The organism is Arthrobacter cupressi, assembly GCF_900099975.1.
Taxonomy (GTDB): domain Bacteria; phylum Actinomycetota; class Actinomycetes; order Actinomycetales; family Micrococcaceae; genus Arthrobacter; species Arthrobacter cupressi.
Genome location: NZ_FNEI01000008.1, coordinates 110,100 through 166,098, shown reverse-complemented (window position 1 = coordinate 166,098; position 55,999 = coordinate 110,100). Strand labels below are relative to the sequence as shown.

Here is a 55,999-nt window from a genome sequence, read left to right as displayed (position 1 = left end):
GACAACCATTCGGCGCCGCTGCCTTGGCCGGCGATTTCACTCGCGGGTGTTGCGTTGGTTTCGACAAGCTCTGCGTCTGAGTGGCTCATGGTGCGCTCTCTTCTTCGTCGGGAACGACCTGCGTGCCGATGCCCGCGGTCGTGAAAGTTTCCAGCAGCATGGAGTGGGCCAGGCGGCCGTCCACGATGTGCGCGCGCTCCACGCCGTCGTCGATCGCCTTCAGGCAGGCCGCCATCTTCGGGATCATCCCGGATTCCAGGCCGGGCAGCATTTCCCGCAGTTCCGAGGCGGTCAGCGAGGAAATCAGCGAGGACTTGTCCGGCCAGTTCGCGTAGAGGCCTTCGACGTCGGTCAGGATCACCAGCTTGGAGGCGCCCAGCGCGGAGGCGACGGCGGCCGCGGCGGTGTCCGCGTTGACGTTCAGCACCTGCCCGGTGGTCTGCCAGCCGGAAGCTGTTCCGGCACCGGAAGAATTGTCGTCGTACGTGATCTCCGGGGCGACCGTGGAGATCACGGGGATGCGGCCGGCGTCGAGGATGTCCCTGATCCCGGTGGGATCGACACCCACTACTTCGCCCACCAGCCCGAGGTCCACTTCCTCGCCGTCCACCACGGTGCCGGTACGCACGGCGCGCAGCAGCCCGCCGTCCTCGCCGGACATGCCCACGGCGTAGGGTCCGTGCGAGTTGATCAGGCCCACCAGTTCGCGGCCCACCTGGCCGGTGAGGACCATGCGGACCACGTCCATGGCCTCGGGCGTGGTGACGCGCAGCCCGCCCTTGAACTCGGATTCGATGCCCAGCCGGCCCAGCATCGAGTTGATCTGCGGGCCGCCGCCGTGCACCACCACGGGGTGGATGCCCACGTGGTGGAGGAACACGATGTCCTCGGCGAAGGCGCGGCGCAGCTCCTCGTTGACCATGGCGTTACCGCCGTACTTGATGACCATGGAAGTGCCGGCAAAGCGCTGGATCCAGGGCAGAGCCTCGATCAGGGTCGCCGCCTTGTCCTGGGCAGCGGCCATGGAGGTGGTCTCGCGGGTGTGGGCGTTCACGGGTTCTCCTGCCTAGCTCGAGTAGGCGCTGTTCTCGTGCACATATTCGTGCGTGAGGTCATTGGTCCAAATGGTGGCTTCGGAATCGCCGGCCTGCAGGTCGATTTCCACGTGCACTTCGCGGGGCTCGAGGTCCACGAGGTTGCGGTCCTCGCCGATGCCGCCGTTGCGGCAGATCTGCACACCGTTGATGGCCACGTTCAGCTGGTCCGCTTCGAAGACGGCGTCCGTGGTGCCGACCGCGGAGAGCACGCGGCCCCAGTTGGGGTCCTTGCCGAAGATGGCGGTCTTGAAGAGGTTGGAGCGGGCCACGGCACGGCTGACAATTTCGGCATCCCGTTCGCTGGCGGCGTTGAAGGTGCGGATGGCGATGTCGTGGCTGGCGCCTTCGGCGTCGCCGATCAGCTTGCGCGCCAGTTCGGCGCTCACCTGGGTGAGTCCGGCCGCAAGCTGCTCGGCGGAGGGCACGGCATCGGAGGCACCGGAGGCAAGCAGGACCACGGTGTCGTTGGTGGACATGCAGCCGTCCGAGTCAGCCCGGTCGAAGGTGACACGCGTGGTGTCCCGCAGCACGACGTCGAGCAATTCCGCCGGGACCTGGGCATCGGTGGTGAGCACCACGAGCATGGTGGCCAGGCCCGGCGCAAGCATGCCGGCGCCCTTCGCGATGCCGCCGATGGTGAATTCCCGGCCTTCGGCGTCGGTGCCGGTGAAGACGGCTTCCTTGGCGACCGTGTCCGTAGTCATGATGGCGGTGGCGGCAGCGGATCCGCCGTCTTCGGACAGTTCAGCAGCGGCGGCTTCGACGCCGGGCAGGATCTTGTCCATGGGCAGCTGTTCGCCGATGAGGCCGGTGGAACAGACCACGACGTCGGAGGCGGAGATGCCCAGCAGTTCGGCGACCTTCTCGGCGGTGGCGTGGGTGTTTTGGAAGCCCTGCGGGCCGGTGCAGGCGTTGGCGCCGCCGGAATTGAGGACCACGGCGTCGACCCGGCCGTCCGAAACCACCTGGCGCGACCAGTGCACGGGCGCGGCGGCCACGCGGTTGGAGGTGAAGACGGCGGCGGCGGCCTTGAGCGGGCCGTCGTTGACCACGAGGGCGAGGTCCGGGTTGCCGGAGGCCTTGATGCCGGCCTTCACGCCGGCGGCGCGGAATCCCTGGGGGGCGGTGATCGTCACGGTGCGACTCCTTGCAGGTTCAGGCCGGCGCTTTCGTCCAGGCCGAGGGCGATGTTCATGGACTGCACGGCACCGCCGGCGGTTCCCTTGGTGAGGTTGTCGATGGCACAGGTAACGATCACACGGCCGGTGTGCGCGTCGAAGGCCAGCTGCATGACGGCATGGTTGGAGCCCTGCACCGACTTGGTGCTGGGCCACTGGCCTTCGGGCAGCAGGTGAACGAAGGGCTCGTCGTCATACGCTTCGGCCCAGGCCTGGCGGAGTTCCGCGGCGGTGATACCGGGCCTTGCCTTGGCGGTGGCGGTGGTGAGGATGCCCCGGCTCATCGGGGCGAGGGTGGGCGTGAAGGACACCGTAACCTGCTCCCCTGCCGCGTTGGACAGGCCCTGCTCGATTTCGGGGGTGTGGCGGTGCCCGCCGCCCACGCCGTAGGGGCTCATGGAACCCATCACTTCGGAGCCGATGAGGTTGACCTTGGCGGCCTTGCCGGCGCCCGAGGTACCGGAGGCGGAGACGATCACGACGTCGTCCGGCAGCAGGAGCTTGTTGGCGAAGCCGGGCGTGAGGGCCAGCAGGGACGAGGTCGGGTAGCAACCCGGAACGGCGATGCGCTTGGCGCCCTTGAGCTTCTCCCGCTGGCCGGGCAGTTCCGGGAGGCCGTAGGGCCAGGTGCCCGCGTGGGCCGAGCCGTAGAACTTTTCCCAGGCGGCGGGGTCCTCGAGGCGGTGGTCCGCTCCGGCGTCGATCACCACGGTGCCTTCGGGCAGCTGGGCCGCAATTTCCGCGGAGGCGCCGTGGGGCAGGGCCAGGAAGACGACGTCGTGGCCGGAGAGGTTCTCCACCGAGGTGTCTTCGAGAATCCGGCTCGCCAGGCCGTGGAGATGCGGCTGCAACTCCCCCAGCCTGGAACCGGCGTTGCTGTGCGCCGTGATGGCGCCGATGGTGACGTTGGGGTGGCCCGCCAGGATGCGCAGCACTTCCCCGCCGGCGTAACCGCTGGCCCCGGAAACGGCAACAGAAATAGTCATGGCAACACTGTAGCTATCCCAACCCCGGACAGCAAAACTATGCATAGTTGTCGATATTTATGCATGGCTGATTTCGCCCGGCCTCATCCTCTTCACATGGATGGCGCTTGCCCCCGGAGCGTATCCTGAGTGAAGGGTGATCCAGACCGTGCAGTCCGAACGTCGGATGCAGCGTTGCCCGTTAGCGATACGGGGCACAAGTACATATGTCACCCACATCCACCGCTGAGCGCCCGAAAACACGCGCCATCCAGCCCAACCCCCTGGTCCGGAGCTATTCCGAGCTTCTCAAGAGCGTCCGCGCCGCGGGCCTGCTGGAACGCCGCCGGGGTTTCTACATCTGGCTCTTCGCGGCCCTCATGACGCTGATGGCCGCAACCTGGCTGGGCTTCGCCCTGATCGGGGATTCCTGGTACCAACTGCTGATCGCGGCCGGAGTCGGCATCTTCTGCACCCAGCTGAGCTTCCTGGCGCACGAGGCCGGCCACAAGCAGATCTTCGCGTCCCGCCGGGCGAACGACTGGTCGGCCCGGCTCCTGGCCACCGGGATCGCAGGGATCAGCTACTCCTGGTGGGAACAGAAGCACGGCGCCCACCACAACCACCCCAACGTCATCTCCAAGGATCCGGACATCCGGAACAACGCGTTGGTGTTCTACCCGGAAGCTGCGTCCGCACGCACCGGGCGCTTCGCCTTCCTGACCCGCAAACAGGGCTGGTTCTTCTTCCCCTTGCTGGGCCTGCTGGGAATCAGCCTCCAGTTCGACTCGGTGCGCTTCGTCCTGGGCCGCGGCACAGTTCGCCACCGTTGGGTGGAAGCGCCCATCCTGCTGGTCCGTCTCCTCGCCCTTCCGGTGCTGGCCTTCACCTTCCTGCCCCTGGGCATGGCCTTCGCCTTCCTCGGGGTGCAAATCGTGGTGTACGGCTTCTACATGGGAGCCTCCTTCGCCCCGAACCACAAAGGCATGCCGGTGCTCCCCGCGGACAGCCGGGTGGACTTCCTGAGCAGGCAGGTCCTGACCTCACGGAACATCTCCGGCGGCCGGTTCATGGACTTCCTGCTGGGCGGGCTGAACCGCCAGGTGGAGCACCATCTCTTTCCGGACATGGCCCGCCCGCAGCTCCACCGGGCCACAGCGATCGTGCGCAGCTTCTGCGCCACCCACTCGATTCCCTACACCGAGACCACCCTCATGCAGTCCTATGGAATCGTGGTCCGCTACCTCAACGAAGTGGGCCTGTCTGCGGGCCGCGGATTCGACTGCCCGGTCGCCTCGGTGCACGGTCGCCGCTGAGCCGTCAGCAGCCGCGGCCGGCTCCGCCTGCGGCACGCCCTGCAGGCATGTTCCCAGCGTCCCTCCCTAGGATGGGTTGAGTGGACCGGGCGCGGAAAGACCTGCCCGGAGCAAAGGAGAGCCATGACGCACGCCATCATTGCCCGGCAACCCGGAGGACCCGAAGTACTCGAATACCGTGAGGCGGAAATGCCGGTCCCGGGGGCGGGACAGCTCCTGGTCAAGGTCGCCGCCACGGGCGTCAACTTCGTCGAGACCTACCAGCGCAGCGGCCTCTACAAGGTGGCGTTCCCCTTCGTGCCGGGCTCGGAATGCTCCGGAACCGTGGAGGCCGTGGGCGAGGGCGTCGAACTCTTCAGCGTCGGCGACCGGGTGGCCACGGCGGAAGGCGCCCGCAGCTACGCCGGGTACACCCTCGTCGAGGAGCACAAGGCACTGCCCGTTCCGGACGGCGTCGACGATTTCACCGCCGCCGCCCTCCCGCTGCAGGGCATGACCGCGCACTTCCTGATGAACTCCTCCTTCCGGGTGGAGCCCGGCCAGACAGTTCTCGCCCATGCCGGCGCGGGCGGTGTGGGCCTGCTCCTGACCCAACTGCTCAAGGCCCGCGGGGCGCGGGTCATCACCACGGTGTCCACCGACGAAAAGGAGGCGTTGTCCCGTGAGGCGGGCGCCGACGTCGTGCTCCGGTACGACGGGTTCGCGCAGAAGGTCCGCGAACTGACCGACGGCGAAGGCGTGCACGCGGTGTTCGACGGCGTCGGCAAGGACACCTTCGATGCCTCGTTGGAAAGCCTGCGAGTGCGCGGTTCGATGGTCCTGTACGGCGCCGCGTCCGGGCCGGTCCCGCCCGTCGACCCGATGCGGCTGCACGCGGGCGGCTCGCTGAGCCTCACCCGTCCCACCGTGGGCCACTTCCTGCAGAACGCACAGGAACGCCACTGGCGCTCGGCGGAAATCTTCGACGCCGCGGCCAGGGGCGCGCTCAAGGTGCGCATCGGCGCCCGCTACCCGCTGCCCGAAGCGGCACAGGCCCACCGCGACCTCGAAGGCCGCAGGACCACCGGCAAGGTCCTGCTGGTTCCCTAACAGCCTGTTTGGCTGGGTGACGACACGGTGACGCGGGGACGAAAAATGTCACCATTTGTTCATCTTCGTGGGTAAGGCTCCTGTAGTGACACAGGAGCAAGACACACGGGCCCCGACCCAGGGCCTTACCAGCGGCGCATACCTGCCGCAGTTTCCCGGCGCCGCCGCGGCTCCCCCGCAGCGCACGCTGGTGGACATCCTCGAAGACACCGCGCGGCGCTTCCCCGAGGCCTCGGCCCTGGACGACGGCAGCAAATCGTTGAGCTACGCCGAGCTCCTCAAAGCGGTCCGCGCCTTCGGGCGGACGCTGCACGGCCGGGGGCTCGGTGCCGGGGACAAGATCGGCGTCCGGATCCCCTCGGGCAGCAACGACCTCTATATAGCGATCCTCGGCATCCTGCTGGTGGGTGCCGCCTACGTCCCGGTGGACGCGGACGACCCCGAGGAACGGGCCCGCCTGGTCTTCGGGGAGGCCCGGGTGGCCGGCATGGTGACCGCGGGCCTCGCCGTGGATGTCACCGGCGACCGCCCGGCGCCCTTCCCGTCGCCGCGGAAACCTGGCCTGGACGACGACTCCTGGATCATCTTCACCTCCGGCTCCACCGGCACCCCCAAGGGCGTGGCCGTGCAGCACCGGTCCTCCGCGGCCTTCGTGGACGCCGAGGCGCGGCTCTTCCTGCAGGCGGAGCCGATCGGCCCCCAGGACCGGGTCCTCGCCGGCCTGTCCGTGGCCTTCGACGCCTCCTGCGAAGAAATGTGGCTGGCCTGGCGGCACGGCGCCTGCCTGGTCCCGGCGCCGCGCGCCCTGGTCCGCTCCGGTATGGACCTCGGCCCCTGGCTGATCAACCACGGCATCTCCGTGGTATCCACGGTGCCCACCCTGGCGGCGCTGTGGCCGGCGGAAGCCCTGGAAAACGTCCGGCTGCTGATCTTCGGCGGCGAAGCCTGCCCGCCGGAGCTCGCCGAACGGCTCGCCGTGGACGGCCGGGAGGTCTGGAACACCTACGGGCCCACCGAGGCCACGGTGGTTGCCTGCGCCGCTCCCCTTGGCGGACCCGGCCCCGTGCGGATCGGGCTGCCGCTGGACGGCTGGGACCTCGCCGTCGTCGATCCTGCCGGCGTTCCAGTGCCCGAAGGCGAAACCGGCGAACTGATCATCGGCGGCGTCGGGCTGGCCCGCTACCTGGACCCGGCCAAGGACGCCGAGAAATATGCGCCGATGCCTACCCTGGGCTGGGAGCGGGCCTACCGTTCCGGCGACCTGGTGCGCTACGAACGCGAAGGCCTCATTTTCCAGGGCCGCGCCGACGAACAGGTGAAACTGGGCGGCCGCAGGATCGAACTCGGCGAGGTGGACGCCGCCCTGCAGGCGCTGCCGGGCATCGCGGGGGCCGCCGCGGCGGTGCGCACGACGGCGGCCGGGAACCAGATCCTGGTAGGTTACCTTGCACCGGCGGAGGCCGTGAATCCGGACCTTGCCGAAGCCCGCAAGCTGCTGGCCGAAAGCCTTCCCGCCGCCCTCGTCCCGCTGCTGGCGGTGGTGGACTCGCTGCCCACGAAGACCAGCGGCAAGGTGGACCGCAACGCCCTCCCCTGGCCCCTGCCCGGCGCGTCGGCAGCGGCCGCGGACGTCCCGCCACTGGAACTCCCGGCCGATGCGGCGTGGATCGTGGAGCAGTGGGAATCTGTGCTCGGGACCCCGGTGACCTCCCTGGACGCCGACTTCTTCGCCTACGGCGGCGGTTCACTCGCCGCGGCGCAGCTGGTCTCCGCCCTGCGCGTCCGCTACCCAACCATCACGGTGGCCGAAATCTACGCGACGCCGCGCGTCGGGGCCCTGGTCGAGGCGGCCCGGCAGTCGCTGCCCGACGGCGGCACCGCGGTAGCCGCCGTCGAACGTCCCGTGCGTCCCACCGCCCTGAAGTCCCAGCTGTTCCAGACACTGATGGGGATCTTCCTGAACATCCTCACCGGCATGCGCTGGCTCACGTACCTAATGGCCGCCAACCGGCTGCTGGCAGACCTTGCCGGGTTCAGCGCGGCCCCGGTGGTGTCCTGGTGGTGGATCCTGGCCTCCTGGCTGGTGTTCGTCAGCCCCCTGGGGCGCATGGCGATCGCGGTCGCGGCGGCCCGGATCCTGCTGCGCGGCGTCCGGCCCGGAAGCTACCCGCGCGCCGGCAAGGTGCACCTGCGCCTGTGGCTGGCCGAGCAGGTCCAGGACCTGGCCGGCGCCATCAGCCTCGCCAGCGCTCCGTGGGTGCCCTACTACGCCCGGGCCCTTGGCGCGAAGATCGGCAACAACGTGCACCTGCACTCCCTGCCGCCGGTCACCGGCCTGCTGTCACTGGGCAGCGGCAGCAACATCGAGCCCGAGGTCGACCTGTCCGGCTGGTGGGTGGACGGCGACTCGGTGCACATCGGCGCGATCCACATCGGCGCCGGTGCCACGGTGGGCGCTCGCAGCACTCTCATGCCCGGCACCACCATCGGCGCCGGAGCCCGGGTGGAGGCAGGCTCCGCGGTGCTGGGCAAGGTCAAAGCCGGCCACCTGGTGGCCGGCTCGCCCGCCGAACGCCGGGGCAATGCGAAAGACGACTGGCCCGAGGCCCCGGCAACGTCCCGGGGCGTCCGGCGGCTCTGGTTCGCCGCATTCGCCGGAGCCTCCGCGCTGCTCGCTTTGATCCCCTACGCCTCGGCCTTCGCGGGCGGCCTTATGGTGCTGGCCTTCATCCGCGGAAAGTCGTCGCTGCAGGCGGCCCTGCCGGAACTCCTGCTCTCGGTGCCCCTCGCCGCCCTGGCCTGGTTCGTGTGCAACCTGCTCCTGGTCCTGGTGGTCACGCGGCTGCTTGGCCTGGGCCTGAAGGAGGGCTATTACCGGGTCCAAAGCCGCGCCGGCTGGCAGGTCTGGGCCACGGAACGGGTGCTGGACCTGGCCAGGGACCTGCTGTTCCCGATCTACGCCAGCCTCTTCACCCCCGTCTGGCTGCGCCTGCTCGGCGCCACGGTGGGCAGGAACGTGGAAGCCTCCACGGTGCTGCTCCTGCCGAAGATGACGACGATCGGCGACGGCGCATTCCTGGCCGACGACACCATGGTGGCCTCCTACGAACTGGGCGGGGGCTGGATCAAGATCGCCCCGGCCAAGATCGGCAAACGCTCCTTCCTCGGCAACTCCGGGATGACCGCCGCCGGCCGCAGCGTGCCCAAGAACTCCCTCGTGGCCGTCCTGTCCGCCACTCCGGCGAAGGCGAAGTCCGGCACCTCGTGGCTGGGCAGCCCGCCGGTCCGGCTCCGCCGTACGGTGGTCGACGCGGACAAGAGCCTCACCTTCAACCCTTCGGCCGCACTGAAGACCCGGCGCGGGCTGTGGGAACTCTGCCGCCTGGTGCCGGTCGTGCTCACGGCGGGCATCGCCGTCGGGATCATGCTGGTGCTCGACGGGATCGCCTCCAGCACGTCCTACTGGGTGGCCGCCCTCCTGGGCGGGGTCGTGATGCTGCTCGCGGGCGCCGTGGCCGCGCTCAGCTCGGTGGCCGCCAAGTGGCTGCTGGTGGGCAGGATCAGGGCCGGCGAGCATCCCCTGTGGAGTGCGTTCATCTGGCGCAACGAGGTGGTGGACACCTTCATCGAGATGGTCAGCGCCCCCTGGTTTGCCCGCGCCGCCGCCGGGACGCCCGCCCTGGTGTGGTGGCTGCGGGGGCTTGGCGCGAAGATCGGCCGCGGCACCTGGTGCGAGAGCTACTGGCTGCCTGAGGCCGATCTGGTGAGCCTTGGCAGGAGCGCCACTGTGAACCGGGGCTGCGTGGTGCAGACCCACCTGTTCCACGACCGGATCATGGCGATCGACACCGTGGTCCTGGGCGACGGCGCCACCATGGGCCCGCACGGGGTGATCCTTCCCCAGGCGAGCATCGGCAACGGCGGAACCGTGGGGCCGGCATCCCTGGTAATGCGCGGCGAGGCCGTACCGGCGGGGACGTACTGGATGGGCAACCCCGTCAGCCCGTGGGCGGGACCGTAAGAGTGCGCGCCGCGCGGCCGGTAGCGTAGCACCATGACCCGTAACGAGACATCGCCCGGCGCCACGGCCGACCGCTACACCCTGCGGCACGGAAGCCCGGCGTTCCGGGTAGAACGCTATGAGCTGGACCTGGACTACGCACTGGGCAGCAACCGGCTGAGCGGCCGGGCGGTGCTGCGCTGCGTTGCCCTGCAGGACATCCAGCAGATCATGCTGGACCTGGTAGGGCTCAAAACCGCCAAGGTGCTGGTGGACGGAAAGAAGCCACCAAAGTTCGGTGCCCGCGGAGAGCACCTGGCCATCACGGCCAAGGATCCGCTGAGGGCCGGGCAATCCTTCACCGTGGAGGTCCGCTACGAGGGAAATCCGCGGCCGCGGCGCGGGCTCTGGGGCGAGGTCGGTTGGGAAGAACTGGACGACGGCGTGCTGGTCGCCGGACAGCCGAACGGTGCCCCTTCCTGGTTCCCGTGCAACGACCACCCGCGCCATAAGTCCACCTACCTGATCAGCGTGACCACGGACGACAACTACCGGGCCATCTGCAACGGACGCCTCATCTCGCACAGCCGCAAGTCCAGCCGCGAAACCTGGGTGTACGAGCAGCTCGACCCGATGGCCACGTACCTGGCCACCGTCCAGATCGGCCGCTACGAACTGCTGCCGCTCGACGGGAGCCACAACGCGCACCACGCCGAGGCACCCTGGCCCGCCGCCATCCCGCAGTTCCTCGCGGCCACCGCGCCCATGGCGTCCGCTGCCCGGGAGGGACTGGCCCGGCAACGGGAGATGATGCGCACCTTCGTTGACTGCTTCGGCCCCTATCCGTTCGAGGAATACACGGCCGTGGTCACCGAGGACGCGCTTGAGATCCCGCTCGAGGCCCAGACGCTTTCGATCTTCGGCCGCAACCATCTGGGACAGGATTGGGAGTCGCAGCGGCTGATCGCCCATGAGCTGTCGCACCAGTGGTTCGGGAACTCCCTGACCGTGTCCAGCTGGCAGGACATCTGGCTGCACGAAGGCTTCGCCTGCTACGCGGAATGGATCTGGTCCGAGGAATCCCGGGTGATGCCCCTGGCCGGACGGGCGGCCGCGGCTTGGCGGAAGCTCAACAATGAGGCCCAGGACCTGCTGGTCGGCGACCCGGGACCCAGGCTCCTTTTCGACGACCGCGTCTACAAGCGCGGCGCCCTGGCACTGCATGCCGTGCGGACGGCCTGCGGCGACGAAGCATTCTTTGGCCTGCTCCGCCGGTGGACGGCGGACTTCAGGCACGGCTCGGTCTCCACCGCCGATTTCGTGGCCACCGCGGACAGCGTTGTGCCCGGCCTGGATTGCGCTGCCGTGCTGGAACCGTGGCTCTACCACAAGGCCCTGCCGCCGCTCCCTGAGGGCCGCTAGTAGAAGGCGACGGCGGCAACAAGGTTCGCGGGCACCGGCGCCGCAAGTTCCAGCCCGGGGTCCGTCCCGTCCAGCGCGAGATCCGCCACACCAGGCAGGTCCAGGGCATCCACGGTGGCCGGGTCCCGGCGCAGGCCTTCGCCGCTGCGTTTCAGCCAGGCTTCCTTCCGTGCCCAAAGCAGCGCCCGCCCGTGGCTCCGCTCCCCCGCCGGCAGTCCCTGCACCCAGCGCTGTTCCCTGGCACCCAGTGCCACCGCGTCGAAACCGTCCGCGCCGAAGCCCGCAACGGCGAGCCTGCCGCTGTCTTCCAGGTCAGTCCCAAGCGCCGTGCCGGCTTCCGGATGCGCGACGCCGGCCAGCAGCACCCGGCCCGCCGCCCGGGAGGCGCTGAGCAGCAGCGGCGCGGGGCCGCCGTCGAGCAGGTACGCGGGACGGCCGTGGCCGGCGTCCGGACCGCACTGCGGGCAGTCGTAGCGCGCCACCAGGCGGCCGGGATCGACTTCCAGCAGGCCGGCGGCGAACAGCAGCAGGGCCGCCCGTCCGGCGAGGAATTCCTGCCGGTCGCGCTCGTGCGCGAAGGCGGCGGCCCGGGCGCCGGCGGCGCCGCGGAGCACCGACGCCGTGACGGCAACAGGTGCCGTCACGGCGTCGAGCGTTTCCAGGCGCAGTGCCAGCCCGGCCATATCCGTCAGCGCTGCACGGCTCCGAAGCGTTCCGCGGCGACGGCGACGGCCGCCTCGCGGGCCTCCGATGCTTCGTCGGCGGTGAGGGTGCGGTCCGTTGCCCGGAAGCGCAGGCCGAAGGCGAGGGACTTCTTGCCGTCCTCGATGCCCTTGCCGACGTAGACGTCGAACAGCGCCACGTCCTCAAGCAACTCGCCGGCGCCTTCGCGGAGGGCCGCCAGCACGGCGTCGGCCGGCACGTCCTGCGGAACCACCAGTGCCACGTCCTGGGTGGCGACCGGGAAACCGGAGATGTGCTTGGCGACGATGACGTCCGCTGCGGCGTCGAAGATGGCATCCGCGTCCAGTTCCATGGCCACCGAACGGGCGGGCATGTCGTGCGCGGCCAGAAGCTTCGGGTGCAGCTCACCGGCGTAGCCCACCACCTCGCCCGAGCGCAGCGCCAGCTGGGCGGCGCGTCCCGGGTGGAATGCCTGGTGGCTTCCCTGGCTGACCACGAGCTCGACGCCAAGTACGTCGCCCACCAGGCGGGCGGCGTCGAGGGCGTCGGCCCAGTCCCACGGGCGCGGGGCGTGGCCGGCGGCAGCGGGCGAATCGTGGCCGCACATCAGGGCGGCGATGTGAAGGGGCTGGTCCGGGACGCCGTCGAATAGTCCGTCCAGGACCTCCGGGGCCGGCTTGGCGCCGAGTGGCGGAATGGACTCCGTGCCGAGCTTCCCGTCCGGCAGGAAGACCAGGCCCGCCTCGTACAGGGCGAGGTCGCGGAAGCCGCGGGACAGGTTGCGGCGGGCCGCCTCGATCAGTCCGGGCAGCACCGAGGTGCGCAGGTAGCCGTGCTCCTCGCTGATCGGGTTGGCCAGCTTGAGGGCTTCGCGGCCGGCACCTTCCTCGGCGACCCCGAAGGTGTCGTTGGCGGCCTTCGAGACGAACGGGTAGGACAGTACCTCGGTGAGTCCGGCGTCGGCCAGGGCCTGGACCACGCGGCGCTTCTGCTGCTGCGTGCGGGTCAGACCGCGGCCGGGAGGGGCTACCGGCAGGGTTGCCGGGATGTTCTCGTAACCCACCAGCCGGGCGATTTCCTCGGACAGGTCTTCCTTGGTCTCCAGATCCTGGCGCCAGCTCGGGGCCGTGACCCGGTACCCGTCCGCTGTCTTTTCGACAGCGGCCCCCAGGTCTTCGAGGCAGGTGGTGATCTGCTCTTCGCTGAAGTCGATGCCGATGCGTTCGGACGCGAAGGACGCGGGCAGTTCGATCGTGGCGGTTTCCGGTGCGGTCCCGACGTCGGTACCGGCCTCATCGGCGGTGCCGCCCGCCAGTTCCACCAGCAGGTCCACCACGCGCTGGGCGGCGACACCGGCGAGCTGCCAGTCGACGCCGCGTTCGAAGCGCTTGGACGCCTCGGACGGCAGCTTGTGGCGGCGGCGGGCGCGGGCAATCGACACCTCATCGAAGTGGGCGGCCTCGACCAGGATGTTGGTGGTGGAGTCGGACACTTCGGTGTTGGCCCCGCCCATGACGCCGGCGATGCCGATGGCTCCGGAATCGTCGGTGATCAGCAGGTCCTCGACGTCGAGTGCGCGTTCCTTGCCGTCCAGCGTGAGGATCTTCTCCCCCGCTGCGGCGCGCCGCACCACAATGTCCCCGGCGAGCTTGTCCAGGTCGTAGCAGTGGTTCGGCTGGCCGAGCTCCAGCATGACGTAGTTGGAGATGTCCACCGGCAAGGAGATGGAGCGGATCCCGGCCAGGCGCAGCCGCGAGACCATCCACGGCGGCGTGGGACGGGTGGCGTCCACGCCGCGCACGGTGCGGGCAACGAAGCGGTCGCAGCCGGGCTTGCCGTAGATGGGTGCGTCGTCGTTCAGCTTGACGCCGTAGCCGCCGGACAGGGCCGCCGGGGCGTTGACCTTCGACGCCGGATCGGTGAAGGCCGTCCCGGTGGCGTGGGCGTATTCGCGGGCCACGCCGCGGATGGAGAAGGCGTAGCCGCGGTCGGGCGTGACGTTGATTTCCGCTGCCTGGTCGTAGAGGCCGAGCAGTTCCATGGCGTCGGTCCCGATTTCGGGGTCGAGGCCGATCCGGGACAGCACCAGGATGCCGTCGTGGTCCTCGCCGATGCCGAGCTCGCGGACGGAGGCGATCATGCCGGCGGACAGGTGCCCGTAGGTCTTGCGGGCAGAGATGTGGAAGTCGCCGGGCAGCACGGCGCCGGGCAGGGTGACCACTACCTTGTCCCCTTCCACGAAGTTGTGGGCGCCGCAGACAATGCCCTGCACGCCGGACGGGTCGATGCCCTTGCCGGTGAGGATCTGCTCCTGCCCTTCAGGGACTACACGGACCTGGCACCAATTGATGGTCTTGCCGTTGGACTGCGGTTCCTTGACCAGGCTCAGCACCTGCCCGACGACGATCGGGCCCTGCAGGGTGTCCGTGGGGCGGTGGACGGCTTCTTCCTCAAAACCAACTTTGACGAGCTCGGCCATGACGTCTTCGGCCGTGGCTCCGGCCGGTACCTGCGCGAATTCACGCAGCCAGGAAAGGGGGATACGCACTGTTAGATCTCCATCCCGAAGTGCTCGCTGAAACGTACATCGCCTTCGATCATGTCGCGCATGTCGCTGACCTCATTGCGGAACATGAGGGTGCGCTCGATGCCCATGCCGAAGGCAAAACCTGAATACTCCTCCGGGTCGATGCCGGCGGCGCGGAGCACGTTCGGGTTTACCATGCCGCAGCCGCCCCATTCGATCCAGCGGGGGCCGCCCTTGGCGCCGGGGTGCCAGATGTCCAGTTCGGCGGACGGTTCGGTGAAGGGGAAGTAGTTCGGGCGCAGGCGGATGGAGGCTTCCTCGCCGAACATCTGGCGCGCGAAGTGTTCCAGCGTTCCGCGGAGATCGGCCATGCTGAGGTTCTTGTCGATGGCCAGGCCTTCGAACTGGTGGAACACCGGGGTGTGCGTGGCATCGAGTTCGTCGGTACGGAACACCTTGCCCGGGCACAGCACGTAGATGGGCACCTCGCGCTCCAGCATCGAGCGCACCTGCACCGGGGAGGTGTGCGTGCGCATGAGCAGATGGGCTTCGGGGGGTTCCACGAAGAAGGTGTCCTGCATTTCGCGCGCCGGGTGGTCCGGCTTGAAGTTCAGGGCGTCGAAGTTGAACCATTCCGACTCGACCTCGGGGCCCTCGGCGATCTCCCAGCCCATGCCTACGAAGATGTCCGCCACACGGTCCTGCAGCGTGGACAGCGGGTGCCGGGCACCGGCACGGCGGCGGCGCGGAGCTGCCGTGACATCCACCGTCTCTTCGATAAGGATGCGGGCGTCGTTTTCTGCTTCGAGCTCCGCGGTGCGGGCGGCGAGAGCCTGGTTGACGCGGCCGCGGGAGGCGCCCATTAGCTTGCCGGCGGCGGCCTTGTGTTCCTTGGCCAGCCCGCCGATTTCGCGGTTGGCCAGGCTCAGGGGCGACTTCTCCCCCGTGTGGGCCAGGCGGACGGCCTTGAGTTCTTCGAGCGAGGACGCGGCGGCAATGGCGGCGACGGCGGCCTCGACGGCGGCGGTGATGGCGGCCTCATCCAACGGGTTCGGGATGGCGGCGCCCGGCAAAGTGTCAGTCATCTACTGTTCTTAGCTACGAGTCGGAAGTGTCCTTCGCCGGCCAGCAGCACGGCAAAGACAAAGGGGCAACGCTCACCGGATCCTCCGGCGGGCATTACCCCCCAGTCTAGTTGAACGCCGCGGCCGGGATTTAACCCGTCCGCGATTCAGGCAGGTCCGTCCCGGCCGGGCTGCGCGGGCGGGGTGCCGGGCTGCGCCGGCGGGTGTCCCGGCACGGGCGGCGCGGCCCCGGGCGGAGGTCCAGCCGGGGGCGGGCCGGCCGGCGGCGGGCTTTGCGGTGGTGTGAACTGCGGCGGCGGCATGTACGACGGTGGCGGCATGTTCGACGGCGGTGCTGCCGCCGTCGGGCCCGGCACTGGCGCCCCGGGCACCGGTCCGCCGCCCGGTGCAGCCGGCGCCGGCCACCCGGCCGGTGCCGGCTGGGCCTTGCGGCGGGACAGCAGCACGAACAGCAGGATGAGGCCGGCGATCACCACCAGCAGGGCGATGCCGCCCCACAGAATCCATAGCGGGAACCCGGCTGAGCTTTCCGCTTTGACCCTGATCTGCTTGGCGTCCGTGGCCAGGAAGTCGATGGTGGCGGCATTGCCGTCGATCTTCGCGCCGTTGGCCTCCACGATCTTTCCAGGGAAGGTCACTTTCAGGACCGCTTCGTCGAAGATGGCCTTGGCGATCTGCGCGCCCTGCGGGTCGGTTGAATCGTTGGAAAGGTTCCCCATGGTCAGGACGTAGAAGTCGCCTTCCTTGACCAGGCTCAGCTTGTTGGCGGAGTCTTCTTCGGCCTCGGCGATCTTCGCGGGATCGATGTTGACGGCGCTGATCCGCTTCCCCTTGTAATCGGCGTCTTCAAACTCTTCGACCTTCGCCCCCTCGGGGATGGTCATGTCCGCCGAACCGTCGTTCGCCTTCATGAATTCGTCGAAGGACTTGCCCTTCAGGACGTCCTTCTGGAGCGCGTAGACCACCTCATAGTCGACGCTCTTCTCGCTGTGGACCTTGATGTCCATGTTGAGCTTGAAACAACCGGTCAGTGAAAAGAGCACGGCCACCAGAACAGCGGTGGCGGCGACGGCGCGTCCAGGCCGCATGATTCCCCCCGATCTAGTCCACCAAGGGTTCCTGGTGTTTGCAGGTTCAGAGTAGCTTTGCCCGGGGACGCGGCCAAGGGGGCGGGGCTAGCATGGCCGTATGACTCCCGGGCAGCGGCTCCGCAGGATCGCCAATACGCTGAACCTCTCCACTCCCCTGGGGCTCCTGCTCGCCAGGGCCGCGGGCGCCCGGTGCGGCACGGGCCCGCGCGGACTCACCATTGCGGCGGGATACCGCTGGCGCCTTCCGCATGCCGCGGCGTTCACAGTGGGGAACGTGGTGCTGTATCGGGCTGGACCCGCGAGCGCCGGACAGGATCCCGTCCTGCTGGGCCACGAGGAACGGCACAGCACGCAGTACGCCTGGTGCCTGGGCCTGCCGTTCATTGGCCTGTATTTCCTGTGCGCCGGATGGTCCGTGCTGCGCACAGGGAATCCCGGCACGGCCAACTTTTTCGAGCGCCAGGCGGGCCTTGCTGCGGGCGGTTACCCTGACAGGCAACGGAACGGGCACAGCACCCGGGCAAGCGATGCGAATCGAGGCAGGACATGACCCGCAGCATTACGGTCACGGGCGACGGCACCGCCGAGGCGGTGCCTGACATGCTCACCCTGACGCTCGCCGTCGAGGTGCGCCAGGACACCGCCGCGCGCGCTTACGACGACGCCGGCAATATCGCGCTCAATGTCACCGAGGCGCTGCGCCGGCAGGGCGTCGCGGAGGGCAACCTCCGTACGAGCGGGTTAAACCTGCGGCCCGACGTGGTCTGGGTGGAGAACCAGGGCCAGAAGGTGACCGGCTATGTGGCGTCGACGGACCTGGTAGCGCGGCTCGGTCCCCCGCGCCTTGCTCCGGCGGCGATTTCCGCTGCGGTCACGGCAGGCGGCAACAGCGTGCGGATCAACGGCATCGAACAGGGATTCAGCGACTCCTCCGCGGTGGCCGCTTCGGCCCAGGACGCCGCCTGGCACGACGCCGAGACCAAGGCACGGCGTTTCGCCGGGCTCGCGGCGTCACGGCTGGGCCAGGTGCTTTCGATCGAGCAGCGCCCGGACCATGGCGCTCCCGTTCCCGTCGCGCGCGACATGGCACGGACCTTCGCCACCGAAGGGGTGGCCATCGAACCGGGCACGGTCGCCGTGTCCTCGAGCATCGTGGTCACCTGGGAGCTGCTCCCGGAAGGCTAGCGGGCTAGAAGACGGCGCCCGCGGAGAACTTCAGGTCCTGCGCTGTTGCCAGCGCAGTCAGGACGACGACGGCGATCCCCTCACCCATGTCCTGCAGGGACATTCCGCCCGGGATGCCCTCCTGCGGCTCGCGCGGGACGTGGATGAAGCCGCCCCGCGTGCCGGGAGCTTCGGTGGCGAGGTGGTGCATGAGCGCATAGAAAACGTGGTTGCAGACGTACGTTCCGGCGGTCTGCGAGACCTCGGCCCGGAGGCCGGCGATCTGCAGGGCACGCAGCGCGGCTTTGACCGGAAGGGTGCTGAAGTACGCGGCAGGTCCTCCCGGAACCACTTCTTCATCCACGGGCCGCTTTCCGGCGTTGTCCGGGATGCGGGCGTCGTCGCAGTTGATGGCCACGCGTTCCAGGGAAAGCCTTTCGCGCCCGGAGGCCAGCCCGGCACAGATCACCAGGTCCGGCTGGAGGCGTGCGATCTGCTGCCGCAGTTCCTGCGCCGACTCCCCGAAGACGCACGGCAGTTCCACGGCTTCGACCTCCAGCCCTTCGGCGCGGAGGATGTCCCGGGCAACGCGCACGGCACCCCAGGACGGGTTGGCGGCATCGCCGTCGAAGGGCTCAAAGCCGCTCAGCAGGATCATGTGCCTAAGCGTATCCGTTGAGGAGTACAGGCCACAGGGTTCCTTGACTTAATTTCGAACATATATTCGAATGGAGCCATGAGATGGGACGCACAGGCACTTTCACCAACGGGTGAGCCGGAACTGGAGGAGTCCATCCAGGGAGACAGCAACGAAAACAGGGTTTCCAGGGCCGCCCCCGCTCCTGATGCCCTGCTTCCGTTGTCCCGGCTTGTGCGTTCCGTCTCGACTCCCGAATTCTCCGGAGTCACCTTCCATGAGGTCACGGCCAAATCAGTGCTCAACAAGGTGGCTGCCGGTTCCCGCATGCCCTTCGAATGGACCATCAACCCCTACAGGGGTTGCAGCCACGCATGCGTCTACTGCTTTGCCCGCAAGACCCACACCTACCTTGAGTTCGACGCCGGACGGGACTTCGATTCCCAGGTGGTCGTGAAGATCAACGCGGCGGAGGTCCTGCGCAAGGAACTGGCCAGGCCGTCCTGGGGCCGCCAGCAGGTGGCCCTTGGCACCAACACCGATCCCTACCAGCGCGCCGAGGGCCGCTACCAGCTCATGCCGGGAATCATCCGGGCGCTGGCGGACTCGGGCACGCCGTTGTCCATCCTCACCAAGGGAACCCTGCTGGCGCGGGACATCCCGCTCCTCAAGCACGCGGCAAGCCAGGTGCCCGTCGACCTCGGCATCTCCCTCGCTACGACCAACGAGGCCCTTGCCGCCGTCCTCGAACCCGGCACGCCGGCTCCCCGGGCGCGACTGAAACTGATCGCCCGCCTTCGCGAGGCCGGCCTGCCCTGCGGCGTCATGGCCATGCCGGTCCTGCCCTGGCTCACGGACAGCGACGATGCCCTCGACTCGCTCTTCGGCGCCTTGTCCGCCGCGGGCGCCAGCGGAGTCACCGCCGGGGCGCTCTACCTGAAACCGGGAACCCGGGAATGGTTCATGCAATGGCTCGCCGCAAACCATCCGGAACTGGTGGGGCGGTACCGCCGGCTCTATGCCCAGGGAGCGTACCCGCCGAAGGACTACCGGGAGTGGCTGGCCGGCCGTATCAGGTACTTCAAGGCCCGCCACGGCTTCACGGCGGGAAGCGGGTTCAGTCACCGCCATGCACGGAACCACAGCCCTGCCGCCGGGCAGCCACGGTCCGGGAGGCAGCCGCTCCCCGCGGAGCAGTCCACCCTGTTCTAGCTGTCGGTTCCGGCGACCTGGTCCGGCCCTGCGCCTCCCGGCCCTACTGTCCAGACGGTACCGCTCAGGCCCTACTGTCCAGGCCGTACTGTTCAGGCCGCATTGTTCAGGACCGGGCGGCCACCTGGTCCAGCAGGGCCTGCACAATCGGGAAGTCCGCCGGGATCCAAGGCAGGCCGAGGGTTTCTTCACCGTCCTCCAGGAGTACCCAGCGGAGTTCATCGTGGTCCTCAAGGGGGTGCGGCTCGCCGTCGAGCACTTCGGCGAACCAGACCCGCATGACGGCGCGCTCGTTCAACGGCCACCCGGCCTCCTGCGGGGCGGGGATCTCGGAACCGAGGCGGACGTCGACGCCGAGTTCTTCCCGGAGTTCCCGGTGCAGGGCGTCTTCGAAGGTTTCACCGTCTTCGACCTTCCCGCCCGGGAACTCCCACATTCCGGCGAACTTCGGAGGCGCGCTGCGACGTGCGACCAGGAGCCGGCGGGGGTTTTCGAGGGAGTCCACGACGGCGGCTCCGGAGACGCTGATGAGTGAAGTCACCGCTCCAGCGTAACTCCCGGCGGGAACAGACGCGGGGAGAGCGTGGTTGCAGAACACTAGACTTGAAAATCAGATTTATCCTCCGCGCGCGCCCGGGGCCTGCGCGGACTGTCCGGCACTACTGCCCAGAAAAAAGGACCATGACCCAAACCAAAGCGCCCGCCACCACTGCGAAGCGCGGCACCCGCCACCTTGCCCTGGCCATCTTTGCGCTCGCGATGGGCGGTTTCGCCATCGGCACCACCGAATTCGCCATGATGGGCCTGCTGAAGGAAATCGAGCATGGGCTGCGCGTCAGCACCCCGGAGGCCGGCAACCTGATCTCCTCATACGCCCTCGGCGTCGTGGTGGGCGCACCGGTGTTCGCAGCCCTGGGGGCCAGGCTTCCCCGCAAGAACCTTGCCCTGGGCCTGATGCTCTTCCTGACGCTGGCCAACCTGAGCTCGTTCATCGCCCCGGATTACGGCACCATGCTGCTGACCCGCTTCGCCTCCGGGCTGCCGCATGGCGCCTTCTTCGGCGTGGCCGCGGTGATCGCCGCAAGCCTGGTTGCCCCCACAAAGCGCGGATGGGCGATCTCGATGGTGATGGCGGGCCTGACCGTAGCCAACGTCATCGGCGTTCCGGCCGCCACCTGGCTGGGCCAGAACTTCGGCTGGCGCCTGCTCTTCGTGGTGGTGGGCGTCATCGGTGCGGTCAGCACGGCGCTGATCTGGAAATTCGTCCCCTTCGAAGCGGCCCATCCCGGCGCAAGCATCCGCCGCGAACTCGGCGCCCTCAAGCGAATCCAGGTCTGGCTGGCCCTGCTGATCGGAATCATCGGCTTTGGCGGCTTCTTTGCCACCTACACCTACATTGCGCACACCATGACCTTCGTTGCCGGGATGCCCGAGTCCATGGTTCCGCTCGTCGTGGCCCTCTACGGCCTGGGCATGGTGGCCGGCAACATCCTGGGCGGCCGCATCGCTGACAAATCCGTCATGGGCACGATCTACCGGGTCCTTCCGGCGATCGCGCTGGCCCTCGTGGTCTACGCAGTGGCCGCACACTGGGCCTGGTCCGCCCTGATCATGGTCTTCGTGGTCGGCGGGGTGGGTTCCTTGCTCGTTCCGGCGCTGCAGACCCGGCTGCTCGATGCCTCCCCCGACGCGCCGTCCCTGGCCTCCTCGCTGAACCATTCGGCGCTCAACGTCGCCAATGCCCTGGGGGCCTTCCTTGGCGGGGTGGTCATCGCCTGGGGCTGGGGCTATGTGGCCCCGGCACTGGTCGGTGCCGTACTCGCGGTCCTCGGGCTCGGTGTCGCCATCCTGAGCGGCCTGCTGGAACGCAGGAGGCCGCTGAACGCCTGAACCGCCACAGGGCGGCGGGCGATCGTCCGCGCAGACACAACGAAAACGCCGGCCGTGCACCATGCACAGCCGGCGTTTTCTGCTTGAGGCCGGGGTCGCTTCCGGCTCCAGCCGTCAGGTCCCGGGCGTCAGGCCTTGACGCGGACGATGTCCGGTTCGAGGTAGATGACCCGCGCGATCGGCACCGCCGCGCGGATCCTGGTCTCGGCGTCGTCGATTGCACGGGCGATTCCCTCGCCGGTGTCGGCAGCGCCAACGCTGATCTTCGCGGCCACGAGCAGTTCCTCGGGACCCAGGTGCATGGTCTTGAGATGGATGAGGACGGTGCCGTCCGATTCGATCGCGGAGGCGATGCGTGCGACGTCTTCCTTGGTGGCGGATTCGCCCAGCAGGAGGGACTTGGTTTCGACGGCCAGGACGACGGCGATAGCCACCAGCAGCAGGCCGATCATGCCGGTGCCGGCGGCGTCCCAGATGCCGTCTCCGGTCAGCAGCGTCAGGCCGACGCCGAAGAGCGCGAACACCAAGCCGAGAAGGGCGCCGAAGTCCTCCAGCAGGATGACCGGCAGTTCGGGCTGCTTGGCATTGCGGATGAAGTTCGTCCAGCTCTGCTTGCCGCGCACGTGGTTGGACTCGATGATCGCCGTGCGGAAGGAGAACGACTCGGCGACGATGGCGCCGATCAGGACCGCGAGCGGCACCCACCAGAAATCGCCTTCAATGGCGTGCGGGTGCTGGAACTTCTCCCAGGCCTCATAGAGTGCGAACAGGCCGCCGACGCTGAAGAGGACGATCGAGACGATGAAAGCGTAGATGTACCGCTCCCGGCCGTAGCCGAAGGGGTGCTCCGGGCTGGCGGCACGCTTCGCCCGCTTGCCGCCGACCAGCAGCAGGATCTGGTTTCCGGAGTCGGCCACGGAGTGGATCGCCTCGGCGAGCATGGACGATGACAGGGTCAGGACGAATGCGACGAACTTCAATAAGGCGATGGTCAGGTTGGCAGCCAGTGCCGCCACGATCGCCTTGGTACCGCCATTTGCAGCCACGAAAGCTTCTCCTCTTCACAGGATCCGGGGACTTGCGGGGAACAGTCGGGACCCGCGGCCCCCTTCCCTGCAAGCAATACCGTACCGGCAGGAGCGCCCCGCACGCACAATCGCGCACCCGGCCTGGCGCCTGCTTGGCGGCGGCAGGCTCAGTTTGCCTGCTGCGAGCGTGCGCTGGCGTAGAGGCACACGGTGGCCGCGGTGCCGAGGTTGAGGCTTTCCGCCGAGCCGTAGACGGGGACGGCCACGCGGTGCTCGGCCAGCGCGAGCTCGGCTTCGGAGAGACCCTGCGCTTCGTTGCCGAACAGCCAGGCGGTGGGATTTTCGAGGGCGTAATCGGACGCAACGTCCGCGGTGCCCAGCCGGCGGGCGGCGTTCTCATCCTGGAGTTTGTCCAGGTTCAGGGTGCCGTAACCGTCCGCGGCCAGCACGCCGATGCCGCGCGCCTTGCACGCAGCCACCAACTCGTCGACGTCCGCGCCAAGGACCACCGGGAGGTGGAACAGGGAGCCCGCGGTGGAGCGCACTGCCTTGGGGTTGTAGATGTCAACGCTCGACGCCGTCAGGACCACGGCGTCCGCGCCGGCGGCGTCGGCCGCGCGCAGCACAGTTCCGGCGTTCCCGGGGTCCCGCACCTGGCACATGACCGCCACAAGGCGCGGACCGGCGTCGAGCACCGACTCAAGGCTGACGTCCACAAAACTGCAGACCGCCAGGATCCCCTGGGGGTTGACGGTGTCGGCCATGGCGGCCAGGACCTCATCGGTGGCCAGGCGCAGGTTCACGCCCTGCGCCAGGTCGGCCAGTTCGGGCAGCCGGTCGAGGCAGGCCTCGCTTGCGTAGACCTCGTGGACGACGCCGGACTCACCCGCCAGGGTGCGTTCGCGGTGCAGCGCGAGGGCCTCGCGCACGGCCTGCGGCCCTTCGGCAAGGAACCGGCCGCGCTTTAAACGGGCCGGGCGCCCTGCAAGCTTTGCGACATCCCTGACCCGATCGGCTCGGGGGTTGGACATCGGAAAATCTTGCGGGCGCCCGGTTTCGTTCATATACAGAACTTTAGTGGCTGTTGCGACTAGTTCTTGATCTGCTGGCGGGCTTCGCCGCCGGCCGGCTCGAAGCCTGCAGCCTTTGCAGCCTCAACGGTGGAGAACCAGTATTCGGCAGCGGTGTTGTCGTACCAGGTCGAACCCGGAACGTGGTACTTCTTGGACTCGGCGTTGCCCTTGATGGCGTAGCCTTCCGGAGCGTCTTCGCCCTCAACGGCGGCAACGGCACCTTCGATGGCCGGCTTGGCAGCAGCCTTCGGAGCGGCGGCAGCCTTGGCAGCAGCCTTCGGGGCAGCCTCGGCCTTGGCGGCCGGAGCGGAGGTGTCGGCGGGCAGGGCAGCCTTGGCCACGTTCACCAGGGCGGTGAAGGCGTTGGCGTCGGACACGGCCAGCTCGGCCAGCATGCGGCGGTCAACCTCGACCTCAGCGGCCTTCAGGCCCTGGATGAGGCGGTTGTAGGTCAGGCCGTTGGCGCGGGATGCAGCGTTGATGCGCTGGATCCAGAGGCGACGGAAGTCACCCTTGCGCTTGCGGCGGTCGCCGTAGCTGTACACAAACGAGTGCAGCAGCTGTTCCTTGGCCTTGCGGTACAGGCGGGACCGCTGGCCGCGGTAGCCCTTTGCCCGTTCAAGGATGACCCGACGCTTCTTCTGGGCGTTTACCGCCCGCTTCACACGTGCCACGTGCGTACTCCTTCAGAATTCTTATCCCGTCGGCCGCCGTATTCCTGGCGGCCGGGGAAGGCTTTGGTGTAGTCAGTGCTACCGGGTGGCAGCAACCGGAAAACGTGGAACTTAGACGCCGAGCATCTTCTTGATGACCTTGGCATCGCCCTTGAAGACGATCTTGTCGCCGGCGAGGCGACGGGTCAGGATGGAGGACTTGTGCTCCAGGTAGTGGCGGCGGTTGGCCTGCTGACGCTTCAGCTTGCCGGTACCGGTCAGCTTGAAGCGCTTCTTGGCACCGCTGTGGGTCTTCATCTTCGGCATGGGAACCGATCTCCTTACGTGTCCGCAGACGGGTCTGCAGTTCTTTGGTGCAGCCGGCCCCGCGGGGCCGGTGCTGTTTGCTTGCCGGGCGGAAGCGTCGCTTCCGGCGGCGTGACTAGTTGGTCTTGCGCGCTGCCGGCTTGGCCGGCTTCGGTGCCGCCGGACGGGCGACGGGTTTCGGAGCCGCGGGCTTCGCCATCGGCTTCGGAACCGCTGCAGCTGCCGGCTTCGGCGCGGCAACCGGCTTCGGGGCTTCCTCTGCCTGCGCCGGCTCCTCAGCCTGCTTGGGGGCTTCCTCCACGGGCTGGGCTGCTTCCGCGGCGGCCGGAGCTTCCTCTGCGGGAACTTCCGCAACAGGAGCCTCGGCCACGGGAGCCTGCTCGACGGCGGTCTCCTCCACCGGGGCTTCGGTCGCCTGCTCCTCAGACTGGTTCAGGAGCCCTGCCGGAAGCAGGTCCCCGAGGGTCTGGGTCAGCGGAGCGTCGTTGCCCGAAGTGTCGATCCGTGCAGCAGCCTTGGCCTCGTTCTGGGCCTTGGCTTCGGCACGCTGTGCCGCGCGACGGGCTTCGGCCTTGGCCTCCGCCTTGTTCTTCAGCGGACCGATCACCATGACCATGTTGCGGCCGTCGATCCGGGGGCTGGATTCAACCACACCGACTTCGGCGACGTCTTCCGCGAAGCGCTGCAGCAGGCGGATGCCCATTTCGGGGCGCTGCTGCTCACGGCCGCGGAACTGGATCATGGCCTTCACCTTGTCACCGGCACCCAGGAAGCGAAGGGCGTGGCCGCGCTTCGTTTCGTAGTCGTGGGTGTCGATCTTCAGGCGGAAGCGGATTTCCTTCAGAACCGTGTTGGTCTGGTTCTTGCGGGCCTCACGGGCCTTGACGGCGGCTTCGTACTTGTACTTGCCGAAGTCCATCAGCTTGCACACCGGAGGCTTGGCCTGCGGTGCAACTTCAACGAGATCCAGATCAGATTCGGCAGCCAGGCGCAGGGCATCCTCGATACGGACAATTCCTACCTGTTCGCCGGCAGGGCCGACCAGCCGCACCTCGGGGACGCGGATACGCTCATTGATTCTTGGCTCGCTAATGTCAAAGCTCCTGTGGTTGTGGTGAATGGTCCACCGGCAAAAAGAGAAGGCCCCCAATTGCTGGTGCAATCGAAGGCCTCGAAAAGATCGGGTCCTGCCGGCACGGCAGGCGCGCATTGAACGGGAACAGTCCCGGACAATGTCCGACCAGGTACCCGGCAACTTAACATCCCGTACGGGAAACGGCTGACGCGGGTGGGAGAGAACTCCGCTTGCAAACTGAAAGTCAAGTCTACAGAAACAGCCCGCCAACTGCACATCGGATGGCAGGGCGGGGCTTCCACAGCAAAATGGCGACTCCCAGTCGGTCTGTGTCAAGCTTACCAGCATGAGCACTTCAGACAGCAATTCCCCCGACCGGACGGCCGAGGGCGACGACGCCGGCCTGGCGCAGCAAATCCGCGACATTTCGGAGGTGCCGGCCGTGGAGGTCATCACCACCGCATCGGTACACCTGATGAGCGCGGCAGCCGTCAAGGTGGGGCTGGCAGACGACCCCAACGCCGAGGACCTCAAGGACCTGGATGAAGCCCGCAAGCTCATCACCGCCCTTGCCGGCCTGGTGACGGCGGCGGCCCCGGAGATCGGCTCGCAGCATGCCGGACCCTTGCGCGACGGCCTGCGTTCCCTGCAGCTCGCGTTCCGTGAAGCATCGCTGATTCCGGACGAGCCCGGCAAGGGCCCCGGCGAAAAGTTCACCGGCCCGGTGAACTAAGCCCGAGCAAGCCAAGCACAACGACGACGGCGGCCGCCCCACCCGGGAACGGCCGCCGTCGTCGTCTCGTATTGAAAGCCGGCCGGCTTGCGGCTAACGGACCCGGACCGCCCGCCGGACCTTCATCAGCACCAGGCCGGCGAGGCAGAGCACGACGCCGGCGGCGCCCACGGCCACGAAGCCCGCCCATGAGCCGACGCCGTCGATGAAGACGCCGGCCACCGGTGCGCCGAGCGCGACCCCGGCGGTCAGGGCCGAGCCATACCAGCCCATCGCTTCACCCCGGCGCTCCTCCCCCACGAGGTCGGCGACCTTCTCCGAGGCCGCGGACAGCACCGGGGCGCACAGCAGGCCGGGCAGCACGGACAGGATGGCCAGGGTCCAGGTGTCCTGGGCCAGGCCCATCGGGATGGTCAGGGCGGCCATGCCGAGCAGGAGCAGCAGCGGCGAAACCGGGCGGTGCATTGCACCGTAGACCACGCCGCCCACCACGGAGGCCGCGCACCAGAAGAAGAAGACGATGCCGAGCTCTGTCTGGTGGCCGGAGCGCTCCAGGATGGCCACGATTCCCACGTCGGTGCCGCTGAGCACCATGCCTGCGCCGGCCGCGACGACGAATACCGACGCCACGGAAACCGTGAACCAGGCAAAGTTGCGCACGACGTGCCCGCGCAGCCCCGCGAGCCGTGACCCTGCCGGGGCCAGCTCGGAGGCCGCCTCCTGGACATGCGCCGCCGAGGCGACCATGGCGGCGCCGGCGGCGGCGAGATCGTCCGCTGCCCGGGCGGCACTTTCCTCCGCGGTGCAGGGGTCCTCGCTGCGGGTGGGCGGGTTGAACCAGATCAGGAAGACGCCGGCCACCGACACCGATGCGCCGACCGCCGTCAGGGCGGCGCCGGAGTAGCCGCTGGTCGCGGCGACCGCACCGACCGCCGGGCCGATCATGAAGACCAGTTCGGTGAAGATGGAATCGAGGGCGAAGGCCGAGCGCCGCTGTTCACCGTCGACCAGTACCCCAAGGGACTGCCGGATGACGCTGAAGATGGGGAGGCTGAACAGCCCGCCGACGAACACCAGGGGAAGGACCCACTGGTAGCTGACATGCGGCACGATTGCCCAAATGAGGGCCTCGGAGATCACCGACGGGATCAGCGCCTTGCGCAGGCCCGCCCGGTCCACGCGGCGGCCGCGCCAGGGCGCGCCGATCGCGATGCCGATGGTCATCAGCGCCGCGGCCGCGCCGGCCGCCGCGTACCCCTGGTCCAGGGTGAGCACGACGTGCAGTGTCAGCAGCACACCGGCCGCGGAGTGCGGGATGCGAGCGATCAGGCCGATGACCAGCAACTGCCGGACCGACCGGACGGACAGCGTCTCTTTGTAGAGAGCGAAATTCACGAGCTACAACCTCTTAGTTCCCCGGGTGGCTGCCCATGAACCGGTGCAACCGTTGTTAAGGCGCAGTTTCCTGCGCGGCGCGCTGCAGCTTGACCTCGAGCGAATCGACGTTTTCGGCGAACGCGTCAAGCTGCGCCCACGCTTCGTTGAGCCGTCCCAGCAGCGCCTGCAGGGCGGCGGCGTCGAGTCCATCCTCGAGGAAGAGCACCACCTGCAGTTCGGGGCCGGCGCCGCCACCGGCCACGGCCTGTCCGGCCGCCGTACGGGACGCCGTTCCGGCGCCCTGCCGGGTTTCCAGGCGGCGGACCGCCGGAAACTCCCGTGCCGCGGAAGCGAGAGCAGACTCCAGTTGATCATCCAGGTACGACGGCGTCCAGTCCCGCTGCTGTGCCAATGCCCACACTGCCGGGCGGCGGACCACGAACGTCATTTCGGAGCCCGGGTCCAGCACGAGCAGTTGGGCCCCTTCGGACACCGCGGAAAGCGCCGCACGGGCCGCATACACAGCGACCGGCCGGGCCTCAGGGTGCCAGGATTCCAGGGCAGCCGCCGAGGTGAACACGGGCATGGCCGTGCGGCCGTCGGGTGCCTTCAGGGTGACGAGGGCCATGTCGGCCTGCTTGTCCGCCTGGAGGGCGTGGCCGTGCGCGTCGGAGACGCCGTCGGCTTCCTCGGCCAGGGTGGCCATGACCGGGACGAACACCCGCGCGGTGGCCAGCGCTTTGACGACGCCTGCTTCGCCGCCGCGCCCCGCAAGGAGCGCTTCGACTGCGGCGAGGTAGCCGGCGTCGGCGGTGCCGTCGTCGTCCTCGAAGTTGTGGATCTTCGCGGCATCCCCGCTCAGGTCGCGTCCGGCCCACGGGGTCCCCGCGGAGTCCGCGGCTCCGCCTGCCCCGGCCAGGGCTGCGGCGATGTGGCCGGGCAGTTCCCGCCTGGGCTTCGCGCCGTCCGGGGCGCCCTGTTCCTGCTCGCCGTGCATCAGCGGCGGCCGGCTACGTCCAGGGCTTCGGGAAGCGTGAAGGCGCCCGCGTAGAGTGCCTTGCCCACGATCGCGCCTTCGACGCCGAGCGGCACCAGTTCGCGCAGCACGCGCAGGTCCTCGAGGCTGGAGATGCCGCCGGAGGCCACCACGGGCTTGCCGGTCTTTTCAACCATCTGCTTGAGCAGTTCGACGTTGGGGCCCTGCAGGGTGCCGTCCTTGGTGACATCCGTGACGACGTAGCGCGCGCAGCCGGCGTCTTCGAGGCGGGCCAGGACCTCCCAGAGGTCCCCGCCTTCCTTGGTCCAGCCGCGGCCGGCCAGGGTGGTGCCGCGGACGTCGAGGCCGACGGCGATCTTGTCGCCGAAGCGTTCGATGGCCCGGCGGGTCCACTCCGGGTTTTCGAGGGCGGCGGTGCCAAGGTTGACCCGGGCGACGCCGAGGCCGAGGGCCCGCTCAAGGGATTCGTCGTCGCGCAGGCCGCCGGACAGCTCCACCTTCACATCCAGCTGCGAGACGACCTCGCTGATGAGGTCCGCGTTGTTTCCGCGGCCGAAGGCGGCGTCGAGGTCCACCATGTGCACCCATTCGGCGCCGGCGTTCTGCCAGTTCAGGGCCGCTTCGAGCGGCGTGCCGTAGCTGGTTTCCGAGCCGGCCTCGCCCTGCAGGAGGCGGACGGCCTGGCCGTCCACGATGTCGACGGCGGGCAGCAGTTCCAGGACGGGCAGTTCAGGGGCGGTGGCCATGGGGATCCTCGGTGTTGGGGACGGAAGCGGGCGTCACTTGCCCGGCAGGGTCAGAAGGTAGGCGGCCAGCAGCGCCATGGCGGCCAGCACGTAGAAGGAAATGGACACCCAGCGGGGCCGCTTCTGCTGGTGGAAGGAAATCCCGCCACCGATCAGCAGCCCGGCCAGGCCCATCAGGATGATGGACCACATCTCAGGCGGTGGCTTCCGGTGCATCGACTGCCACGGCGTCGGAGGGCTTGGGGCGCAGGCCCTCGACCCAGTTGCGCAGCAGGCGGGCACCGGCGTCGCCGGACTTTTCCGGGTGGAACTGGGTGGCGCACAGCGGCCCGTTCTCCACGGCCGCGATGAAGGGCGCGCCGTGCTCGGACCAGGTGACCATGGGTGGCGCCATCCGCGGCTGGGCGACGTCGAATTCCCACTTCTGCACACCGTAGGAGTGCACGAAGTAGAAACGCTCGTCCTCGACGCCGGCAAACAGCTTGGAACCTTCTGGCACCTTCACGGTGTTCCAGCCCATGTGCGGAACGACGGCGGCGGGCAGCAGTTCTACCTTCCCCGGCCATTCGCCCATGCCTTCGGCCTCGGTGCCGTGCTCCACGCCGGCCTCGAAGAGGACCTGCAGACCCACGCAGATGCCGAGCACGGGGCGGCCCCCGGCAACGCGGCGGCCGATCATGCGGATGGCGTCGACGGCCTTCAGCTCGCGCATCACGGTTTCGAATGCGCCGACCCCGGGCACCAGGAGGCCGTCCGCGTTCAGGACGTCCTCGGGCTTGGCGCTGAGGGTCACGTGGGCGCCGGCCCGTTCCAGGGCGCGCACGGCGGAGCGGACATTCCCGGAACCGTAGTCCAGGACCGTGACGGTGGGTTTGCCGTCGGGTGAGACGATGCGGCCGGCGGCGTCGGGATCGACGACGGCGCCGTCTTTGAGGATCTGCTTGCTCACAGGGCTCCCTTGGTGGACGGGATGTCCTCCACGCGGGGGTCGGATTCCACGGCGGCGCGGAGGGCACGGGCGAAGGCCTTGAACTGGGCCTCGACGATGTGGTGCGGATCGCGGCCGGCCAGCACGTTCATGTGCAGGCAAATGCCGGCGTGCAGGGTGATGGCTTCGAACACGTGGCGGGTCAGCGACCCGGTGAAGTGGCCGCCGATGAGGTGGTACTCCTGGCCCGCGGGTTCGCCGCCGTGCACGAGGTATGGGCGCCCGGAAACGTCCACGACGGCGTGCGCCAGGGCTTCGTCCAGGGGCACGGTGGCTTCGCCGAAGCGCCGGATGCCGGCCTTGTTCCCGAGCGCCGTGCGCAGGACCTCGCCGAAGGTGATCGCGACGTCCTCCACGGTGTGGTGGGCGTCGATGTGGGTGTCCCCGGTGGCCTTGACGGTCATGTCGATGAGCGAATGCTTGCAGAGCGCGGTCAGCATGTGGTCGTAGAACGGCACGGAGGTGCTGATGTCCGAGACGCCGGTGCCGTCGAGGTTGATTTCGACGATGACCGAGGACTCGCTGGTGGTGCGTTCCATGCGTGCGGTCCGGGCGGCTGCCGTGGTGGCGCCGTTTTCGCTCATTGAATTGTCCTTAGAGGGGAGGTAGGGGTCTGCTTCAAGTCTAGGCCCGGGCCGGCGCCGGGCCGTCCAGCAAGGCCTCAAGGGCTTCGAGGAACGCGGTGGTTTCGGTTTCGGTGCCCGCGGTCACGCGCAGGTGTCCGGGGATGCCGACGTCGCGGATCAGCACGCCGGCATCAAGCAGGCCCTGCCATACGGCGTGCGGGTTCTCCAGCCCGCCGAAGAAGACGTAGTTCGAGTCGGAGGCTGCCGGCTTCAGGCCCAGCCGGGTGAGCCCGTCCACGATGCGGTCGCGCTGAACCTTGATGTCTTCAACCTCGGCCATGAGGGCCTCGCGGTGCTGCAGGGCGGCCAGGGCGGTGGCCTGGGTGACGGCTGAGAGGTGGTACGGCAGCCGGACCAGGCGGATGGCGTCCGTGATTTCCGGGGCGGCGGCCAGGTAGCCCACGCGGGCGCCGGCCAGTGCGAAGGCCTTGCTCATGGTGCGCGAGACGATCAGTCGTTCCCGGCCGGGCAGCAGTGTCAGGGCGCTGGGCGTGCCGTCGTGGGCGAACTCGTGGTAGGCCTCGTCCACAATGATGATCGCCTGGCTTGCCTCGCCGGCTTCATAGACAGCTTCGACGACGTCGAGCCCGAGACCCGTTCCGGTGGGGTTGTTGGGCGAGCACAGGAACACGATGTTCGGCGCGAGTTCACGGACCTGAGCGGCCGCGGAGGCAGCGTCCAGACCGTAGTCGTCCGCGCGGACACCCGTGACGTAGGCGGTGTCCGTTCCGCTGGCGAGCAAGGGGTACATCGAGTACGTGGGCGGGAAGCCCAAGGCGGTGCGTCCGGGGCCGCCGAACGCCTGGAGGATCTGCTGAAGCACCTCATTGGAGCCGTTGGCCGCCCAGATGTTCTCCGGGGCGAGTCCGTGGCCGAGGTACTCGGCGAGGGCCTCACGAAGCTCGGTGAATTCACGGTCCGGATAGCGGTTGAGGCCCGTGGCGGCCTTTGCCACGGCCTCGGTGATCGCGGCCTGGACATCCGCGGGAACGCCATGGGTGTTTTCGTTGACGTTGAGCAGGATCGGAACATCCAACTGCGGGGCGCCGTAAGGGCTCAGTCCGCGGAGGTTGTCCCGGAGGGGAAGTCGGTCAAGTCGCTCTAGCTGCTCACTCACCATGACAGTTTAAGGTGCAAGCGCTGATGCCCTGAAACTGTGACAGCGTGGGCCGGCGACGGGCGCAGCCCCGGCTCAGGCGGCGGGCACGAACAGCTGCTGGCCGGGGACGATCCGACCGCCCTCGAGGTTGTTCAGCTGGATGATTTCCACAATGACGTCGCGGGGATCGCGCTCCGGCGCTGCGGCTCCGGCTATGCCCCAGAGGGACTGGCCGGACTGCACGGTGACCGTGACGGTGGGGGTGGCGCGGAGGGCGGTTGCCTCATCGGCCGCCTTGGCCGGGGAGTTCAGAAATCCCACCAGGGTCAGCAACGCAGCGAGCAGGAGCATCGCAGGAATCCCGAAGAAGACGATGCGGCCACGGCGGGTCAGCCGGAGCCGGCCGGGGACTGCCGAGGGGAATTCGGGGGTGATGGTGGTGCCGGACATGAGCTGAGCCCTCCTGAGGAAAAGCCTGCACCCGGACCCGCCCGGCGCATGGCTGCCAATTCTTCTTTCGTCAGCACCGGCTCCGGAATTCGAAGCCGATGTTCGAATCTAGGGGCGGCCGAACTGCTGAGTTAGAACACATATTCGAACCTTGCTACGACATTTTTAGCACTTATCAACGAATGGTGTCGAGACTCGCTAGAACAAATGTTTGATATAGCCCTTCGCCTGGCCTACGTTTGAGTGAAGGAACAAGCACCGGAACAGTGCATCAGGAGGGTCTGACATTTTTAGGGACCCGGCTCTGGATCACCGGCCGGATCGACCGGAAGGACGCGGCACACAATGGCAGCACGAGCCAACGGCAACGGGGTTTCCCCGCGGAGCCAGCAGCCGCCGAAGGCAGCCAAGGGCCTGACCGTCCGGCAGAAGAAGATCCTGGAAACCATCCAGCGTTCCGTCAATGACAACGGCTACCCGCCCTCCATGCGCGAGATCGGCGACACCGTGGGCCTGGCCAGCCTTTCCAGCGTCACGCACCAGCTCTCCCAGTTGGAGAAGCTGGGCTACCTGCGGCGCGATCCGAAGCGTCCGCGTGCCATGGAAGTGCTCATGCCGCTCACCCTCGACGGCGGCGCGCAGATTCCGGGAGTTGAAGCCCCCGCCTCGCTGCGGAGCACCGGCGGCCTCGCCGTGACCGAACTTGCCAGCGCCAGCGACACCGCGATGGTTCCCCTGGTGGGCCGCATCGCCGCAGGTGGTCCGATCCTGGCGGACCAGACGGTGGAAGACGTGCTCCCCCTCCCCCGCCAGCTGGTGGGACACGGGGAGCTCTTCATGCTCAAGGTGGCCGGTGATTCCATGATCGACGCCGCGATCTGCGACGGCGACTGGGTGGTCGTGCGCCGCCAGAACGACGCCGTAAACGGTGACATCGTCGCGGCCCTGCTTGACGACGAAGCCACGGTGAAGACCTTCCGGCAGCGCGACGGCCACACCTGGCTGCTGCCGCAGAACACGCAGTACGAGCCGATCCTCGGCGACCACGCCACGATCATGGGCAAGGTCGTCTCGGTGCTGCGTTCAATCTAAGGGACCGCCCTAGCCGGCGCTCAGGCGTTCGAGCGCTCCGCGGACCACCGAACTGTCAGTCGTTGCCCAGAAAGGCGGCAGCGCTGCCCGGAGGAATCCGCCGTAGCGTTCGGTGGAGAGCCGGGAGTCCAGCACGGCCACCACTCCCCTGTCTCCGGTAGTGCGGATCAGCCGCCCTGCGCCCTGGGCGAGTCGGATCGCCGCGTGGGTGGCCGAGACCGCCATGAAGCCATTGCCGCCCGACTGTGCCACGGCGCGCGAACGGGCCGTCATCAGCGGGTCGTCCGGCCGCGGGAATGGAATCCTGTCGATCACCACGAGCCGGCAGGAACCGCCCGGAACGTCCACGCCCTGCCAGAGTGACATCGTCCCGAAGAGGCAGGTGTCTTTTTCGTCCGCGAACTGCTTCACGAGGGCGGCCATGGTGGACTCGCCCTGGCACAGAATGGAGAGGTCCAGCCTGGCGCGCATCTGCTCGGACGCTTCTTCGGCCGCGCGCCGCGAGGAGAACAGGCAGAGGGCCCCGCCCTTGGAAGCGCGGAGCAGGTGTTCAAGTTCATCCAGGGCTTCGGGCGAAGTGCCGCGCCCGGGCTTGGGCAGGTGCGCCGCCACGTACAGCATCCCCTGTTTCGGATAGTCGAACGGGGATCCGACGTCCACCCCGGTCCAGCTGGGAGCGCCGTCCCCCACCAGGCCCAGACCGCCCGCCGCCGGTTCGAACGCGGCACCGATGGCCAGCGTGGCGGACGTCAGCACCACCGTGTGGTCGGCAAACAGGCCTTCGCGCAGGCGTCCCGCGACGCTCAGCGGGGCGATGTTGACCAGGGCCGGGGCGCCCTCATCGGGGGCCGAATAGCCTTGCTGCGGGTCGAAGGTACTGGTGCGCGAGAGCCAGACCACCTCGCGGTTTTCGCGGGCGGCGAGCAGCCGTTCGCACAGTTCCAGGATCAGCAGAAGCCGTGAGCGCGCAAGCTGCCGGCCGCCGTCGACCGCGTTGGAGGAATCGCCCTTCGAGTCCGAAAGGGCCGCGCGGCAGGCCTCCCGGAGCTGGTCGATGCAGTCGAGCTGTTCGTCGTTGAGGCCGTTCGGCAGCAGCCCGGAAGGGGCGCCGGCAAGCGCCACTTCGAGCCGGTCCGCGGCTGAGTTCAGCGCGTCCACCGTGATGGCGGTGTGCTTGCGGGCGCTTGAGGCCGCGGCATGGACCATGGTTACGGAAAGCTGTCCGGAGACGGCACCGGTGACGCGGTCCTGGAGTTCGTGGGCTTCATCCACCACCACAACGTCGTACTCGGGCAGCACGGCCAGCCCTTCGAAGGCGCTGACGGCGAGCATCGCGTGGTTGGTGACCACGACGTCGGCCTCCGCGGCGCGCTGCCGGGCCAGCTCGCTGAAGCATTCCTCCGCGAGGGGGCACTTCTGCGCGCCGAGGCACTCCATCGAGGTCACCGAAACCTGGCGCCAGGCACGGTCCGTCACGCCGGGCAGGAGTTCGTCCCGGTCTCCCGTGGACGTGGTTTCCGCCCATTCACGCAGGCGCACCACCTCCTTGCCCAACTGCGAAGCCGGGCCGCCGATCGAGGCCGCCACGTGCGGGACGCTGGTGTCCTCGCCGAGCGAGAACAGCTGCCCCTCAGCGGGTTCCTCGCTGGGGAACCCCCCTTCAAGCTTGTGCAGGCACACGTAGTTGGCCCGGCCCTTGACCAGCGCCACCGTCACCGGGCGCTCAAGCAGGGGGTTGAGGGTTTCCAGGAGCCTGGGAAGGTCGCGGGAGACGATCTGGTTCTGCAGGGCCAGGGTCGCCGTGGACACCAGTGCCGGCTTGTTGCTGTCCATGGCATGGGCGATCAGCGGCACCAGGTAGGCCAGGGACTTTCCCGTTCCGGTGCCCGCCTGGACCAGGAGGTGTTCATTGTTCTCGATGGCCCGGGCAACATGTGCGGCCATGGTGTGCTGGCCGGTGCGGTTCTGCCCGCCCATGCCCGCCACGGCCTTGTCCAGGAGGTCCAGGGCGGTACGTTCCGCCCTGGACCCGCTGCCTGCGGCTACTTCCTGTTCAGCCATTGACGGCGAACTCGCCGAGTTCGGCTGCCAGGTTTTCGTGCACCATGGCAACCACCCGGGTGCCGCCTTCCTCATGCTCAAGGCTGAGGATTTCGGCGTCGGAGTTGTGCAGCTTGTTGATGAGTTCGCCGCGGTTGTAGGGAATCAGCGCCTCCAGCCGGACCCCGGGGCGCGGGATGGCCTCGCTGATGGCTTCCAGCAGTTCGGCGATGCCCTGTCCGGTGCGGGTGGAGACCACGGCGTGCCGCGGTTCCTTCTGTTTGAGCCGCTCGACGACGAACGGATCCGCCGCGTCCACCTTGTTCAGCACGATGATTTCCGGAATCTTCCGGGCATCAACCTCGGCAAGCACGGTCCGGACCGCGGCGATCTGGCCTTCGGGATCGGGATGGGAGACATCCACGACGTGAAGGATCAGGTCGGCGTCGGCCACCTCCTCCAAGGTGGATCGGAACGCCTCGACGAGCTGGGTGGGCAGGGAGCGCACGAACCCGACGGTGTCTGCGAGGGTGTAACTGATGCCGTCCGGGGTCTGCGCCTTGCGGACCGTCGGATCCAGGGTGGCGAACAGGGCGTTCTCGACCAGGACGCCGGCGTCGGTGAGGCGGTTGAGCAGGGACGACTTTCCGGCGTTGGTGTAGCCGGCGATCGCCACCGACGGGACGGCATTACGACGGCGGTTGGCCCGCTTGGTCTCGCGGGCCGGCTTCATCGCCGCGATCTCCCGACGCAGCTTGGCCATCCGCGTGCGGATGCGCCGGCGGTCGAGTTCGATCTTCGTTTCACCGGGACCGCGCGAACCCATGCCGGCTCCCGCGCCGCCCACCTGGCCACCGGCCTGGCGGGACATGGATTCACCCCAACCACGCAGGCGCGGCAACAGGTATTCAAGCTGCGCCAGCTCCACCTGTGCCTTGCCTTCGCGGCTCTTGGCGTGCTGCGCGAAAATGTCCAGGATCAGGGTGGTGCGGTCCACCACCTTGACTTTGACGATGTCTTCGAGGCCGCGCCGCTGGGACGGTGCCAGTTCGGTGTCCACGATGACGGTGTCCGCCCCGGTGGACATGACGATGTCCCTGAGCTCGAGCGCTTTGCCGGAACCGAGGTAGGTGCCGGGATCCGGCTTGACCCGGCGCTGGACGATGCCGTCCAGCACCTCGGAACCGGCGGTCTCGGCCAGTGCCGCGAGCTCGCGGAGCGAGTTCTCGGCGTCGGCCAGTGTCCCCTCGGTCCAGAGCCCGGCCAGGACGACGCGCTCAAGGCGCAACTGCCGGTATTCGACTTCAGTGACGTCTTCGAGTTCGGTGGACAGGCCTGCAGTGCGCCGCAGGGCCCGGCGTTCGGCCAGGTCTTCCTGCTCGCCGTCGTAAATGGTGTGTTCTTCGTCCAGGGTGGAAATCGCCTGGGCCCTGCCGAGCACGCCGCGGGAATCTTCGTCCCGCGCCGGTGCCGGCACATCCTTGGAGAGAATCCGGTCGATGACAGCCTGGATTTGTTCAGGACTCATGTCCTGGGCGTCGGAATCGGCTCCGGTGTTCTGCTGCGTGGTCATGGTCTCCTTAGAGGTTCGGCATATCCAGAATAGTGCCGTTTGATGTCTGATGGGGGCGCGCTTCGCGCTGGGCTGACGCCTTCGCAGGACCAGACAGGAGATCCGGGCCGGGCACGGCTGCGGCGGAGCCGGAGACGGGCGGCGGAGGATCGATCTGTTGAGCTTCCGGCAGCCGGCGCGGGCGTCCGCGACGGGACACCGCTGCAGCGGCTCGGTTACCGGGATCATGCCAAGGCGGAAAGGCGGTGCCGCGGCGGCTCCAGGGTGGAACGGCCGGACCTGCCTGCATCGCAGGGGCTGAATTACTCAAAGATCAAGAACATGCATACAACCCTATCAGGCGTTGTCAAGCACTTCCGGGGATCACGGTTTCCCTTTGGCTGGCGCGGCCAACTACTCTGGCAAGCTATGGAGTCTGCTCACTATTTCAACGCCCCCGCCGGGCCTTTCCCCCGCAAACCCCTCACGGTGGAACTGGCCGGCGCCACCCGCAGGCTCCACAGCTCCCCCGGGATCTTCAGCCCGGACGGCATCGACAAGGGAACCATGATCCTGCTGGACGAAGTGCCGGCTCCCGCTGCGCGGGGCAATCTGCTGGACATCGGCTGCGGCTGGGGCCCGGTTGCCCTGACCATGGCACTCATGTCGCCCGAAGCACACGTGTACGCCGTCGACGTCAACGAGCGCTGCATCACCCTCACCAACGAGAACGCCGCCGCGCTGGGACTGGAAAATGTCACGGCGAGCCTGCCCGACGACGTCGACCCTTCCGTGAAGTTCGACACCATCTGGTCCAATCCGCCGATCCGCATCGGCAAGGCCGAACTGCATGAACTGCTGCTGAAGTGGCTGCCGCGGCTGGCTCCTGGCGGGGACGCCTGGCTGGTGGTGCAGAAGAACCTCGGTTCGGACTCCCTTCAGCGCTGGCTGGCGGAGGAACTGGACGATAGGTTCACCGTGACCCGGGAAAGCACCGCGAAATCGTTCCGGATCCTGCGGGTCAGGAAAGCGAACCAGTAGCGACGATCACGGCCGGACCGCTGAGTTCGACGTGTTCGCGCCCGCCGCTTCCGGGGAAGAACCGGACGCGGACGACGCCGCCGGGGACGTTGACGTTCCAGCTGTCCGGTGCGCCGTCGCCGGCCCAGTGCCGGATCGCGACGGCGGCCGCGCAGGCGCCCGTGCCGCAGGACTGGGTCTCGCCGACGCCGCGTTCGTGGACGCGCATGGTGATTGTTCCCGTGCCGTCGTGGACGAGCGGTTCGGCGGGGACGACGAATTCGACGTTCGTGCCGTGGGGCGGCACCGGGTCCACCTGGGGCGCCTTGTAGAGTTCGGTGGCCTCCAGCTCGGAGAGCTCGGCCAGGGCGACCACCGTGTGCGGGTTGCCCATGCTTACCGAGAGCGCCGGGCGGGCGACTTCGAGGCCGTCCGCGTGGACCAGGGAGTCCATGGCCTTGTCCCGCGCGTCCGCCGGGAAGATGAATTCCCAGGGACCCATGTCCACGGCATAGCCGTCCGCCGTGCGGCTGATCCTCTTGACGCCGCCCCGGGTGCCGATGGCCAGGGATTCGCCGGCGCCAAGCGTCACCAGGCCCTGGTCGATGAGGAAATGCACGAAGACCCGGACGCCGTTGCCGCACATTTCGGAGAGCGAGCCGTCACCGTTGCGGTAGTCCATGAACCATTCCGCGGCAGGTTCCTCGGCGAGGATCCCGCGGCCTTCGGGCAGGAAGCGCGAGGGGACGGCGCGGATGAGTCCGTCTCCGCCGATGCCCAGGTGCCGGTTGCACAGGGCGGCGACCTGTTCCGGCGAGATGAGGTGCTGGTCCTGCGGGTCGGCGATCAGGACGAAATCATTGCCGGTGCCGTGGCCCTTGGAAAAAGGCAGTCCTTTGAGGGCGGGGGTGTTTGTGAGGCTTTCGTCCATGGTTCAAGGCTACCTGCGGGCGGCTGTCGGCCTAAATCAGCGGCGGCGTGCTGTCAGCACAGCCGGGCGGCCTTCGCGACGAGCCCGGCGTCCTGCCAGTCGAGCCAGGTGATACGGGGGTCGGCGCGGAACCAGGTAAGCTGGCGGCGCGCGAACTGCCGGGTGGCCACGATGGTTTCCTCGGCGGCGGCTGCCACGTCCGAGTCGCCGTCGAGCACCCTGAGGAACTGGGCGTAGCCGAGCGCCCGCGGGGCGGTCTTCCCGCGGCGCAAACCTGCGGCGTCGAGCGCGCTGACCTCGTCCAGCAGTCCGGCATCGACCATGCGGTGCACCCGCGTGGCGAGACGGTCGCGCAGGAGCTCCCGGTCGACGTCGAGCCCGATCTGCACGGCGGGCCGGAAGTACTCACGCACCGGCATGAAGGAACTGAAGGGCCGGCCGGTGAGCTGGTGGACCTCGAGGGCGCGGATAATGCGGCGGGCGTCGCCGAGGCGGCCGGCCGACACCGGATCGACGGCGCGGAGCCGGTCCAGCAGCACGGACAGCCCGTGAGCCTCGGCTTCGTCTTCGAGCTCCTTGCGAACGGCGGGGTCGGTTCCGGGGAACTCGAGGACGTCCAGCGCCGCCCGGACGTACAGTCCCGAGCCGCCCACCAGAATGGCGCGCCGGCCCCGGGCGTGAATGTCGTCGATGATGGCGCGGCAGTCCTGCTGGAACGCCGAGACGCTGGCTTCCTCCGTGACATCCAGGGTGTCCAGGAGGTGGTGGGGCACCCCGTGGCGTTCGTCCTGGGTGATCTTCGCCGTGCCGATGTCCATGCCGCGGTAGAACTGCATGGCGTCGGCGTTGATCACCTCTCCGCCCAGTTCCAGTGCCAGCCGGACGCCGAGATCGGACTTTCCGGAGCCGGTGGGCCCGACGATGGCAATCACCGGTGGGGGGCTGTGCATGCTCAACTGCGGCGCGGTCAGTTTCGGCACGGTCAGTTTCGGTGCACTGGCAGCGACGGCATGCCCAGCGAGACGGCCGCCTTCGCGCCCGCGGCAGCCGGCGCCGGGGCACCGCAGGAGTCGGCCTGGGAACGGGCCCAGGCGTCCCCTGCCCGGGAGCGGCGCAGGCCGTACTCCGCCGGGCTTGCGGGGTCGGCAATCAGGTGGAACGCGGCGGCCTCGGTGATCGTGACGGTGACGAAGTCGCCGGGGCGGGGCGTTTCGGCGCCGTCGGGAACGGAGAAATGCACCAGTCGCTGGTCCGCGGCGCGGCCGGACAGGCGGTGGGTCTCCCCCGCCTTGCGGCCCGACTGTGCGGTCACGAGGACCTCCACCTGGCGGCCGAGCTGCCGGGCGTTTTCTTCGGCGGCGATGCGGTCCTGCAGCGCGGTGAGCCGCTCGTAGCGTTCCTGGACGACGGCCTTGGGAAGCTGCTCCGGCAGTTCCGCGGCCGGGGTGCCCGGACGCTTGGAGTACTGGAAAGTGAACGCCGAGGAGAAGCGGGACTTTTCGACGACGTCGAGCGTGGCCTGGAAGTCCTCTTCGGTTTCGCCCGGGAAGCCAACAATGATGTCCGTGGTGATGGCGGCGTGCGGGATCCGTTCCCGGACCTTGTCCAGGATGCCGAGGAACTTCGAGGAACGGTAGGAACGGCGCATGTCCTTGAGGACCTTGTCCGAGCCGGACTGCAGGGGCATGTGCAGCTGGGGCATCACATTGGGTGTTTCGGCCATGGCGTCGATGACGTCGTCGGTGAAGGCGGCCGGGTGCGGGCTGGTGAAGCGCACGCGTTCCAGGCCCTCGATCTCACCGCAGGCCCGCAGCAGCTTGGAGAAGGCCTGCCGGTCGCCGAATTCCACGCCGTAGGAGTTGACGTTCTGGCCCAGCAGGGTGACCTCGACGGCCCCGTCGTCCACGAGGGCCTGGATCTCGGCGAGGATTTCCCCCGGCCGGCGGTCCTTCTCCTTGCCGCGCAGGGAGGGCACGATGCAGAAGGTGCAGGTGTTGTTGCAGCCCACGGAGATCGACACCCAGCCCGAATAGACGGAGTCGCGCTTGGTGGGCAGGGTGGAGGGGAAGACGTCGAGGGACTCGAGGATCTCCAACTGGGCTTCGTTATTGTGGCGGGCCCGGTCCAGGAGGGCCGGGAGGGCGCCGACGTTGTGCGTGCCGAACACGGCATCCACCCAGGGGGCCTTGCTGACAATGGTTTCGCGGTCCTTCTGGGCGAGGCAGCCACCGACGGCGATCTGCATTCCCGGGTGCGCGGCCTTGACCTGTTTCAGTTCGCCGAGGTTGCCGTACAGCTTGTTGTCCGCGTTCTCCCGGACGGCGCAGGTGTTGAAGACCACGACGTCGGCCAGGGCCCCGTCCGCGGGCACGTATCCGGCATCCTCCAGGAGCCCGGCCATCCGCTCGGAATCATGGACGTTCATCTGGCAGCCGAACGTGCGGACCTGGTAGGTGCGTTGGCGCGCGGGACCGGCGGCGCCAAGCCCGTCAGTGGACGCGACTGCGGATTCGGCTGCGGATTCGGCTGCGGAGGGAGTGGTTGCGGGAGAAGCGGTAAAACTCACTCGTTAAGGGTACCGGTTTCGTCCAGCACTTCCCCGACGATCCGGAACGCCAGGGAGGGCTGGTACCCCTTCCGTGCCAGCATGGCCGCGAGGCGCCGGGTGTGCTTGTCCCGTTCCTCCCTGTTGCCAAGGTCCACGCCGCCCCGGAGCTTGCGCGCGACGAGTTCCCGTGCGGCCTGACGCTCGTCCTCGTCGCTGAGCTGCCCGAGGGCTTCCTCTGCGGTGTCGGGGTCGATCCCCTTGTCCGCCAGTTCGCGCCGAAGGGCGCCCCGGGCCAGTTTCCTCGTCTGGGAACGGCTCCGGACCCACATCTCGGCAAAGTCGGCGTCGTCGATGAGCCGGACCTCTTCGAAGCGGTCCAGCACAGCGTCCGCTACGGATTCGGGCACGTTGCGCTCGGCAAGCTTCCGGGCCAGCTGCTGCCTGCTCTTGGGAGAGTTGGTCAGCTGCCGCAGGACGATGGCCCGCGCCACCGCTTCGGGATCGGCCTCAGCATCCTCCGTCACGGGGGAATCCGCCGGGAGTTCCCTGCCCGGGCGGGCCGTGCGCTGGCGCCTAGCCGTCAACGGCCTTCAGCTTCGGAGAGTCCTCGCCTTCGGCGGGCTTGACGCCGACGCCCAGCTTCTCCTTGATGAGGCGCTCCAGTTCCTGGGCGAGTTCGGGGTTGTCGCGCAGGAAGCGGCGCGAGTTCTCCATGCCCTGGCCCAGCTGGTCGCCGTCATAGGTGAACCACGAACCGGACTTCTTGATGATGCCGTGTTCGACACCCATGTCGATGATTCCGCCTTCGCGGGAGATACCCTGGCCGTAGATGATGTCGAATTCGGCGACCTTGAAGGGCGGGGCCATCTTGTTCTTGACGATCTTGGCCTTGGTGCGGTTGCCCACGGAGTCCGAACCCTCCTTGAGGGTCTGGATGCGGCGGACGTCGATGCGCACGGAGGCGTAGAACTTCAGGGCCTTACCACCGGTGGTGGTTTCCGGGGAGCCGAAGAACACGCCGATTTTCTCACGCAGCTGGTTGATGAAGATGGCGGTGGTCTTGGTCTGGCTCAGGCGGCCGGTGATCTTACGCAGTGCCTGGCTCATGAGGCGGGCCTGCAGGCCCACGTGCGAGTCACCCATTTCGCCTTCGATTTCGGCGCGCGGAACAAGGGCCGCCACGGAGTCGATGACGATGATGTCCAGGGAGCCGGAGCCGACCAGCATGTCCATGATTTCGAGGGCCTGCTCACCGGTGTCCGGCTGGGACACCAGCAGGGCGTCCGTGTCCACGCCAAGCTTGGCCGCGTAGTCCGGGTCCAGGGCGTGTTCGGCGTCAATGAAGGCCGCGATGCCTCCATTACGCTGCGCGTTGGCCACGGCATGCAGCGCCACGGTGGTCTTACCCGAGGATTCCGGGCCGTAGATCTCCACGACGCGGCCGCGCGGCAGGCCGCCGATGCCCAGGGCGACGTCCAGTGCAATGGACCCGGTGGGGATCACCTCGATGGGTGCCCGGGTGTCGTCACCCAAGCGCATGATGGAGCCCTTGCCGAATTGCTTGTCGATCTGGGCAAGCGCTGCTTCGAGCGCCTTCTCGCGATCCGGGTTTGCCGCCATGGTTCACACCTCTGAGCTTTCTCGCTGTGGACCGGCCTGAGGGGCCGCTTTCCTGTCCCTTCCGACGCTAATACCGGCCGCAGACATTATTTGCGGGCAACATGCGCTATGTGGATAACCACGCGGAACAGGACGGGTCACGGAACAGGCGAAATGTCCGTCAGAATCAATTTTTCCTCTGAAAGGAGCATAGTCCCATCCGAACAGATATTCGAACATCCGGCCCGCGTGTCACGGCGCCGAACACGGCCCGGAGGCTCAGAGCGGGGACGAACCGTCCTTGATCTTGATGTCCCGGCCCAGGCGGCGTTCTTCGGGGACATCCTGGACGTCGCAGACCGCGAGCCACACCTTCCGCGGCTCGACTCCGGCCGCCAAGGCCTGGTCCGCGGTCCGTCCGCCCACTCCGGCGAGCACCAGGGATCCTGCCAGGACCCGGGCATAGCCGCTCCCGAATTCGTCGTCCATGAGTCGCCAAAAGTCACTGATCCGCACCAATAGAGTCTCTCACGTGGCCGGACTCTAGAATGGTTGCCATGAGCAATACCCCCGACGACGCGCCGGAGCCGGTCAACGGAGACGGCGTCGACAACGCCCTCCAGCAGGTGGAACACCAGCTGAGCATCTTCTGGCGCCGGGCCCGTTCGCTCTCCCACCAGCTCTCGCGCCAGGTGCACCCGGACATGGAGCCGGCCGCCTACGGGCTGCTGTCGATCATCCGCAAGGAGGGACCCCTCCGCCTGACGGAACTGGCCTCCTGCATCGGCGTCGGGAAACCGTCCGTGAGCCGCCAGATCGCGTTCCTCGAGAGCATCGGCATGGTCTACAAAGAGGCCGACCCGCAGGACGGACGGGCGCAATCCATCCGCCTGACCGCCAAGGGCGAAGAGAAAATGCACCAGGTCCAGGATGCACGGCGCCAGGTGTTCCGGGAACGGCTGGGCGAGTGGCCGCTGGAGGAAATCCAGACCCTCGCCGAGTACATGGAACGGCTCAACACCGCCTACGGCGAAGGTATCGGCAAGGACCAGGCCTGAGCGGCCCGCTAGCTGAGCCGTTCCGGGCTGGCAGGGCCGGCCCCGTACAAACGACATAAGGAGAAGGCTCCGGCACTGTTGCCGGAGCCTTCTCCCTTGGTGTTTATGTCAATGCGTTCAGCGCGCTGCCGAGAGCACGCCCGGGGTGAAGTCCCCGCCAAGTTCCGCGCTGAGTTCGCGGTCCAGGTCGCGTCCGTAGCGCTGGGCGAATTCCTGGGGAACGGTGTCCGGAACGGCCACGCCTTCAGCTACGGCAACGCGGTCGCTGACTTCGCGCAGCATGCTGGACAGCGGAACGTCCAAGGCAGTGCAGATCGAGGACAGCAATTCGGAGGACGCTTCCTTCTGGCCGCGTTCCACCTCGCTCAGGTAGCCGAGGGACACGCGGGCACTGTGCGAAACCTCGCGGAGGGTACGGCCCTGGCGCTGACGGACATCGCGCAGAACATCACCGATCTCGTGACGCAGTACAACCATCTTGCGCTCCTTCTGTTCCCTCGGTGCCGATTCGGCCAGGCCCACATCCTTCCAGCGGACAACGCCGTTTACGGATACGGGCTGCTTAACCATCTGTATCGCCTTGCTCCCTCTTCGGTCCGGGACACCCTCGAAAAGGTGCCCCGCTTGTTTTTACATCCTAGGCGCCCCGGCTCTTCCGGGGCGACACAATGTAACAACTATCGGGCTACGGTTTTTGTTCCCGCCTACTTTACCTGTGGTAACTCCGTGCGGCGCAAGAGTTCCAGTACCCTTGCGAGGGCGGCAGCGGCGGCCTGCTCCCGGATCTCGGCCCGGCCGCCGGAGAAGGCATAGCCGAATGCCTCGCTGCCCTTGCCGGAAGCCACCGCGATGTAGACCGTGCCCACCTCTTTTCCGTCGTGCGCGTCGGGGCCGGCCACTCCCGTGGTGGACACCCCGATGTCGGCGCCGCAGGCCGCCCGCGCGCCCTCCGCCATGGCCCGGGCGACATCGGCGTCCACTGAACCGGCCTTGGCGAGCAACGGCTCAGGTACCCCGAGGACTGCGGACTTCACCGAGTTCTGATACGCGACGACGCCGCCCTGCAACATCCCGGAGGCTCCGGGCGTGTTGGCCAGGGTCGCGGCAACCATGCCCGCGGTCAGGGATTCGGCCGTGGCCACCGTGAGGCCCTTGGCGATGGCCTCGGCGACGACGTTCGCCGCGGTGTCCCGCGCCAGCCCGCTCATGCGCGCCCGTTGGCCCGCAGCCTGAGGGCCTGGAAAACGTATTCGACGCCGGTCCAGACGGTGATCACCAGGGCCGCGAGCATCACGGCGAACGCCACCCAGTAGAGCCAGGGGGCGATCGATGCCAGCGGCACGATGAACAGGAAAATGGCAACGGTCTGCACGACGGTCTTGAGCTTTCCGCCCCGCGAGGCCGGCATGACGCCGTAGCGGATCACGAAGAAGCGCAGGGCGGTGATCCCCCATTCGCGCACGAGGATGACGATGGTGATCCACCATGGCAGCTCCCCAAGCGCGGAAAGGAGCACCAGGGCGGAACCGATCAGCAGCTTGTCGGCGATCGGGTCCGCGATCTTGCCGAAGTTGGTGATCAGGTTCCGGGCACGGGCGATGTCGCCGTCGAGCTTGTCGGTATAGATCGCCGCGGCGAAGGCGACGACGGCGGCCCAGCGCCAGGCGCCGTGCTCGCCGTTGTCGGCGAGCAGGAACCAGATGAAGAACGGGACGAGCGCGATGCGCAGCATCGTCAGGATGTTGGGCAGGTTCCAGACCTGGGAGCCGGAGCCGGCTTTGCTGCCTTCGGATGTAGTCACGCCTCTAGGCTATCGTCCGGAGGCCGGCACCATGATTACCGTCCGGCCCATGACTACCGACCAGTCAGTGACCAGGCGTCCTCGCCGTCGTCGTCCTCTCCCCCGTCGGCGCCGTCGTAATACTCGATTGCCTGGGTCCGGTTGTCCAGGTCCGCGGCCACGAGGTCCTCGGCGTAACCGCCGACGGCGATGTTCGCGTTCGCGTTATCGCTCAAGGCGGCGGTGTGGGCGTCCGGGGCGGCCCCGGCGTCGTCACCGCGCATGGCGGCGAGGACCGGTGCGAGGTCGTCCGGCTTGACGAGCACGTCCCGCGCCTTGGAACCTTCCGAAGGCCCGACGACGCCCCGGGACTCGAGCAGGTCCATGAGCCTGCCGGCCTTGGCGAAGCCCACGCGCAGCTTGCGCTGGAGCATGGAGGTGGAACCGAACTGGGTGGTGACCACGAGCTCGGTGGCCTGCAGCAGCACCTCGAGGTCGTCCCCGATGTCGTCGTCGATCTGCTTCTTCGGCGCCTCGGCGGCGACATCGTCACGGTAGACCGCCTGGAGCTGGCCCTTGACGTGTTCAACCACCTTGTGGATCTCGGACTCCGACACCCAGGCACCCTGGACACGCATCGCCTTGGAGGCGCCCATCGGCAGGAACAGGGCGTCGCCCTGGCCGATGAGCTTTTCGGCGCCGGGCTGGTCCAGGACCACGCGCGAGTCCGTGACCGAGGAGGTGGCGAAGGCCATGCGGGAGGGCACGTTGGCCTTGATCAGGCCCGTGACGACGTCCACCGACGGGCGCTGGGTGGCCAGCACGAGGTGGATGCCGGCGGCACGGGCCAGCTGGGTGATGCGCACGATCGAGTCTTCGACGTCGCGCGGGGCCACCATCATGAGGTCGGCGAGCTCGTCCACGATCACCAGGAGGTACGGGTACGGCTTGATGACCCGCTTGGAGTCCGGCGGCGGGACCACCTTGCCCGCACGGACGGCCTTGTTGAAGTCGTCGATGTGCTTGTAGCCGTAGTTGGCGAGGTCGTCGTAACGGGCGTCCATTTCCCGGACCACCCACTGGAGCGCCTCGGCGGCCTTCTTCGGATTGGTGATGATGGGCGTGATGAGGTGCGGCACGCCCTCGTAGGCGGTGAGTTCCACGCGCTTGGGGTCCACCATGACCATGCGGACTTCGTCCGGCGTGGCCCGCATGAGGATGGAGGTGATCATCGAGTTCACGAAGGAGGACTTACCGGCACCGGTCGCACCGGCAACGAGCAAGTGCGGCATCTTGGCAAGGTTCGCCACGACGTAGCCGCCCTCGACGTCCTTGCCCACGCCCATCACCATCGGATGGTCGGTGCGGCGGGCGTTCTGGCTGCGCAGCACGTCGCCCAGGGACACGGTTTCGCGGTCTGTATTCGGGATTTCGATGCCGATGGCGGACTTGCCCGGGATGGGGCTGAGGATGCGGACATCGCTGGAGGCCACGGCGTAGGAGATGTTCTTGGACAGCGCCGTGACGCGCTCCACCTTGGTGCCGGGGGCCAGTTCGATTTCGTAGCGGGTCACGGTGGGGCCGCGGCTGAAGCCGGTCACGGTGGCATCCACGTTGAACTGCTGCATGGTGTCCGTCAGGGCGGCCACCACGGCGTCGTTCGCTTCGGTCCGTTCCTTCGGCACGGAGCCCGGGGTCAGGTTGTCCGACGCCGGGAGCGTGTAGGTGACATCGCCCGCCAGGGAGAGCTGTTCGGTGCGCTGCGGGATCGGCGTGGGCGGCGGAGGCGGGCTGACCGGCGTCGAGGGTACCGTGCTGGCGGGCGCGACGACGGGAATCGCCTCGGTGGGATTCTCGCCCTGGCCGCTGTTTCCCAGGCCCTGGGCCGCCTTGATTTTCTCGACGGCGATCTCCGCCTGGGTGGGACGGCGGACTCCCGGCGGCACTGAGGGTGCCTTGGGCGCTTTGGTGCCGTCCTCGCCGTCGACCAGTGCGTGCTCGAAGGCCTCGTCCCCCACGTAGCCTTCCAGCTTTGGCTCGGCGTCCTCGTCCTTGCCGAAGAGGCGCATGCGCTTTTTCTTCTTGGGGGCGGGGCGGTCGTTCTCGTGGAGGTAGCTGCGGTCGTGGGCGTCGCCGCGGGTGCCGTCCTCCATGAGGTCCACGCCCATGAGGTGTTCGTACGCTTCCCGGAGGCGCCGCGGAATGGCTCCGAACGGCGTCGCGGTGACAATGAGCAGGGAGGTGAAGGCCAGCGCGGAGTACACGAGGACCGGCACGGCGGTGTGGATGGCCGCCAGCGGGGCGGCAGCCAGGAAGCCCAGCATGCCGCCGGCCCGGCGCAGCCCTTCGAAACCGTCCGAGACGGTCGGCTGGCCGCCGATGATGTGGGCCAGGCCGGTCCCGGCGAAGGTCATGATGAGGAAGCCGATGCCCACCCGGTTGTTCCCGCGGCCGTCCCACGGCTGGCGGAACAGGCGGAAGGCGCAGACGAAGAGCATGAGCGGCAGCAGCAGGGCCATCCAGCCGAAGGTGCCGTTGACCACGCTGTAGACGAGGTCCGGCAGCCAGCCGCTGAATCCCCACCAGGCGAAGGTGGCGATGAAGATGCCGAGCACGAGGTTGAACAGTGCGGCGCCGTCGCGGCGTTCCTCCGGTTCGAGCTCGCTGACGTCGTGGCCGATGCGGCGGACCCCGGCGCCGACGAGGTGGCCGACGCCCTGCCAGGCTCCGGAGAGGACCCTGACGATCCACGGCTGCTGCGGCTCTGCGTTTGCCTTGCCGCGCGTGCCGCGGGGCGCGGAGCTGCTTCTGCCGGATTTTGCGGTGGCTCCGCCCCGGCCGGATCCGCCGGATTTACTGGTGGAGTTGCCTTTTGGCGCGGAGGAAGTACGTGTCGCCATATTCGCCACGGTACCGCAAACGGCCCGGAATCCTGCGGATTTCCGGGCCGTCGGGCTTTTCGGGCCGCTCGGGGCCCCGTTCGGTGCGGGCTACGCCTCCAGGACCACCGGGATGATCATTGGCCGGCGGCGGAGCTTGCGGTTCACCCAGGTGCCGATCACGCGGCGCACCACCTGCTGCAGCTGGTAGTTGGTGTGGTCCGGGTGGTTGACCACGGCCTCTTCGAGGGCGGCGTTGATCTTGGGGACGATCTCGTCGAACACGGCGTCGTCCTCGGCTACGCCGCGGGCGTGGATCTCCGGGCCGGAGACGATCTTGCCGGTGGTGCGGTTGATGACGGTGATCACCGAGATGAAGCCTTCGTCGCCGAGGATGCGGCGGTCCTTGAGGTCGGCGTCGGTGATCTCGCCCACGCTGGAGCCGTCCACATAGACGAAACCGACTTCCACCTGGCCGGCCACGCGGGCTTTGTGGTCCCTCAGGTCGATCACGGTGCCGTTGTCGGCGAGGATGACGTTGTCGGTGGGCACACCGGAGTCTTCGGCGATCTTGCCGTTGGCGATCAGGTGCCGGGTTTCTCCGTGCACCGGCATCGCGTTGAGCGGCTTGAGGATGTTGTAGCAGTAGAGCAGTTCGCCGGCGGCGGCGTGCCCGGAGACGTGCACCTTGGCGTTGCCCTTGTGGACGACGTCGGCGCCGAGCTTGAGCAGGCCGTTGATGATCCGGAACACTGCGTTCTCGTTGCCGGGGATGAGGCTGGAGGCCAGGATCACGGTGTCGCCGGTACCGACGACCACGCGGTGGTCGCCGTTGGCCATGCGGGACAGCGCGGCCATGGGTTCGCCCTGGGATCCGGTGGACATCAGGACCACGCGGTGGTCCGGCAGTTCGTCGATGTTCTTCAAGTCCACCAGGATGCCCGGCGGCACGTCCAGGTAGCCCAGCTTGGCGGCGATGGCCATGTTGCGGACCATGGAGCGGCCTACGAAGGCAACGTTCCGGCCGTGCTTGGCGGCGGCGTCCAGGACCTGCTGCACGCGGTGTACGTGCGAGGAGAAGGACGCGACGATGATGCGCTTCTTCGCCTGGCTGAACAGCCGCTCCAGGGTGGGGCCGATTTCCTTTTCCGCGGTGGTGAAGCCCGGGATGTCCGCGTTGGTGGAGTCAGCCATGAAGAGGTCCACGCCTTCTTCGCCCAGGCGGGCGAAGTGGCGCAGGTCCGTGATCCGGCCGTCCAGCGGCAACTGGTCCATCTTGAAGTCGCCGGTGTGCAGCACGTTGCCGCCCGCCGTGCGGATGAACACCGCGAGGGCGTCCGGGATGGAGTGGTTGACCGCCACGAATTCGCATTCGAAGGGGCCGAACTGTTCGATCTGGCCCTCGGTCACCGTAAGGGTGTACGGCCTGATCCGGTGTTCCTGAAGCTTGGCTTCCACCAGCGCCAGGGTCAGCTGCGAGCCAACCAGCGGAAGGTCCGGGCGCAGGCGCAGCAGGTACGGCACGGCGCCGATGTGGTCTTCGTGCCCGTGGGTCAGCACGATGGCGACGACGTCGTCCAGGCGGTCTTCGATGTAGCTGAAGTCCGGCAGGATCAGGTCCACGCCGGGCTGCGTCTCTTCGGGGAAAAGCACGCCGCAGTCGACGATGAGGAGCTTGCCGTCGATTTCGAAAACGGCCATGTTGCGGCCGACTTCACCCAGGCCGCCGAGGGGCACAATCCGGAGCGTACCCTCCTTGAGCTTGGGCGGAGTGGCAAGTCCGGGAAGGGCGGTTTGGGTCATAGTGCGCTTCTTTCCGGCGGAATCTTTCTAGACGGTGAAGTCCATACCGGCTTCCGCCAAGTCCTCGCGGATGGTGTTGATCTCGTCGGCGTCCGGCTCCACGAGGGGCAAACGGACATACGAGTTCGGCAGGACTCCCTGCCATTTAAGAATCTGCTTGGCGGCGACGGCGCCCTGGACGCGGGTCATGGTGGCACGGACCACCGGTTCCAGTTCGAAGTTGATCTTGCGTGCGGTGCCGAAGTCGTTGGCGTTCACGGCGTCCACGAGTTCGCGGAAGCGGCGGGTGGCGACGTGCGTGGTGACGCCCACCAGGCCGACGGCGCCCAGCGCCATCCACTCGAGGGTCAGTCCGTCGTCGCCGGAGTAGAAGGCAAGGTCGGTCTGCGCCATGACGCGGGTGGCCGCGGCGAAATCGGCCTTGGCGTCCTTCACGGCCACGATGTTGGGGTGCTCGGCCAGCCGGATCATGGTGTCCGGGGCGATCGGCACCGAGGAGCGGCCGGGGATGTCGTAGAGCATCACCGGGACGTCCGTGGCGGAGGCGACGGTCTCGAAGTGCGCCCGGACACCGGCCTGGCTGGGCTTGTTGTAGTACGGGGTGACGATCAGCAGACCGTCGACGCCGAGCTTCGCGGCTTCCTGCGAAAGGTGCACGGAGTGGGCGGTGTCGTTGGTGCCGGTGCCCGCGATGATGGCGGCACGGTCCCCGACGGCTTCCTTGACGGCACGGAACATGCCGAGGTTTTCCTCATCGGTGAGCGTGGAGGTTTCGCCGGTGGTTCCGGTGACTACGAGGCCGTCGCAGCCGTCGTCGACGAGTTTGCTGGCCAGTTCCGCCGCCTGCTTGTAATCGACTTCACCGTCTTTGGTGAAGGGAGTGACCATGGCGGTCAGCAGGGTACCGAGGGCAGCAACATTCGCACGGGAGTCAGACATACGAAAAACGTTACCCTGTCAGCCGCACGATCCGGGAATGGGGGCGATGTGTTCGTCGTCAAATTCGCGCCCGTCAGAGGCTTCGTCCGGAGCAATACCGCTCGACGGCGGCCTCCCGCAGTTTGTCCGCCCACGCGCCAAGGCGCTGGGCCGCGCGGACGTAGTCGAAGAGTTCCGTGGGAGTCAGCGCATCCAGGTCCGTTTCCGACAAGCGCCGGGCAAGCTCGGGACCCGGGGGCTGCTCGACAAGGAGGGTGCCTTCGCGGCGCCAATGCACGTCCTCCGGCGGCTCGCCGTTGACCAACTGCCGGAAGAGGAAATCGACCACCCCCGGGCTCATTGCCTGCAGGGGTCCGCCGGCCTCAAGTGGCCCACCGGCCTTCCTGGGACCGTCCAGCATGGGATCTTTCATGCGGCAATGGTATTCGAACATATATTCGAATACAAGATTCCGGAAGCGCAGCGGACCGTATCCATCCGTAGCGGCCGGTCCTAGAATCATGGTGCCGGGCCGGGGAAGGCACCATCGGCCCGGCGGACACGCGCCACCATCCTCCGAAGGTGCCTGCAAAGGACGTGCGCCATGACGACCACCCCCGCACCGGCCACCGAAAGCACCGAATCAGAGCGCAAGTACCAACCCGGCACCACCGCACGGGCCCCGCGTTTCCTCGACATCCCCGGCGTCGAACACACCGGAGACCCGGCCGAAATGCTCCTCGAAGCCGTCTACTTCGACACCGCGGACATGGAACTGGCCAGGCGGGCGATCACGCTGCGACGCCGTACGGGCGGGCCGGATGACGGGTGGCACCTGAAAGTACCACTGGGCCCGGATAGCCGCCAGGAGATCCACGCACCCCTGGGCCAACCAGAGGAAGTGCCTCCCCGGTTACTCGAAGGACTGGCCGCCTTCACCCGCGGCAAGAAGCTTTCCCCCACGGCCCGGCTCACCACGCGGCGGACCACCACCCGGCTCTACGGGCCCGACGGCGTGCACCTCGCCGATTTCTCCGACGACCACGTCCACGCGGCACGCCCCGGAGCAGCGGACCAGGGCACGCACTGGCGCGAATGGGAAGTGGAACTGGTTCACGCCACGCCGGAGTTCTTCCTCGCCGCCGAACCTGTTCTCGCTGCCGCCGGCGCTGCACCGGCCAGCCACAGTTCCAAGCTTGCCCGGGCCTTCGGCAGCGAATGGCCGGCCGCGACGGGCCGGCCCCCGGTCCGCCCGCGCAGGAAGGGTCCGGTGCTGGACGTGGCGGTGGCGTACGTCGATGCGTGCATCACCGAGCTGCTCACCCACGACGCCGGGGTTCGCCGCGAGGAGGACGAGGCCCTGCACGACCTGCGCTCAACTGTCCGCAGGATCAGGTCGGCGCTTGCCATCTACCGGCCGCTGTTCAAGAAGAAGGCAGTGGCCGGCCTGCAGGACGAACTGCGCTGGATCGGGCGGGTCCTCGGCAAGCCGCGCGACGCGGAAGTCATGCGCACCCGCATCCTCGAAGATCTCAGCGGGCTGGCGGACGATCCGCCGGCCGTAGCCGCCCGCAGACTGGTCGAACAGGAACTCGGCGCACGCTACGATGCCGGGTACCGCAGGGCCTTGGCCGCCCTGGATTCGCCCCGGTACTTCCGTCTGCTGAACGCCCTGGAAGCCTTCCGCGACCACCCGCCCGCCACCGGCAAAGCAGGGCGCAAGGCCCGCAAGGGCAGCCGCAAACTCGTCAACAAGGCCCTCGCCCGGCTGGATAAGTCACAGCGCAAAGCCCGGAAGACCTCGGCCGGCCCCCGGCAGGACAAAGCGCTCCACCAGGTCCGGAAGGACGCCAAGCGCCTGCGCCACGGCGCCGAAACGGTCACTGCGCTCCACGGCAAGGCGGCCCGGAGGCTCCGGAAATCCGGCCACCGGATCCAAAAGGTCCTGGGCGACCACCAGGACGCCGTCATCGCCCGGGGCCTCCTGGCCGGCTTCGCGTCCGCCCCGGACCTCGGCGAAACCGGCAGGGCTGTCTACGGGCAACTCGCGCGGCAGGAGGAGAAGACCGCTGAACAGGCCCGTGCCGCGTACCGGAAGGCCAGGAAAAAGGCCCGCCCGCGGAGCCTGAAACTGTAAGCAAGGTTCCGGGCCTCCCTGGACCCGCGCCCGGCGTGGGACGATCGGCTCATGGACGTGCCTCCGAAAGATGTGCCTCCGAAACCGGCCCGGAGCCCGCTGCAGGCGGCACGGCCGGCCGCCGCCCGGCTGGCCGGCGTCGACGCGGCGCGCGGCGTGGCCCTGCTGGGCATGATGGCAACCCACCTGATGGCCACCTTCGGCCCCGACGCCGGGCGCACGCCCACCTGGGTGGGGCTGGTGTTTTCGGGTCGCTCGGCTGCACTGTTCGCGGTCCTGGCCGGCATCGGGCTGGCCCTGAGCACGGGGCGGCAACAGCCGCTGCGGGGTGCGGAACTGCGGGCCGCGCGGCGCGGGGTGGCCCTGCGGGCGGTGCCGATCGCGCTGGTGGGCCTCATCCTGGGCGGGCTCGAGGTGAACATTGCCATCATCCTGGTGCACTACGCCGTGCTGTTCGTGTGCATACTGCCCTTCCTCGGTCTCGGGACCAGGGCCCTCGCCGCCTGGGCCGCCGGGTGGACCCTCCTCTCCCCCGTGCTTGCCTTCGCGCTGCGACCCTGGTTCCTGTCCGCCGAGCCGCCCCTGCGCCTTGGCCACAACCCGGCCATGGAGGACCTCGAAACACCCGGCCCGCTCCTGGCGGACATCTTCCTCACCGGTTACTACCCGGTGCTGCAGTGGCTCTCGTACTTGCTGATCGGCCTGCTGATCGGGCGCCTCGACCTGACGGCGACGGCGGTGCGGATTCTGCTCCTGTGCGGCGGCGCGGTCCTGGCCGTCACGGCGAAAACACTGGGCACCGCGGCGATCCTGGACTGGGGCGGGCTGCAGGCCCTGGAGGAAAGCGTGGCCAATCCCGCCTTCCCGTTGACAAGCCACCTGCAAGTCAGCCTGACGGGCGTCGAGCAGAGCGGAACCTGGTGGTGGCTCGCGGCCGCGGCGCCCCACTCGGGGACCACGCTGGACCTGCTGCATACCGCCGGCTCGGCCGCCGCCGCCGTCGGCTTCTTCCTGCTGCTGGGCGGACTCCGCCGGCCGGGCAGGCGGGAGACAGCCCGTTGGCTGCTGCCGCTCAGCGGACCGGGGGCCATGACGCTGACGCTCTACACCCTGCACGTCTGGGCGGCATCCTGGTTCCACGAGCGGGAACTGCCCGGAGGGCTGAGCTCCGAGGGCCTGTACCAACTGCACGCGCTCTCGGCCGTGGCGATCGGCGGGCTTTTTGCCCTCTGGGGACGGCGCGGACCGCTGGAATGGCTGGCCCACCAGGCCGCCGTCCTGGGCCGCTACCGGCCTGCCGCGCGCGGTAGAGAGCCTAGGCGTCCGCGGCGGGGCGGGCGCGGAACAGCTTGACGGCGTCCCGCATGGAGGCGCGGGCACGCTTGCGGTCCCCGGCGGCGTCGTAGGCGCAGGCCAACCGGAACCAGGAGCGCCAGTCCTCCGGCGCCGATTCGGTTTCCACCCGGTACCTTTCGAATTCGGCGTCCGCGGCAGCGCGCACGATCCGGCCCCCGGGGGTTCGGGGCAGGCGGTCCTCCGGCAGGCCGCCCTCGGCCTCCAGGATCTTCGCCATTTGCTCCGTGCGGGCTCCGAACATGAGCTCGCGGATGAGGGCCCAGGCGCCCACCATCGGGAGCACGAGGTACGCCGCCCCGATCGCCTTGGCCATCAGGTTGGCGTCCCCGAGCAGCAGCAGGGAACGCTGGAGGGAAACCACGAGGTAGAGCACCAGCAGCAGGGTGATGGCGCCGACCCAGATCTTCGTGCGGTTCTTCTTGACCGCGGCCCACATTGCGTCCATGGCTTAGAGGCCGAGGTCCAGGTAGCCGTCCAGGCCCACCGTCAGGCCGGGGTGCGCGGCGACCTTGCGCAGGCCGAGCAGCACGCCGGGCATGAAGGAGGCACGGTCGAAGGAATCGTGGCGGATGGTCAGCTGCTCCCCCGGGCCGCCCAGCAGCACTTCCTGGTGGGCCACCAGGCCGCGCAGCCGGACGCTGTGGACGCGGACGCCGTCCACGTCACAGCCGCGGGCGCCGTCCAGGGAGGTCTCGGTGGCGTCCGGGCTGGCCGGCACGCCTGCCTGTTCGCGGGCCCCGGCGATCAGCTGGGCGGT

The 55,999-nt window shown here is 68.2% G+C and carries 54 protein-coding genes (2 of these 54 only partly in view); 14 read left to right on the top strand and 40 right to left on the bottom strand.

Going from position 1 to position 55,999, the window contains the following annotated elements:
* The 4 genes in view from BLP88_RS11350 to argC are tightly spaced (at most 12 nt apart) and all read right to left on the bottom strand, a layout consistent with a single transcriptional unit that may run on beyond the window.
* Positions 1-89: the 5' portion of an acetylornithine transaminase gene (locus BLP88_RS11350; RefSeq protein WP_084111091.1), read on the bottom strand. Its footprint begins 1,171 nt before the window's first position; only the first 89 of its 1,260 coding nucleotides appear in the window; its start codon is at positions 87-89; its stop codon lies beyond the left edge, outside the window.
* Positions 86-1,054: an acetylglutamate kinase gene (gene argB / locus BLP88_RS11345; RefSeq protein ID WP_074589261.1), complete on the bottom strand. Its 969-nt coding sequence runs from the start codon at positions 1,052-1,054 to the stop codon at positions 86-88. The genes BLP88_RS11350 and argB overlap by 4 nt, the downstream gene beginning before the upstream one ends.
* Before the next feature lie 12 nt (positions 1,055-1,066).
* Entirely contained in the window at positions 1,067-2,233 is a 1,167-nt protein-coding gene (gene argJ / locus BLP88_RS11340; protein ID WP_074589259.1) for a bifunctional glutamate N-acetyltransferase/amino-acid acetyltransferase ArgJ, read from the bottom strand.
* A complete protein-coding gene (argC, locus tag BLP88_RS11335; protein WP_074589258.1) occupies positions 2,230-3,261 on the bottom strand; it encodes an N-acetyl-gamma-glutamyl-phosphate reductase in 1,032 nt (343 codons plus the stop codon). The genes argJ and argC overlap by 4 nt, the downstream gene beginning before the upstream one ends.
* Before the next feature lie 206 nt (positions 3,262-3,467).
* Between argC and BLP88_RS11330 the strand changes: the two genes are divergently transcribed.
* The 4 genes from BLP88_RS11330 to BLP88_RS11315 all read left to right on the top strand — a co-directional run bounded on the left by BLP88_RS11330 (position 3,468) and on the right by BLP88_RS11315 (position 11,067).
* Positions 3,468-4,556, top strand: coding sequence for a fatty acid desaturase family protein (locus tag BLP88_RS11330; protein WP_074589256.1), 1,089 nt, complete (start codon positions 3,468-3,470; stop codon positions 4,554-4,556).
* 123 nt (positions 4,557-4,679) lie between these two features.
* Entirely contained in the window at positions 4,680-5,645 is a 966-nt protein-coding gene (locus BLP88_RS11325; RefSeq protein ID WP_074589254.1) for a quinone oxidoreductase family protein, read from the top strand.
* Between the two features lie 85 nt (positions 5,646-5,730).
* The gene (locus tag BLP88_RS11320; RefSeq protein WP_074589252.1) at positions 5,731-9,666 is read left to right on the top strand and encodes a Pls/PosA family non-ribosomal peptide synthetase; all 3,936 of its coding nucleotides are present in this window, start codon (positions 5,731-5,733) and stop codon (positions 9,664-9,666) included.
* A gap of 33 nt (positions 9,667-9,699) precedes the next feature.
* Complete coding sequence (locus BLP88_RS11315; protein WP_074589251.1) at positions 9,700-11,067, top strand: M1 family metallopeptidase; 1,368 nt, start codon at positions 9,700-9,702, stop codon at positions 11,065-11,067.
* Here BLP88_RS11315 and BLP88_RS11310 read toward each other — a convergent pair.
* The 4 genes from BLP88_RS11310 to BLP88_RS11295 all read right to left on the bottom strand — a co-directional run bounded on the left by BLP88_RS11310 (position 11,064) and on the right by BLP88_RS11295 (position 16,451).
* Positions 11,064-11,750 (bottom strand): 4'-phosphopantetheinyl transferase superfamily protein, encoded by a 687-nt coding sequence (locus BLP88_RS11310; RefSeq protein WP_074589249.1) that lies wholly within the window; start codon positions 11,748-11,750, stop codon positions 11,064-11,066. The two genes, BLP88_RS11315 and BLP88_RS11310, sit on opposite strands and share 4 nt — an antisense overlap.
* 5 nt (positions 11,751-11,755) lie before the next feature.
* A complete protein-coding gene (gene pheT / locus BLP88_RS11305; RefSeq protein ID WP_074589248.1) occupies positions 11,756-14,299 on the bottom strand; it encodes a phenylalanine--tRNA ligase subunit beta in 2,544 nt (847 codons plus the stop codon).
* A 2-nt stretch (positions 14,300-14,301) separates the two neighbouring features.
* Entirely contained in the window at positions 14,302-15,363 is a 1,062-nt protein-coding gene (gene pheS / locus BLP88_RS11300; protein WP_074589246.1) for a phenylalanine--tRNA ligase subunit alpha, read from the bottom strand.
* Between the two features lie 146 nt (positions 15,364-15,509).
* Positions 15,510-16,451, bottom strand: coding sequence for an LppM family (lipo)protein (locus BLP88_RS11295; protein WP_074589245.1), 942 nt, complete (start codon positions 16,449-16,451; stop codon positions 15,510-15,512).
* A gap of 100 nt (positions 16,452-16,551) precedes the next feature.
* On the opposite strand from BLP88_RS11295, the gene BLP88_RS11290 reads away from it, so the two are divergent.
* Together BLP88_RS11290 and BLP88_RS11285 are read left to right on the top strand one after the other, a co-directional pair.
* Complete coding sequence (locus tag BLP88_RS11290) at positions 16,552-17,004, top strand: hypothetical protein (protein ID WP_074589243.1); 453 nt, start codon at positions 16,552-16,554, stop codon at positions 17,002-17,004.
* Positions 17,001-17,639, top strand: coding sequence for an SIMPL domain-containing protein (locus BLP88_RS11285; RefSeq protein WP_074589241.1), 639 nt, complete (start codon positions 17,001-17,003; stop codon positions 17,637-17,639). The genes BLP88_RS11290 and BLP88_RS11285 overlap by 4 nt, the downstream gene beginning before the upstream one ends.
* Positions 17,640-17,643: 4 nt before the next feature.
* On the opposite strand, the gene pcp is transcribed toward BLP88_RS11285, so the two are convergent.
* A complete protein-coding gene (pcp, locus tag BLP88_RS11280; RefSeq protein WP_074589240.1) occupies positions 17,644-18,276 on the bottom strand; it encodes a pyroglutamyl-peptidase I in 633 nt (210 codons plus the stop codon).
* 78 nt (positions 18,277-18,354) lie between these two features.
* On the opposite strand from pcp, the gene BLP88_RS11275 reads away from it, so the two are divergent.
* On the top strand, positions 18,355-19,467 hold the full coding sequence (locus BLP88_RS11275) for an Rv2578c family radical SAM protein (RefSeq protein WP_074589238.1): 1,113 nt from the start codon (positions 18,355-18,357) through the stop codon (positions 19,465-19,467).
* 106 nt (positions 19,468-19,573) lie between these two features.
* Here the strand turns inward: BLP88_RS11275 and BLP88_RS11270 are convergent, their stop codons facing one another.
* Complete coding sequence (locus BLP88_RS11270) at positions 19,574-20,008, bottom strand: (deoxy)nucleoside triphosphate pyrophosphohydrolase (RefSeq protein ID WP_074589237.1); 435 nt, start codon at positions 20,006-20,008, stop codon at positions 19,574-19,576.
* Between the two features lie 140 nt (positions 20,009-20,148).
* On the opposite strand from BLP88_RS11270, the gene BLP88_RS11265 reads away from it, so the two are divergent.
* Positions 20,149-21,357 (top strand): MFS transporter, encoded by a 1,209-nt coding sequence (locus BLP88_RS11265; RefSeq protein ID WP_074589235.1) that lies wholly within the window; start codon positions 20,149-20,151, stop codon positions 21,355-21,357.
* 128 nt (positions 21,358-21,485) lie between these two features.
* On the opposite strand, the gene BLP88_RS11260 is transcribed toward BLP88_RS11265, so the two are convergent.
* The 5 genes from BLP88_RS11260 to infC all read right to left on the bottom strand — a co-directional run bounded on the left by BLP88_RS11260 (position 21,486) and on the right by infC (position 25,489).
* Complete coding sequence (locus tag BLP88_RS11260) at positions 21,486-22,403, bottom strand: cation diffusion facilitator family transporter (RefSeq protein ID WP_074589234.1); 918 nt, start codon at positions 22,401-22,403, stop codon at positions 21,486-21,488.
* A 149-nt stretch (positions 22,404-22,552) separates the two neighbouring features.
* Complete coding sequence (locus BLP88_RS11255) at positions 22,553-23,449, bottom strand: TrmH family RNA methyltransferase (RefSeq protein ID WP_074589232.1); 897 nt, start codon at positions 23,447-23,449, stop codon at positions 22,553-22,555.
* A gap of 26 nt (positions 23,450-23,475) precedes the next feature.
* Positions 23,476-24,132 carry a 50S ribosomal protein L20, sunset domain variant gene (gene rplT, locus BLP88_RS11250; protein WP_074589231.1) on the bottom strand — a complete coding sequence of 219 codons (657 nt, stop codon included), beginning with the start codon at positions 24,130-24,132 and terminating at the stop codon, positions 23,476-23,478.
* Between the two features lie 111 nt (positions 24,133-24,243).
* On the bottom strand, positions 24,244-24,438 hold the full coding sequence (rpmI, locus tag BLP88_RS11245) for a 50S ribosomal protein L35 (RefSeq protein ID WP_070349297.1): 195 nt from the start codon (positions 24,436-24,438) through the stop codon (positions 24,244-24,246).
* Between the two features lie 115 nt (positions 24,439-24,553).
* Entirely contained in the window at positions 24,554-25,489 is a 936-nt protein-coding gene (infC, locus tag BLP88_RS11240) for a translation initiation factor IF-3 (RefSeq protein ID WP_245679844.1), read from the bottom strand.
* A 370-nt stretch (positions 25,490-25,859) separates the two neighbouring features.
* Between infC and BLP88_RS11235 the strand changes: the two genes are divergently transcribed.
* Positions 25,860-26,246 (top strand): DUF1844 domain-containing protein, encoded by a 387-nt coding sequence (locus BLP88_RS11235; RefSeq protein WP_074589229.1) that lies wholly within the window; start codon positions 25,860-25,862, stop codon positions 26,244-26,246.
* 93 nt (positions 26,247-26,339) lie between these two features.
* Here BLP88_RS11235 and BLP88_RS11230 read toward each other — a convergent pair whose 3' ends face one another.
* The 8 genes from BLP88_RS11230 to BLP88_RS11200 all read right to left on the bottom strand — a co-directional run bounded on the left by BLP88_RS11230 (position 26,340) and on the right by BLP88_RS11200 (position 32,529).
* A complete protein-coding gene (locus BLP88_RS11230; protein ID WP_074589227.1) occupies positions 26,340-27,641 on the bottom strand; it encodes an MFS transporter in 1,302 nt (433 codons plus the stop codon).
* Positions 27,642-27,696: 55 nt separating this feature from the next.
* Positions 27,697-28,620: an SseB family protein gene (locus BLP88_RS11225; RefSeq protein WP_074589226.1), complete on the bottom strand. Its 924-nt coding sequence runs from the start codon at positions 28,618-28,620 to the stop codon at positions 27,697-27,699.
* Positions 28,620-29,366, bottom strand: a complete 747-nt coding sequence (gene priA / locus BLP88_RS11220) for a bifunctional 1-(5-phosphoribosyl)-5-((5-phosphoribosylamino)methylideneamino)imidazole-4-carboxamide isomerase/phosphoribosylanthranilate isomerase PriA (protein WP_074589224.1) — start codon at positions 29,364-29,366, stop codon at positions 28,620-28,622. The genes BLP88_RS11225 and priA overlap by 1 nt, the downstream gene beginning before the upstream one ends.
* Positions 29,367-29,399: 33 nt before the next feature.
* Positions 29,400-29,558, bottom strand: a complete 159-nt coding sequence (locus BLP88_RS18970) for a hypothetical protein (protein WP_175453537.1) — start codon at positions 29,556-29,558, stop codon at positions 29,400-29,402.
* Position 29,559: 1 nt separating this feature from the next.
* Positions 29,560-30,315, bottom strand: coding sequence for an imidazole glycerol phosphate synthase subunit HisH (hisH, locus tag BLP88_RS11215; protein WP_074589222.1), 756 nt, complete (start codon positions 30,313-30,315; stop codon positions 29,560-29,562).
* Complete coding sequence (hisB, locus tag BLP88_RS11210; protein ID WP_074589221.1) at positions 30,312-30,938, bottom strand: imidazoleglycerol-phosphate dehydratase HisB; 627 nt, start codon at positions 30,936-30,938, stop codon at positions 30,312-30,314. The genes hisH and hisB overlap by 4 nt, the downstream gene beginning before the upstream one ends.
* A 40-nt stretch (positions 30,939-30,978) precedes the next feature.
* Positions 30,979-32,097 (bottom strand): histidinol-phosphate transaminase, encoded by a 1,119-nt coding sequence (locus BLP88_RS11205; RefSeq protein WP_074589303.1) that lies wholly within the window; start codon positions 32,095-32,097, stop codon positions 30,979-30,981.
* A 75-nt stretch (positions 32,098-32,172) separates the two neighbouring features.
* Positions 32,173-32,529, bottom strand: a complete 357-nt coding sequence (locus BLP88_RS11200; protein ID WP_074589219.1) for a LysM peptidoglycan-binding domain-containing protein — start codon at positions 32,527-32,529, stop codon at positions 32,173-32,175.
* A 345-nt stretch (positions 32,530-32,874) separates the two neighbouring features.
* Between BLP88_RS11200 and lexA the strand changes: the two genes are divergently transcribed.
* Complete coding sequence (gene lexA, locus BLP88_RS11195) at positions 32,875-33,621, top strand: transcriptional repressor LexA (RefSeq protein WP_074589217.1); 747 nt, start codon at positions 32,875-32,877, stop codon at positions 33,619-33,621.
* Positions 33,622-33,630: 9 nt separating this feature from the next.
* Here the strand turns inward: lexA and BLP88_RS11190 are convergent, their stop codons facing one another.
* Both BLP88_RS11190 and hflX read right to left on the bottom strand, forming a co-directional pair.
* Positions 33,631-35,682: an ATP-dependent DNA helicase gene (locus BLP88_RS11190; protein ID WP_074589215.1), complete on the bottom strand. Its 2,052-nt coding sequence runs from the start codon at positions 35,680-35,682 to the stop codon at positions 33,631-33,633.
* Entirely contained in the window at positions 35,675-37,234 is a 1,560-nt protein-coding gene (hflX, locus tag BLP88_RS11185) for a GTPase HflX (protein ID WP_074589214.1), read from the bottom strand. Before hflX ends, BLP88_RS11190 begins: the two co-directional genes overlap by 8 nt.
* Before the next feature lie 408 nt (positions 37,235-37,642).
* Between hflX and BLP88_RS11180 the strand changes: the two genes are divergently transcribed.
* Complete coding sequence (locus tag BLP88_RS11180; RefSeq protein ID WP_074589212.1) at positions 37,643-38,254, top strand: class I SAM-dependent methyltransferase; 612 nt, start codon at positions 37,643-37,645, stop codon at positions 38,252-38,254.
* Here the strand turns inward: BLP88_RS11180 and dapF are convergent.
* The 6 genes from dapF to BLP88_RS11150 form a co-directional block, all read right to left on the bottom strand.
* Complete coding sequence (dapF, locus tag BLP88_RS11175) at positions 38,235-39,164, bottom strand: diaminopimelate epimerase (RefSeq protein WP_074589210.1); 930 nt, start codon at positions 39,162-39,164, stop codon at positions 38,235-38,237. The two genes, BLP88_RS11180 and dapF, sit on opposite strands and share 20 nt — an antisense overlap.
* 53 nt (positions 39,165-39,217) lie before the next feature.
* Positions 39,218-40,114, bottom strand: a complete 897-nt coding sequence (miaA, locus tag BLP88_RS11170) for a tRNA (adenosine(37)-N6)-dimethylallyltransferase MiaA (protein WP_074589302.1) — start codon at positions 40,112-40,114, stop codon at positions 39,218-39,220.
* A gap of 32 nt (positions 40,115-40,146) precedes the next feature.
* A complete protein-coding gene (miaB, locus tag BLP88_RS11165) occupies positions 40,147-41,730 on the bottom strand; it encodes a tRNA (N6-isopentenyl adenosine(37)-C2)-methylthiotransferase MiaB (RefSeq protein WP_074589209.1) in 1,584 nt (527 codons plus the stop codon).
* A complete protein-coding gene (locus BLP88_RS11160) occupies positions 41,727-42,236 on the bottom strand; it encodes a regulatory protein RecX (RefSeq protein ID WP_139163365.1) in 510 nt (169 codons plus the stop codon). The genes miaB and BLP88_RS11160 overlap by 4 nt, the downstream gene beginning before the upstream one ends.
* 49 nt (positions 42,237-42,285) lie before the next feature.
* Positions 42,286-43,332, bottom strand: a complete 1,047-nt coding sequence (gene recA / locus BLP88_RS11155; protein WP_074589205.1) for a recombinase RecA — start codon at positions 43,330-43,332, stop codon at positions 42,286-42,288.
* 258 nt (positions 43,333-43,590) lie between these two features.
* A complete protein-coding gene (locus BLP88_RS11150) occupies positions 43,591-43,827 on the bottom strand; it encodes a DUF3046 domain-containing protein (RefSeq protein WP_074589298.1) in 237 nt (78 codons plus the stop codon).
* 41 nt (positions 43,828-43,868) lie between these two features.
* Here BLP88_RS11150 and BLP88_RS11145 point away from each other — a divergent pair, with 41 nt between their 5' ends.
* Positions 43,869-44,369, top strand: a complete 501-nt coding sequence (locus BLP88_RS11145) for a MarR family winged helix-turn-helix transcriptional regulator (protein ID WP_074589296.1) — start codon at positions 43,869-43,871, stop codon at positions 44,367-44,369.
* A 117-nt stretch (positions 44,370-44,486) separates the two neighbouring features.
* On the opposite strand, the gene BLP88_RS11140 is transcribed toward BLP88_RS11145, so the two are convergent.
* From BLP88_RS11140 to BLP88_RS11110, 7 genes are all read right to left on the bottom strand, one after another.
* A complete protein-coding gene (locus BLP88_RS11140; RefSeq protein WP_074589203.1) occupies positions 44,487-44,939 on the bottom strand; it encodes a helix-turn-helix domain-containing protein in 453 nt (150 codons plus the stop codon).
* 134 nt (positions 44,940-45,073) lie between these two features.
* Positions 45,074-45,577, bottom strand: a complete 504-nt coding sequence (locus BLP88_RS11135) for a CinA family protein (RefSeq protein ID WP_074589201.1) — start codon at positions 45,575-45,577, stop codon at positions 45,074-45,076.
* Positions 45,574-46,170, bottom strand: a complete 597-nt coding sequence (gene pgsA, locus BLP88_RS11130; protein WP_074589199.1) for a CDP-diacylglycerol--glycerol-3-phosphate 3-phosphatidyltransferase — start codon at positions 46,168-46,170, stop codon at positions 45,574-45,576. Before pgsA ends, BLP88_RS11135 begins: the two co-directional genes overlap by 4 nt.
* Before the next feature lie 53 nt (positions 46,171-46,223).
* Complete coding sequence (locus tag BLP88_RS11125; protein ID WP_074589197.1) at positions 46,224-49,049, bottom strand: FtsK/SpoIIIE family DNA translocase; 2,826 nt, start codon at positions 49,047-49,049, stop codon at positions 46,224-46,226.
* A 90-nt stretch (positions 49,050-49,139) separates the two neighbouring features.
* Positions 49,140-50,831 (bottom strand): ribonuclease J, encoded by a 1,692-nt coding sequence (locus BLP88_RS11120; RefSeq protein WP_074589195.1) that lies wholly within the window; start codon positions 50,829-50,831, stop codon positions 49,140-49,142.
* Between the two features lie 27 nt (positions 50,832-50,858).
* Positions 50,859-51,770, bottom strand: coding sequence for a 4-hydroxy-tetrahydrodipicolinate synthase (gene dapA / locus BLP88_RS11115; protein ID WP_074589193.1), 912 nt, complete (start codon positions 51,768-51,770; stop codon positions 50,859-50,861).
* 73 nt (positions 51,771-51,843) lie between these two features.
* Positions 51,844-52,182, bottom strand: coding sequence for a hypothetical protein (locus BLP88_RS11110; RefSeq protein ID WP_245679843.1), 339 nt, complete (start codon positions 52,180-52,182; stop codon positions 51,844-51,846).
* 171 nt (positions 52,183-52,353) lie between these two features.
* On the opposite strand from BLP88_RS11110, the gene BLP88_RS11105 reads away from it, so the two are divergent.
* Entirely contained in the window at positions 52,354-53,886 is a 1,533-nt protein-coding gene (locus tag BLP88_RS11105; protein ID WP_074589190.1) for a CYTH and CHAD domain-containing protein, read from the top strand.
* A gap of 57 nt (positions 53,887-53,943) precedes the next feature.
* Positions 53,944-55,239, top strand: coding sequence for a heparan-alpha-glucosaminide N-acetyltransferase domain-containing protein (locus BLP88_RS11100; RefSeq protein ID WP_373366897.1), 1,296 nt, complete (start codon positions 53,944-53,946; stop codon positions 55,237-55,239).
* Here the strand turns inward: BLP88_RS11100 and BLP88_RS11095 are convergent.
* Positions 55,202-55,687, bottom strand: a complete 486-nt coding sequence (locus BLP88_RS11095; protein WP_074589186.1) for a hypothetical protein — start codon at positions 55,685-55,687, stop codon at positions 55,202-55,204. The genes BLP88_RS11100 and BLP88_RS11095 overlap by 38 nt on opposite strands.
* A gap of 3 nt (positions 55,688-55,690) precedes the next feature.
* On the bottom strand, positions 55,691-55,999 hold the final stretch of the coding sequence (gene dapB, locus BLP88_RS11090) for a 4-hydroxy-tetrahydrodipicolinate reductase (protein ID WP_074589185.1). The gene runs 450 nt beyond the window's last position; the window shows 309 of its 759 coding nt (coding positions 451-759); its start codon lies beyond the right edge, outside the window; its stop codon occupies positions 55,691-55,693.

Coding starts and splice junctions, on each gene's coding strand:
- pcp (WP_074589240.1), bottom strand. CDS start 18,276: ATGATCCTGCTGAGCGGCTTTGAGCCCTTCGACGGCGATGCCGCCAAC.
- BLP88_RS11330 (WP_074589256.1), top strand. CDS start 3,468: ATGTCACCCACATCCACCGCTGAGCGCCCGAAAACACGCGCCATCCAG.
- BLP88_RS11225 (WP_074589226.1), bottom strand. CDS start 28,620: ATGCACGGCGAGCAGGAACAGGGCGCCCCGGACGGCGCGAAGCCCAGG.
- BLP88_RS11315 (WP_074589251.1), top strand. CDS start 9,700: ATGACCCGTAACGAGACATCGCCCGGCGCCACGGCCGACCGCTACACC.
- dapA (WP_074589193.1), bottom strand. CDS start 51,770: ATGTCTGACTCCCGTGCGAATGTTGCTGCCCTCGGTACCCTGCTGACC.
- lexA (WP_074589217.1), top strand. CDS start 32,875: ATGGCAGCACGAGCCAACGGCAACGGGGTTTCCCCGCGGAGCCAGCAG.
- BLP88_RS11105 (WP_074589190.1), top strand. CDS start 52,354: ATGACGACCACCCCCGCACCGGCCACCGAAAGCACCGAATCAGAGCGC.
- rpmI (WP_070349297.1), bottom strand. CDS start 24,438: ATGCCGAAGATGAAGACCCACAGCGGTGCCAAGAAGCGCTTCAAGCTG.
- BLP88_RS11200 (WP_074589219.1), bottom strand. CDS start 32,529: ATGTCCGGCACCACCATCACCCCCGAATTCCCCTCGGCAGTCCCCGGC.
- hflX (WP_074589214.1), bottom strand. CDS start 37,234: ATGACCACGCAGCAGAACACCGGAGCCGATTCCGACGCCCAGGACATG.
- BLP88_RS11125 (WP_074589197.1), bottom strand. CDS start 49,049: ATGGCGACACGTACTTCCTCCGCGCCAAAAGGCAACTCCACCAGTAAA.
- BLP88_RS11110 (WP_245679843.1), bottom strand. CDS start 52,182: ATGAAAGATCCCATGCTGGACGGTCCCAGGAAGGCCGGTGGGCCACTT.
- BLP88_RS18970 (WP_175453537.1), bottom strand. CDS start 29,558: ATGTGGTCCATCATCCTGATGGGCCTGGCCGGGCTGCTGATCGGTGGC.
- pheS (WP_074589246.1), bottom strand. CDS start 15,363: ATGACTGACACTTTGCCGGGCGCCGCCATCCCGAACCCGTTGGATGAG.
- recA (WP_074589205.1), bottom strand. CDS start 43,332: ATGGCGGCAAACCCGGATCGCGAGAAGGCGCTCGAAGCAGCGCTTGCC.
- BLP88_RS11325 (WP_074589254.1), top strand. CDS start 4,680: ATGACGCACGCCATCATTGCCCGGCAACCCGGAGGACCCGAAGTACTC.
- BLP88_RS11310 (WP_074589249.1), bottom strand. CDS start 11,750: ATGGCCGGGCTGGCACTGCGCCTGGAAACGCTCGACGCCGTGACGGCA.
- BLP88_RS11255 (WP_074589232.1), bottom strand. CDS start 23,449: ATGAACGAAACCGGGCGCCCGCAAGATTTTCCGATGTCCAACCCCCGA.
- BLP88_RS11135 (WP_074589201.1), bottom strand. CDS start 45,577: ATGAGCGGGCTGGCGCGGGACACCGCGGCGAACGTCGTCGCCGAGGCC.
- BLP88_RS11290 (WP_074589243.1), top strand. CDS start 16,552: ATGACTCCCGGGCAGCGGCTCCGCAGGATCGCCAATACGCTGAACCTC.
- BLP88_RS11145 (WP_074589296.1), top strand. CDS start 43,869: ATGAGCAATACCCCCGACGACGCGCCGGAGCCGGTCAACGGAGACGGC.
- BLP88_RS11285 (WP_074589241.1), top strand. CDS start 17,001: ATGACCCGCAGCATTACGGTCACGGGCGACGGCACCGCCGAGGCGGTG.
- priA (WP_074589224.1), bottom strand. CDS start 29,366: ATGGCCACCGCCCCTGAACTGCCCGTCCTGGAACTGCTGCCCGCCGTC.
- BLP88_RS11190 (WP_074589215.1), bottom strand. CDS start 35,682: ATGGCTGAACAGGAAGTAGCCGCAGGCAGCGGGTCCAGGGCGGAACGT.
- argC (WP_074589258.1), bottom strand. CDS start 3,261: ATGACTATTTCTGTTGCCGTTTCCGGGGCCAGCGGTTACGCCGGCGGG.
- BLP88_RS11265 (WP_074589235.1), top strand. CDS start 20,149: ATGACCCAAACCAAAGCGCCCGCCACCACTGCGAAGCGCGGCACCCGC.
- BLP88_RS11295 (WP_074589245.1), bottom strand. CDS start 16,451: ATGCGGCCTGGACGCGCCGTCGCCGCCACCGCTGTTCTGGTGGCCGTG.
- BLP88_RS11275 (WP_074589238.1), top strand. CDS start 18,355: ATGAGATGGGACGCACAGGCACTTTCACCAACGGGTGAGCCGGAACTG.
- BLP88_RS11095 (WP_074589186.1), bottom strand. CDS start 55,687: ATGGACGCAATGTGGGCCGCGGTCAAGAAGAACCGCACGAAGATCTGG.
- dapF (WP_074589210.1), bottom strand. CDS start 39,164: ATGGACGAAAGCCTCACAAACACCCCCGCCCTCAAAGGACTGCCTTTT.
- hisB (WP_074589221.1), bottom strand. CDS start 30,938: ATGAGCGAAAACGGCGCCACCACGGCAGCCGCCCGGACCGCACGCATG.
- BLP88_RS11235 (WP_074589229.1), top strand. CDS start 25,860: ATGAGCACTTCAGACAGCAATTCCCCCGACCGGACGGCCGAGGGCGAC.
- miaA (WP_074589302.1), bottom strand. CDS start 40,114: ATGCACAGCCCCCCACCGGTGATTGCCATCGTCGGGCCCACCGGCTCC.
- BLP88_RS11180 (WP_074589212.1), top strand. CDS start 37,643: ATGGAGTCTGCTCACTATTTCAACGCCCCCGCCGGGCCTTTCCCCCGC.
- BLP88_RS11140 (WP_074589203.1), bottom strand. CDS start 44,939: ATGGTTAAGCAGCCCGTATCCGTAAACGGCGTTGTCCGCTGGAAGGAT.
- BLP88_RS11120 (WP_074589195.1), bottom strand. CDS start 50,831: ATGACCCAAACCGCCCTTCCCGGACTTGCCACTCCGCCCAAGCTCAAG.